At 64.5% G+C, this 55777-nt stretch carries 55 protein-coding genes and 1 pseudogene (1 of these 56 cut by a window edge); 29 read left to right on the top strand and 27 right to left on the bottom strand.

All coding sequences use genetic code 11. From position 1 onward, the window contains the following. The 4 genes from FXB40_RS21005 to FXB40_RS21020 all read left to right on the top strand — a co-directional run. The coding region (locus FXB40_RS21005; protein ID WP_148774085.1) for a chemotaxis protein CheW at positions 1-355 on the top strand (355 nt) is incomplete at its 5' end. Between the two features lie 73 nt (positions 356-428). After that, complete coding sequence (locus tag FXB40_RS21010; RefSeq protein ID WP_007600538.1) at positions 429-794, top strand: response regulator; 366 nt, start codon at positions 429-431, stop codon at positions 792-794. Positions 795-868: 74 nt separating this feature from the next. Next, positions 869-2056 (top strand): protein-glutamate methylesterase/protein-glutamine glutaminase, encoded by a 1188-nt coding sequence (locus tag FXB40_RS21015; RefSeq protein ID WP_148774086.1) that lies wholly within the window; start codon positions 869-871, stop codon positions 2054-2056. After that, complete coding sequence (locus tag FXB40_RS21020; protein ID WP_148774087.1) at positions 2053-2925, top strand: CheR family methyltransferase; 873 nt, start codon at positions 2053-2055, stop codon at positions 2923-2925. Before FXB40_RS21015 ends, FXB40_RS21020 begins: the two co-directional genes overlap by 4 nt. Position 2926: 1 nt before the next feature. On the opposite strand, the gene FXB40_RS21025 is transcribed toward FXB40_RS21020, so the two are convergent. From FXB40_RS21025 to FXB40_RS21040, 4 genes are all read right to left on the bottom strand, one after another. Beyond that, positions 2927-4087, bottom strand: a complete 1161-nt coding sequence (locus FXB40_RS21025; protein WP_148774088.1) for a glutathionylspermidine synthase family protein — start codon at positions 4085-4087, stop codon at positions 2927-2929. A gap of 3 nt (positions 4088-4090) precedes the next feature. Next, a complete protein-coding gene (locus FXB40_RS21030) occupies positions 4091-4348 on the bottom strand; it encodes a hypothetical protein (protein WP_148774089.1) in 258 nt (85 codons plus the stop codon). A 67-nt stretch (positions 4349-4415) separates the two neighbouring features. Continuing rightward, positions 4416-4841, bottom strand: a complete 426-nt coding sequence (locus FXB40_RS21035) for a hypothetical protein (RefSeq protein ID WP_148774090.1) — start codon at positions 4839-4841, stop codon at positions 4416-4418. Position 4842: 1 nt separating this feature from the next. Then, positions 4843-5247, bottom strand: coding sequence for a DUF350 domain-containing protein (locus tag FXB40_RS21040; protein WP_148774335.1), 405 nt, complete (start codon positions 5245-5247; stop codon positions 4843-4845). A 364-nt stretch (positions 5248-5611) separates the two neighbouring features. Between FXB40_RS21040 and FXB40_RS21045 the strand changes: the two genes are divergently transcribed. Both FXB40_RS21045 and FXB40_RS21050 read left to right on the top strand, forming a co-directional pair. Continuing rightward, positions 5612-7438: a CHAT domain-containing tetratricopeptide repeat protein gene (locus tag FXB40_RS21045; RefSeq protein WP_148774091.1), complete on the top strand. Its 1827-nt coding sequence runs from the start codon at positions 5612-5614 to the stop codon at positions 7436-7438. Positions 7439-7531: 93 nt separating this feature from the next. Further along, positions 7532-9091, top strand: coding sequence for a hypothetical protein (locus tag FXB40_RS21050; protein ID WP_148774092.1), 1560 nt, complete (start codon positions 7532-7534; stop codon positions 9089-9091). Positions 9092-9179: 88 nt separating this feature from the next. Here FXB40_RS21050 and ctrA read toward each other — a convergent pair whose 3' ends face one another. After that, on the bottom strand, positions 9180-9881 hold the full coding sequence (gene ctrA / locus FXB40_RS21055; protein WP_007600544.1) for a response regulator transcription factor CtrA: 702 nt from the start codon (positions 9879-9881) through the stop codon (positions 9180-9182). 429 nt (positions 9882-10310) lie between these two features. Between ctrA and fliI the strand changes: the two genes are divergently transcribed. The 7 genes from fliI to FXB40_RS21090 all read left to right on the top strand — a co-directional run bounded on the left by fliI (position 10311) and on the right by FXB40_RS21090 (position 17607). Beyond that, the gene (fliI, locus tag FXB40_RS21060) at positions 10311-11636 is read left to right on the top strand and encodes a flagellar protein export ATPase FliI (protein WP_148774093.1); all 1326 of its coding nucleotides are present in this window, start codon (positions 10311-10313) and stop codon (positions 11634-11636) included. A 120-nt stretch (positions 11637-11756) separates the two neighbouring features. Continuing rightward, positions 11757-12176, top strand: coding sequence for a flagellar export protein FliJ (fliJ, locus tag FXB40_RS21065; protein WP_027532755.1), 420 nt, complete (start codon positions 11757-11759; stop codon positions 12174-12176). 183 nt (positions 12177-12359) lie between these two features. Then, positions 12360-12905 (top strand): sigma-70 family RNA polymerase sigma factor, encoded by a 546-nt coding sequence (locus FXB40_RS21070; protein ID WP_148774094.1) that lies wholly within the window; start codon positions 12360-12362, stop codon positions 12903-12905. A gap of 22 nt (positions 12906-12927) precedes the next feature. Continuing rightward, positions 12928-13998, top strand: coding sequence for an anti-sigma factor (locus FXB40_RS21075; protein ID WP_148774095.1), 1071 nt, complete (start codon positions 12928-12930; stop codon positions 13996-13998). Positions 13999-14167: 169 nt separating this feature from the next. Beyond that, positions 14168-15127 carry a helix-turn-helix transcriptional regulator gene (locus FXB40_RS21080; protein ID WP_148774096.1) on the top strand — a complete coding sequence of 320 codons (960 nt, stop codon included), beginning with the start codon at positions 14168-14170 and terminating at the stop codon, positions 15125-15127. Positions 15128-15430: 303 nt separating this feature from the next. Continuing rightward, on the top strand, positions 15431-16366 hold the full coding sequence (locus tag FXB40_RS21085; protein WP_148774097.1) for a formylglycine-generating enzyme family protein: 936 nt from the start codon (positions 15431-15433) through the stop codon (positions 16364-16366). A gap of 20 nt (positions 16367-16386) precedes the next feature. Then, entirely contained in the window at positions 16387-17607 is a 1221-nt protein-coding gene (locus FXB40_RS21090) for an NAD(P)/FAD-dependent oxidoreductase (protein WP_148774098.1), read from the top strand. Between the two features lie 261 nt (positions 17608-17868). Here FXB40_RS21090 and FXB40_RS21095 read toward each other — a convergent pair whose 3' ends face one another. The 8 genes from FXB40_RS21095 to FXB40_RS21130 all read right to left on the bottom strand — a co-directional run bounded on the left by FXB40_RS21095 (position 17869) and on the right by FXB40_RS21130 (position 25157). Next, positions 17869-18069 (bottom strand): hypothetical protein, encoded by a 201-nt coding sequence (locus FXB40_RS21095; protein WP_148774099.1) that lies wholly within the window; start codon positions 18067-18069, stop codon positions 17869-17871. Between the two features lie 294 nt (positions 18070-18363). Continuing rightward, entirely contained in the window at positions 18364-20505 is a 2142-nt protein-coding gene (flhA, locus tag FXB40_RS21100) for a flagellar biosynthesis protein FlhA (RefSeq protein ID WP_187437027.1), read from the bottom strand. A gap of 297 nt (positions 20506-20802) precedes the next feature. Next, positions 20803-21102 (bottom strand): copper-binding protein, encoded by a 300-nt coding sequence (locus FXB40_RS21105; RefSeq protein ID WP_187437028.1) that lies wholly within the window; start codon positions 21100-21102, stop codon positions 20803-20805. 17 nt (positions 21103-21119) lie between these two features. Further along, positions 21120-21575: a cupredoxin domain-containing protein gene (locus FXB40_RS21110; protein WP_187437029.1), complete on the bottom strand. Its 456-nt coding sequence runs from the start codon at positions 21573-21575 to the stop codon at positions 21120-21122. A gap of 32 nt (positions 21576-21607) precedes the next feature. Next, positions 21608-22939, bottom strand: coding sequence for a copper oxidase (locus tag FXB40_RS21115; RefSeq protein ID WP_148774103.1), 1332 nt, complete (start codon positions 22937-22939; stop codon positions 21608-21610). A 13-nt stretch (positions 22940-22952) separates the two neighbouring features. Then, complete coding sequence (locus FXB40_RS21120) at positions 22953-24377, bottom strand: TolC family protein (protein WP_148774104.1); 1425 nt, start codon at positions 24375-24377, stop codon at positions 22953-22955. Positions 24378-24386: 9 nt separating this feature from the next. Beyond that, positions 24387-24671 (bottom strand): hypothetical protein, encoded by a 285-nt coding sequence (locus FXB40_RS21125; protein WP_148774105.1) that lies wholly within the window; start codon positions 24669-24671, stop codon positions 24387-24389. Positions 24672-24749: 78 nt separating this feature from the next. Further along, positions 24750-25157: a hypothetical protein gene (locus FXB40_RS21130; protein WP_430647845.1), complete on the bottom strand. Its 408-nt coding sequence runs from the start codon at positions 25155-25157 to the stop codon at positions 24750-24752. On the opposite strand from FXB40_RS21130, the gene FXB40_RS48010 reads away from it, so the two are divergent. The 3 genes from FXB40_RS48010 to lspA are packed head-to-tail and all read left to right on the top strand — an operon-like array spanning position 25144 to position 27098. After that, positions 25144-25404 (top strand): hypothetical protein, encoded by a 261-nt coding sequence (locus tag FXB40_RS48010; protein WP_187437067.1) that lies wholly within the window; start codon positions 25144-25146, stop codon positions 25402-25404. The genes FXB40_RS21130 and FXB40_RS48010 overlap by 14 nt on opposite strands. Next, entirely contained in the window at positions 25343-26608 is a 1266-nt protein-coding gene (locus tag FXB40_RS21135) for an MFS transporter (RefSeq protein ID WP_148774107.1), read from the top strand. The genes FXB40_RS48010 and FXB40_RS21135 overlap by 62 nt, the downstream gene beginning before the upstream one ends. Then, positions 26598-27098, top strand: coding sequence for a signal peptidase II (lspA, locus tag FXB40_RS21140; RefSeq protein WP_283812932.1), 501 nt, complete (start codon positions 26598-26600; stop codon positions 27096-27098). The genes FXB40_RS21135 and lspA overlap by 11 nt, the downstream gene beginning before the upstream one ends. On the opposite strand, the gene FXB40_RS21145 is transcribed toward lspA, so the two are convergent. Together FXB40_RS21145 and FXB40_RS21150 are read right to left on the bottom strand one after the other, a co-directional pair. Next, on the bottom strand, positions 27095-27502 hold the full coding sequence (locus FXB40_RS21145; protein ID WP_148774109.1) for a DUF4864 domain-containing protein: 408 nt from the start codon (positions 27500-27502) through the stop codon (positions 27095-27097). The two genes, lspA and FXB40_RS21145, sit on opposite strands and share 4 nt — an antisense overlap. Positions 27503-27567: 65 nt before the next feature. Continuing rightward, entirely contained in the window at positions 27568-28206 is a 639-nt protein-coding gene (locus FXB40_RS21150) for a TetR/AcrR family transcriptional regulator (RefSeq protein ID WP_187437031.1), read from the bottom strand. Between the two features lie 240 nt (positions 28207-28446). On the opposite strand from FXB40_RS21150, the gene FXB40_RS21155 reads away from it, so the two are divergent. Genes FXB40_RS21155 through FXB40_RS21165 form a run of 3 tightly spaced genes read left to right on the top strand, consistent with a single transcriptional unit; the run spans position 28447 to position 32250 of the window. Continuing rightward, on the top strand, positions 28447-28944 hold the full coding sequence (locus tag FXB40_RS21155) for a (2Fe-2S)-binding protein (RefSeq protein ID WP_148774111.1): 498 nt from the start codon (positions 28447-28449) through the stop codon (positions 28942-28944). Continuing rightward, the gene (locus FXB40_RS21160) at positions 28941-29996 is read left to right on the top strand and encodes an FAD binding domain-containing protein (RefSeq protein ID WP_148774112.1); all 1056 of its coding nucleotides are present in this window, start codon (positions 28941-28943) and stop codon (positions 29994-29996) included. Before FXB40_RS21155 ends, FXB40_RS21160 begins: the two co-directional genes overlap by 4 nt. Continuing rightward, a complete protein-coding gene (locus FXB40_RS21165; RefSeq protein ID WP_148774113.1) occupies positions 29989-32250 on the top strand; it encodes a xanthine dehydrogenase family protein molybdopterin-binding subunit in 2262 nt (753 codons plus the stop codon). Before FXB40_RS21160 ends, FXB40_RS21165 begins: the two co-directional genes overlap by 8 nt. 5 nt (positions 32251-32255) lie before the next feature. Here the strand turns inward: FXB40_RS21165 and FXB40_RS48015 are convergent, their stop codons facing one another. The 4 genes and pseudogenes from FXB40_RS48015 to FXB40_RS21190 form a co-directional block, all read right to left on the bottom strand. Further along, positions 32256-32756, bottom strand: coding sequence for a tetratricopeptide repeat protein (locus FXB40_RS48015; RefSeq protein WP_246207789.1), 501 nt, complete (start codon positions 32754-32756; stop codon positions 32256-32258). Between the two features lie 134 nt (positions 32757-32890). Next, positions 32891-33367: pseudogene (locus tag FXB40_RS21185) on the bottom strand (caspase family protein); the annotation flags it as partial. Between the two features lie 102 nt (positions 33368-33469). Further along, positions 33470-33622, bottom strand: a complete 153-nt coding sequence (locus FXB40_RS48020; RefSeq protein WP_187437033.1) for a hypothetical protein — start codon at positions 33620-33622, stop codon at positions 33470-33472. Between the two features lie 140 nt (positions 33623-33762). Continuing rightward, positions 33763-34311 (bottom strand): cupin domain-containing protein, encoded by a 549-nt coding sequence (locus FXB40_RS21190; RefSeq protein ID WP_148774114.1) that lies wholly within the window; start codon positions 34309-34311, stop codon positions 33763-33765. Positions 34312-34459: 148 nt separating this feature from the next. Here FXB40_RS21190 and aptA point away from each other — a divergent pair, with 148 nt between their 5' ends. Together aptA and FXB40_RS21200 are read left to right on the top strand one after the other, a co-directional pair. After that, positions 34460-35788, top strand: a complete 1329-nt coding sequence (aptA, locus tag FXB40_RS21195; RefSeq protein WP_148774115.1) for an omega-aminotransferase AptA — start codon at positions 34460-34462, stop codon at positions 35786-35788. Positions 35789-35858: 70 nt separating this feature from the next. After that, positions 35859-37124: a D-amino acid dehydrogenase gene (locus FXB40_RS21200; protein WP_148774116.1), complete on the top strand. Its 1266-nt coding sequence runs from the start codon at positions 35859-35861 to the stop codon at positions 37122-37124. Between the two features lie 111 nt (positions 37125-37235). On the opposite strand, the gene FXB40_RS21205 is transcribed toward FXB40_RS21200, so the two are convergent. Next, on the bottom strand, positions 37236-37886 hold the full coding sequence (locus tag FXB40_RS21205; protein WP_187437034.1) for a helix-turn-helix domain-containing protein: 651 nt from the start codon (positions 37884-37886) through the stop codon (positions 37236-37238). A 180-nt stretch (positions 37887-38066) separates the two neighbouring features. Here FXB40_RS21205 and FXB40_RS21210 point away from each other — a divergent pair, with 180 nt between their 5' ends. From FXB40_RS21210 to FXB40_RS21225, 4 genes are read left to right on the top strand one after another with little or no spacing between them, the layout of a single operon-like run. Continuing rightward, positions 38067-38825 carry an ABC transporter substrate-binding protein gene (locus FXB40_RS21210; protein WP_148774118.1) on the top strand — a complete coding sequence of 253 codons (759 nt, stop codon included), beginning with the start codon at positions 38067-38069 and terminating at the stop codon, positions 38823-38825. 24 nt (positions 38826-38849) lie between these two features. Further along, positions 38850-39503, top strand: coding sequence for an amino acid ABC transporter permease (locus tag FXB40_RS21215; protein ID WP_148774119.1), 654 nt, complete (start codon positions 38850-38852; stop codon positions 39501-39503). Beyond that, the gene (locus FXB40_RS21220; protein WP_148774120.1) at positions 39500-40231 is read left to right on the top strand and encodes an amino acid ABC transporter ATP-binding protein; all 732 of its coding nucleotides are present in this window, start codon (positions 39500-39502) and stop codon (positions 40229-40231) included. The genes FXB40_RS21215 and FXB40_RS21220 overlap by 4 nt, the downstream gene beginning before the upstream one ends. A gap of 14 nt (positions 40232-40245) precedes the next feature. Then, the gene (locus FXB40_RS21225; RefSeq protein ID WP_430647774.1) at positions 40246-41529 is read left to right on the top strand and encodes an NAD(P)/FAD-dependent oxidoreductase; all 1284 of its coding nucleotides are present in this window, start codon (positions 40246-40248) and stop codon (positions 41527-41529) included. On the opposite strand, the gene FXB40_RS21230 is transcribed toward FXB40_RS21225, so the two are convergent. Then, positions 41526-43115, bottom strand: coding sequence for a gamma-glutamyltransferase family protein (locus FXB40_RS21230; RefSeq protein ID WP_187437035.1), 1590 nt, complete (start codon positions 43113-43115; stop codon positions 41526-41528). The two genes, FXB40_RS21225 and FXB40_RS21230, sit on opposite strands and share 4 nt — an antisense overlap. Before the next feature lie 116 nt (positions 43116-43231). On the opposite strand from FXB40_RS21230, the gene FXB40_RS21235 reads away from it, so the two are divergent. After that, a complete protein-coding gene (locus tag FXB40_RS21235; RefSeq protein ID WP_148774123.1) occupies positions 43232-44005 on the top strand; it encodes an enoyl-CoA hydratase-related protein in 774 nt (257 codons plus the stop codon). 21 nt (positions 44006-44026) lie between these two features. Here the strand turns inward: FXB40_RS21235 and FXB40_RS48025 are convergent, their stop codons facing one another. Both FXB40_RS48025 and FXB40_RS48030 read right to left on the bottom strand, forming a co-directional pair. After that, entirely contained in the window at positions 44027-44203 is a 177-nt protein-coding gene (locus tag FXB40_RS48025) for a hypothetical protein (protein ID WP_187437036.1), read from the bottom strand. Between the two features lie 9 nt (positions 44204-44212). Beyond that, positions 44213-44446: a DUF6894 family protein gene (locus FXB40_RS48030; RefSeq protein WP_187437037.1), complete on the bottom strand. Its 234-nt coding sequence runs from the start codon at positions 44444-44446 to the stop codon at positions 44213-44215. A 243-nt stretch (positions 44447-44689) separates the two neighbouring features. On the opposite strand from FXB40_RS48030, the gene FXB40_RS21245 reads away from it, so the two are divergent. From FXB40_RS21245 to FXB40_RS21255, 3 genes are all read left to right on the top strand, one after another. Beyond that, positions 44690-46729 carry a PQQ-dependent sugar dehydrogenase gene (locus FXB40_RS21245; RefSeq protein WP_148774124.1) on the top strand — a complete coding sequence of 680 codons (2040 nt, stop codon included), beginning with the start codon at positions 44690-44692 and terminating at the stop codon, positions 46727-46729. After that, positions 46686-47627, top strand: coding sequence for an SMP-30/gluconolactonase/LRE family protein (locus FXB40_RS21250; RefSeq protein WP_187437038.1), 942 nt, complete (start codon positions 46686-46688; stop codon positions 47625-47627). Before FXB40_RS21245 ends, FXB40_RS21250 begins: the two co-directional genes overlap by 44 nt. A gap of 130 nt (positions 47628-47757) precedes the next feature. Then, a complete protein-coding gene (locus FXB40_RS21255) occupies positions 47758-48783 on the top strand; it encodes a histone deacetylase family protein (protein WP_148774126.1) in 1026 nt (341 codons plus the stop codon). A gap of 42 nt (positions 48784-48825) precedes the next feature. On the opposite strand, the gene FXB40_RS21260 is transcribed toward FXB40_RS21255, so the two are convergent. The 4 genes from FXB40_RS21260 to FXB40_RS21270 all read right to left on the bottom strand — a co-directional run. Next, complete coding sequence (locus tag FXB40_RS21260) at positions 48826-49806, bottom strand: LLM class flavin-dependent oxidoreductase (protein ID WP_148774127.1); 981 nt, start codon at positions 49804-49806, stop codon at positions 48826-48828. Then, positions 49803-50534 carry a 4'-phosphopantetheinyl transferase family protein gene (locus FXB40_RS21265; protein ID WP_148774128.1) on the bottom strand — a complete coding sequence of 244 codons (732 nt, stop codon included), beginning with the start codon at positions 50532-50534 and terminating at the stop codon, positions 49803-49805. Before FXB40_RS21265 ends, FXB40_RS21260 begins: the two co-directional genes overlap by 4 nt. Before the next feature lie 228 nt (positions 50535-50762). Further along, positions 50763-50927, bottom strand: a complete 165-nt coding sequence (locus tag FXB40_RS48035; protein ID WP_187437039.1) for a hypothetical protein — start codon at positions 50925-50927, stop codon at positions 50763-50765. 145 nt (positions 50928-51072) lie between these two features. After that, positions 51073-55777: the 3' portion of a non-ribosomal peptide synthetase gene (locus FXB40_RS21270; protein WP_148774129.1), read on the bottom strand. Its footprint extends 1733 nt past the window's final position; only the last 4705 of its 6438 coding nucleotides appear in the window; the start codon falls outside the window, past its right edge — the gene reads right to left on this strand; the stop codon is at positions 51073-51075.

The raw sequence follows: 55777 nt of genomic DNA on the forward strand, positions 1-55777 counted from the left end.
GCGCGTCACCCGCGTTCCCTTGTCCTCGCGCGAGATCGCGGGCGTGCTGAACCTGCGCGGCCGCATCGTCACCGTGGTCGACATGCGCGCCCGCCTCGGCCTGCCCAAGCCCGAGGACGGCAAGACGGCGATGGCGGTTGGCGTCGACCTGCGCGGTGAATCCTATGGCCTCTTGATCGACCAGATCGGCGAGGTGCTGCGGCTGTCCGAGGACGGCAAGGAAGAGAACCCCGTCAATCTCGACCCCCGCATGGCCAAGCTCGCCGGCGGCGTCCACCGTCTCGACGGACAGCTCATGGTCGTCCTCGACGTCGATCGCGTCCTCGAGCTCGCGCCCGAGATGATGGCGGCCTGATACGGCGGCGTCGCCGCCGACGGACTCGCAATTGGAAGTGTCCCCGCAAAGGGGATCAGAAGCAGAGGTTCACATGCGCACGTGTCTCGTCGTTGATGATTCCAGCGTCATCCGCAAGGTTGCGCGCCGGATCCTGGAAGGCCTCGACTTCCAGATTCTCGAAGCCGAGGACGGTGAGAAGGCGCTGGAGGCCTGCAAGCGCGGGCTGCCCGACGCCGTGCTGCTCGACTGGAACATGCCGGTCATGGATGGCTACGAGTTCCTCGGCCATCTGCGCCGCATGCCCGGCGGCGACCAGCCCAAGGTGGTGTTCTGCACCACCGAGAACGACGTGGCGCATATCGCGCGCGCGCTGCACGCCGGCGCCAACGAATACATCATGAAGCCTTTCGACAAGGACATCGTGACGGCGAAGTTCCAGGAAGTCGGCTTGATCTGAGCGAACACCGGAGGCTGAACGGCTCCTTCGGCGTTTGTTTTCAACTAAACCGTTTCAGTCTGAGTTGGTGAGTAATGAGTGTTGCGTTCGCAGGTAATTCGACCACGGGCTTGTCGCGCGAAGCCGGGCCGCTGCGGGTGATGGTCGTCGACGACTCCGTCGTCATCCGCGGCCTGATCTCGCGCTGGATCGGAGCCGAGCACGACATGGAGGTCGCGGCCTCGCTGCGCACCGGGCTCGAAGCAGTCAACCAGATCGAACGCATCAATCCCGATGTCGCCGTGCTCGACATCGAAATGCCCGAGCTCGACGGCATCTCGGCGCTGCCGCAACTGCTGGCGAAGAAGCGCGATCTCGTCATCATCATGGCCTCGACGCTGACCCGCCGCAACGCGGAGATCAGCTTCAAGGCGCTGTCGCTCGGCGCGGCCGACTACATTCCGAAGCCGGAATCGACACGCGAGACATCCGCCGCTGACACCTTCCATCATGACCTGATCCAGAAGATCCGTCACCTCGGTGCACGGCTGCGCCGGAAGCCGGCGGTCGTGAGTCCGCCGCTGGCGCCCGCGAGCTCTGCTGCCCGTGCGCCGGCTGTCGTGCGGCCCGCCGCGCCTGCACCGGCCTTGCATGCGCTGTCGTCAGGTCCGCTCACCACGCGTCCGTTCTCGACCCAGGCGCCGAAGGTGCTGCTGATCGGCTCATCGACCGGCGGCCCGCAGGCGCTGATGGCGCTCGTCACCGAGCTCGGCCCGGTGATCGACCGCGTGCCGGTGCTGATCACCCAGCACATGCCGCCGACCTTCACCACCATTCTCGCCGAGCATCTGGCGCGTTCGAGCCGCAAGCCGGCAGCCGAGGCCATCGACGGCGAGCCGGTGAAGCCGGGGCGCATCTATCTTGCGCCCGGCGGCAAGCACATGCGCGTGGTGCGGAGCGGCGCTGAAGCCGCGATCGCGCTCGACGACGGCCCCGCCGTCAATTTCTGCAAGCCCGCCGTCGATCCGCTCTTCACCTCTGCCATCGACATCTGGCACGGCAACATCCTCTCCGTGATCCTGACGGGCATGGGCTCGGACGGCATGCGCGGCGGCAAGGACATCGTCGCTGCCGGCGGCAGCGTGATCGCGCAGGATGAAGCTTCCAGCGTGGTGTGGGGCATGCCCGGTGCGGCCGCCAATGCCGGTATCTGCGCGGCGATCCTGCCGCTCAACCAGATCGGCGCGAAGGTCAACCGCCTGTTCGCGGGAGACCGCTCGTGACGCCCACGGACTACGAGTATCTGCGCAAGTTCCTGAAAGAGCGCTCCGGTCTCGATCTTTCGCCCGACAAGCAATATCTGGTCGAGAGCCGCTTGTTGCCGCTGGCCCGCAAGGCGAGCCTGCCCGGCATCCCCGATCTCGTGCTCAAGATCAGGAACGGCGATGGAAGGCTTGCGACCGACGTGGTCGAAGCCATGACCACCAACGAGACGTTCTTCTTCCGCGACAAGATCCCCTTCGATCATCTGCGCGACAGCATCGTGCCCGGCCTGATCCAGGCCCGCGCGGCGCGCAAATCGCTGCGCATCTGGTCGGCGGCTTCGTCGACGGGGCAGGAGCCCTATTCGATCGCGATGTGCCTGAAGGAGATGGGCGCCGCGCTCGCGGGCTGGCGCATCGAGATCGTCGCCACCGATCTGTCGCAGGAAGTGCTGGAGAAATGCAAGGCCGGCGTCTACAGCCAGTTCGAGGTGCAGCGCGGTCTGCCGATCCAGCTTCTGATGAAATACTTCACGCAGTCGGGCGAGGTCTGGCAGCTCAACGCCGACATTCGCGCGATGGTGCAGTTCCGTCAGCTCAATCTATTGCAGGACTTCTCCCATCTCGGCACGTTCGACGTGATCTTCTGCCGCAACGTGCTGATCTATTTCGATCAGGACACCAAGGCGGTGATCTTCGAACGCATGACAAAGGGCCTGGAAGCGGATGGCACGCTGTTGCTCGGCGCCGCCGAATCCGTCGTCGGCATCACCGACGCGTTCCGTCCGATCTCCGATCGCCGTGGTCTCTACCAGCTCAATCCGGCGCGCTCCGGCCGGGCGATGGGTGGCCTGATGCCGCAGCCATTGAAGGTCGCCGCGGCGAGGTGAACTACAAGATCGCGTGCGGCAGAAACCGCGAGCTGTTGCCCGTGATCGGGCTCTCGTCCTCGCGGATCGAAAGCCCGCATGGCTCGTGGTTCACCAGCCAGCTTCCCACCACCGGATAGACGCCGGAAAAGTTCGGCAGCGGTGACAGCGCCTGGCGCACGAAGCCTTCGGCGCCGTAGGGGCCGGCGTGCTCATCGAGTGACATTCCGCCCGACACCAGTGTGACATTGGCGCCTTCGCGCGACAGCAGCGGCTTGCGGACGTAGGAGCTGCCGAGTTCGGCTGCGCGCGGATCGTCCTCGAAGAAGGCCGGCAGCAGATTGGGATGGTTGGGAAACATCTCCCAAAGCAGCGGCAGGATGCCCTTGTTGGAAAGTACCGCCTTCCATGGCGGCTCGATCCAGTGCGTCGGAGCGCCGGCGAGCTTGGCACCGAAGGCGTCGTGGAACATCCATTCCCAGGGGTAGAGCTTGAAGACAAGCTCCATGTCGCGGTCGTTGAGATCGACGAAGCCGCCGGCCTCGTCGCGCCAGCCGATGTCCTCGATGTCGAGCAGCGTGGTCGACAGGCCTGCCTGGCGCGCGGTGTCTTCAAGATAAGCGAGCGTGCCGGCGTCTTCCTCGTTGCCCGTCGTGCCTGTGAGATGCAGATGACTGCCCGCGCCGATCGCTTTCCACGCCTCGATCAGCCGCTCGTGAATGGAGTTGAACTGGTCGGCGCGCGCCGGGATGATACGCCGCTCGATCGCCTGCTCGAGCCAGGTCCATTGAAACACCGCGGCCTCGAAGATCGAGGTCGGCGTGTCCGCATTGTATTCGAGCAGTTTTGCCGGGCCGCCGCCGTCGAATTTCAGGTCGAGCCGGCCGTAGAGGCTGCGGTCGTCGCGCTCCCAGCTGTCCGCGATCAGGTCCCAAAACGCTTCCGGAATCTTGAGCCGCCGCAAATGGCGTTCGTCGCCGATGACGCGACCGGCGAGCTCCAGGCACATCGCATCGATCTCGCCGGTCGGCGTCTCGATTGAGCGCTCGATCTCGTCGAGTGAGAACGCATAATAGGCGCGCTCGTCCCAATAGCGCTCGCCGTCGATGGTGTGGAAGGCAAAGCCGCATAGCTCGGCGGTCTGTTGCCAGTCGTCGCGCTCGGGACAAATGATGCGTTGCATGTGTCAGCCGCCGCCGTGACCGCCATGACCATGACCGCCGCCATGACCGCCATGACTTTGACCGGGATGGCCACCGTGCATGTGATGTAGCGTGCCGCCGAAGCCGCCATAGCTCGGCCGGCAATAAGGCTTGCCGTCGATGCCGGGTACGGCTTCGAGGCCGGACCCGCAAGGGCGTTCGCGCTTCACAAATCCCATCGAGACCGCACTGACCGTAGCAGTGCCCATCAAGGTGAGCACGACTCTTCGCGAACGCTTCATATCGCTTCCTCCCGCCACATCACCTAAGCAGACCGGTGAGCGGCGTTGAATTCACAAATCCGCGGCCTCAGCCGCCGCCCGAGAAGCCATGCGCAAACGAGCCGAAGCCGCCGCGCGTGACGCCACCGGAGCCGGAATCGGACGACGTCCCTGACGAGGAATGGCTTGAGGGGTCGCTGCTGTAGAAACTCGAACGCGAGGACCAGTGCGAGCCGCTGCCGCTGGATGAGCTGCTGCTACAGTTGGTGGTCGTTGGCGCAGGCGCCGTTGCGCCGGGGACTGTCGCTCCGGGGGCTGTCGCCGCGGGAGGCATGGGATCGCAGTTTCGCCGCGGCATCAGCATGAAGGCGGTGGTGCCGACCGCGATCGTGCCCATCACCAGCAGCGCGACATGGCCCGAGCGCTTCACCGGCTCCCGCGGCGGCAGCGGCAGGTCCGCCGGCCGGCGCGGCCTGCGCTTGCCGAAATCCTTGGTCGGAGGCTTCGCTGCCATATCAGTAGATCATGCAGGCGGCGTTCAAGAGGCCCGCGGCGAGCGACGACAGGCCGAGCCAGATTGCGGGCGCCAGCTCGCCGGCGGCGATCCGCCCCGACAGGTCCGGCACCGGGATTTTCACGATGTAGAACACGGCGACCTGCACGATCAGAGCGATGAACGCCCAGATCAGGCAGTCCAGTACGTTGGCCGAATGCGCGATCGCGCTGAACAGCGGCGCCACGAAGCCGAGCAGGCTGAGGCCGAGCGCAATCGCAGCCGCTGGATCATTGTCGCGGATCAGCTGGAACTCGTTGTGCGGCGTGATCCGCGTGTAAACGAGGAGATATGCCACTATCGCGATCAACCCGGTACAGAAATAGGCCAGGAAAGCGGGCAGGCCGGCGAGCGATTGCAGGATCATGGGGAGGTCCACGTTGGCGCCGCGAATTCTGGCACGATCGCTTAGTCGCCGTATCGGGCGGATCGGTTCGATCCCCAGAAACCGAACCGGCTCTCCGGTGGCACCGGGCGCTGCACAAATTTTCGGGCCGTGTGAGACATGCTTCACAAATGCGTCTCGAGGTTGCATGTGATAGTCTTGTGAATTGACGTTGTCGCCGTCGTGAAGGAGCACATGAGTTGCGCCCTCGATGAGATCAGGTCTCCGGCTCATGCACGATCTGGCGCAGGTGATTTTGATGCGCATGGAGATACCCGTCGGATGGCGGGTCGTCCGGATTTGAAAGACGTGTTGTTCAAGTAGTTCTTGGCCGAGTGAGGCTGCCATGCCCAGTGCCGAATATCTAGAACTCGAGATTGGCTCCGATTTGCCGGTAGGTGGCGGCCCGCAGGAATATTACGGCAAGGTCGTCAAGTCACCGGTCGGCGAGGCGCCCAAGAGCCGGTTGAAGTTCTGGTTCAGCGCCCCCGGCGTGCTGGCAAAACTGCGCGGAGAGCTCGAAAACGCAGTTCTGGAAATCGACGATAAAAGTCATTCGGGGCTCGCGACGCGCGGTGAACAGGTGCTGCGGGATTTCGGGCGTGGAGTTTTCCGGAGCGTCTTCACCGAAGTTCCCTCGATTCAGAATATCTACCAGCAAAGCAAGGGCAAATCTGACGACTTCCGGATCAAGCTGCGCATCGAGGCGACGGAGCTTGCCGGGCTGCCATGGGAATATCTCTTCGACGAAAATGACCAGCCCGGCTTCGTGAGTCTCTCGCGGCCGATCGTACGGCATCTCGACACGGTGGGTGCCGTGGGACGGATGGGCGTCAAGGGTCCCCTGCGCATTCTCGGCATGATCTCCGACCCTTCGACCGGTGAGTGGCCCAAGCTCAACGTGGCCAAGGAACGCGAACGCATCAACAAGGGCATCGACGCCCTTCAGCACGCGGGCAGGGTGGATTTCCAGTGGGTCCCGGGCGGGTCGGGAAAGGACCTGATGAAGAAGCTCCTGGAAGGAGACTGGCACGTCTTCCATTTCATCGGGCACGGCGGGGTCGAGGACGAGATTCCGGGCGGCGACGCTGACAGCTTCAACGAGCGCGGTTTCATCGTCATGGTCGACGAGGACGGCAAGCCGGTCAAACGGTTCGCCTCGGATCTGGCGACAATGCTGACCGGCGCGCGCAAGAGCCTTCGGTTGATCGTCCTCAATTGCTGCGAGAGCGCCAGGATCAATGTCGGCGATCGGTTTGGAAATCCGGCGATCGGGTTGATGAAGACGGGATGGCTGCCCGCGGTGATCGCGATGCAATTTCCCATTACCGACGGTGCCGCGATCTCGATGTCGGAGGGATTTTATGAGGCGCTGTCCAAGAACCAGCCGATCGACGATGCTGTGATGCTGGCGCGCAAGTTCATTCAGCAGAAGTCGCGGGTCGAGTGGGGAATTCCGGTTCTCTACATGCGATCGTCCGACGGCAGGATATTCGACGTCGAAAATCCACAGCCGCCGCCGGACCCGCCCGAGAAGGCGCGGTTCTCGAAGGAGGAGCTTCAGAGGCGGCGCGATGAGTTCATGATCGCGCTCGCTGCTTCGCCGCGCACGGTCGCCGCTTTGGAGGAATTGACCCGGAGCGGCACGGAACTGCATACGCTGCTGAAAGACGACGGCGAACTCTCGGTTCGCCTGGCCAAGGCGTACTTTGATCTTGGGACGCTGCAACACAGGCAAAAGCTGATCAAGGAAGCCGCCGCGAGCTTCGCCTATATGCTGGAGCTGGATCCCACCAAAGCGGAATACCGCGTGCGTCGCGCCAATTTCAACGCGACCATGGGCTTTCACGAAAATGCGCTGACCGACATCAACGAGGCCATCAAGCTCCATCCGGAGAATCCCGAATTCTACTGGATCAAGGGCATCATCAGCATGATGGCGGCAGGGACCGACGACAAGGGCGGCTATCTCGAGCAGGCGATCAAGGCATTCGGCGTTGCCATCGCCAGAAACGAGAACGAGCCCAAATATCTGGCGTCCCGTGCCAACGCGTACGCGCAGTCAAAGAATGTGGCGATGGCGCTGAACGACATGGACAGTGCAATTGCGCTGGCGCCGGACAACGCCGATTTCGCGGGTCAGAAGACCAGGATCGAAAATCTGGCCGCGTGACCTTTACTGAACAGAGACGGCCGGGCGCCGAGGTGTCCGGCATGCGAACCATAGCCATGGGAGTTCGCCGTGTCGCTTGATAAGCTCGTTGAATTGTTGAAATTCACCTTCGATCTGTTCGCCGGCCCGGCGCTCGTTGCCTTGTTCTACTGGTTCAGGTTTCACACCTCCAAGGGTACGCGATCATACACGACGAAGCCTCTGTTTGCGTTTGGCGTGGTCGCCTTCATGATTCCGTTCGTCCTCATCTATAAAGGGCTCTCGTATGCGCTGCCGCCCCTTGCATCGATCTGGCTCCTGATTCTCGCCTGGCTCGTCCCGATCCTTCCCGCGGCATGGCGCAATTTCTGCCAGGGCCTCGCCGGCATTCCCGCAGGCGCGCTCGCCTTGCGAGATGAGTTGGCCGCATCCCCGTTCCAGGTGTCCCAGAGCGACGAACCCGTTTTGCAGCGCAGGTTCGCGCGGATCGGTTATCGGGTCGACGATTTTCGCGCGGTGCAGTCGACCGCCATCCAATCCCGTTTCATGAAGATATCGGCAATCATGGTTCATCTCGAACGCTGGGCTGCGGATCGGGAAAGCTTCATGGAGCGCAACGCCGAGCGGTACGCGGAGCTTCTCGCCGTGTTCGACGTGCTGTGCTTCCGCACCGTGCGCGTGCTCAAGAACAGTCGGGATATCTATGGAGCGATCATGGAGGAAAGCCAGGTCGAGCCGGACGACTGGCAGGCTCTCGATTCTCTTTCGACGCGGCACAGCGCGGTCAGCCAGCTTCAGCTGGCGGCTCAAACGGCCGCAGGAGCCATGCTGGAGGATTTGCGCAAGGACATGGACTCGCTTCTCAACAATCTCATGTTGTTCGCGGTGCGCGCTGCCCTGGCCGGCGAGTGGAGTCTCGACCGCAGCAAGCGAAGGCTGGGCGAGATCGGATTCACGCTGGAGCCGGCATCACCTGGCATCATGAAGTTTGTGGCGAAAGTAACGGCATTCACGTTTGTCTGGTGCCTGCTGTGGCTGCTCGCATCGGGCAAGATCATTGAGATGCCGGGAGACCAGTCCGCTGGCGCAATGCGAACGCTGATCCTGACGCCGCTCTACTTCATCGTGAACTTCTCGCTGGTGTATTATTTCAAGCGGCAATTTGCTTTCGCGAACGAAAGCATCTTCGGCCGACTTCCAGTCGGGTTTATTCTCTCAGTCGGGATCTTGGGGGCGCTGCTGACGCTGCCGATCCAGATGTGGTTCGATCATGCTCAGTTCTCGCAAGGACCCTATCCAGATGTCGTGCTGCACGAGCTGCCGGTCTTGATCTTTCCCTGGGGCATTGGGGCGATGGCGGCCCTGCTGGTGCAGGATTCAACCTGGGACAGACGGTCGCGAAAGACGAGGCAGTTGAGGGATGGCCTCGTCTTTGGTGGCGGTATGACGCTGATGTTATTCGCCCTGCTGGCTATTCACCAGGTCGCCCCGATACCGGTGATGGGAATGGCCGACCACCTTTCCCCATCGATGTTCTTGCTGTTCTTCGTGCTGCCGACCTTCTTGTTCGGGTTTATCATCGGCTACGGGATGATCGGCCGGCTGCGCGAGGCGGCCGCGCGCTGCCCGGTCAGGAGCGCGCCTCTCGTAAGTCCTGCGTTTGCGAGCGCCTGACGAAGCCCCAAAAAACAAAACCCCGCCATTAGCGGCGGGGTCCAGGCTGGGAGGAGCAAGCCCGACGGAGGCTCGCGACGTCAACGGATCAGGCGGGAATGCGCTCTTCGACCTCGTGCGGCTCGCGCAGCACGTAGCCGCGGCCCCACACGGTCTCGATGAAGTTGCGTCCCTCGGAGGCGTTGGCGAGCTTCTTGCGGAGCTTGCAGATGAAGACGTCGATGATCTTCAGCTCGGGCTCGTCCATGCCGCCGTAGAGGTGGTTGAGGAACATTTCCTTGGTGAGGGTCGTACCCTTGCGGAGCGAGAGCAGCTCCAGCATCTGGTATTCCTTGCCGGTCAGGTGCACGCGCTGGCCACCGACTTCGACCGTCTTGGTGTCGAGGTTGACGACGAGGTCGCCGGTCTGGATGACCGACTGGGCGTGACCCTTGGAGCGGCGCACAATCGCGTGGATGCGGGCAACCAGCTCGTCTTTATGGAAGGGTTTGGTCATGTAGTCGTCGGCGCCGACGCCGAGGCCCTTGACCTTGTCCTCGATGCCGGCGAGGCCGGAGAGGATCAGGATCGGTGTCTTGATCTTGGAGACCCGAAGCTGCTTGAGCACGTCGTAGCCGGACATGTCGGGCAGGTTGAGGTCGAGAAGGATAATGTCGTAATCGTATAATTTACCGAGATCGACGCCTTCTTCCCCCAAATCGGTCGTGTAGACGTTGAAGCTCTCAGACTTCAGCATCAGCTCGATCGACTGCGCGACGGCGCTGTCATCTTCAATCAGCAAAACGCGCATGCCAGTTCCCCATAGTCGCCGCTCCTGGGCGTCAGGTCGGCCGCATTCGCGGCACTCAACAAAACGCCTTTGAACAACTGATTCGGATCCTGACAACAGATGGTTAACAAATCCTGATTCTGGAACGCAAGTCCCCCCGGTGCAATTTTTATCGAATCGCCCTAAGGTCTTGTGTACGAAGCAGCTTTCGTTATCCGTTTCCGTTCAAGTTCCACTTTAAGAGACGGGCCTAACCGACTCCCGCGACTCAGCCTTCTTCTGAAGGGGAGCCACGCTCAGTCACAAAGACAGTGACGCAATGATTAACGATGCGGGTAAACACGAAGTTAAGCGCCGTTCAGAAATATGGCGAAATTTAAGGGTTTCGCCACGAAGGCCCCAATGATGAAGGCGCGTCCCCTATGAAGGCCCTCTTATGAAGGCTGCTCCATGAAGGCTTTGGCCGAACAGATCGGCGATATCGACGGCGTCAATATCTATGGCCGAGTGGTCGGCGTGCGCGGCCTCATGGTCGAGGTCGCCGGCCCGATCCACGCGATGTCGGTCGGCGCGCGGCTTGTGATCGAGACCGGTGCCAACCGTTCCATTCCCTGCGAGGTAATCGGATTTTCCGGCAACAACGCTGTCGTGATGCCGTTCGCCGGCCTCGATGGTGTGCGTCGCGGCTGCAGGGCTGTGATCGCCAATGCCGCCAATCAGGTTCGTCCGTCGTCGGCCTGGCTCGGCCGCGTCGTCAATGCGCTGGGCGAACCGATCGACGGCAAGGGGCCGTTGCCGCAAGGTGCCTCGCCGATGCCGTACCGCAATTCGCCGCCGCCGGCGCATTCGCGCAAGCGCGTAGGCAGCCCGCTCGATCTCGGCGTGCGCGCGATGAACACCTTCCTCACCTGCTGCCGCGGCCAGCGCATGGGCATCTTCGCGGGTTCCGGCGTCGGCAAATCCGTGTTGCTCTCGATGCTCGCGCGCAACGTCGATGCGGCGGTCAGCGTCATCGGGCTGATCGGCGAACGCGGCCGCGAGGTGCAGGAATTCCTGCAGGACGACCTCGGCGAGGAGGGGCTGGCGCGCTCCGTCGTGGTGGTTGCGACCTCCGACGAGCCGGCCCTGATGCGGCGGCAGGCCGCGTATCTGACGCTCGCGGTCGCCGAATATTTTCGCGACGAGGGCCAGGACGTCCTCTGCCTGATGGACTCGGTGACGCGTTTCGCCATGGCCCAGCGCGAGATCGGGCTGTCCGCCGGCGAGCCGCCAACCGCCAAGGGCTACACGCCGACCGTCTTCACCGAGCTGCCGAAACTTCTGGAGCGCGCCGGACCGGGCCTCGGGGAGGGCGCCATCACCGCGATCTTCACGGTGCTGGTCGACGGCGACGATCATAATGAGCCGATCGCCGACGCCGTCCGCGGCATCCTCGACGGCCACATCGTGATGCAGCGCTCAATCGCGGAGCGCGGCCGCTACCCGGCCATCAACATCCTTAAATCGGTTTCGCGCACCATGCCGAAATCGGCCGATCCGCAGTTCTGGCCGACCATCCAGAAGGCGCGGGCGGTGATGGCGACCTATGCCGACATGGAGGAACTGATCCGGCTCGGCGCCTATCGGGTCGGCTCCAGCCCCGAGGTCGACGAGGCGATCCGCCTGCACGAGCCGCTGGAGGCCTTCCTGCGCCAACGCAAGGACGAAAATGCCTCGCTGGCCGACGGTTACCGCCAGTTGGCGCAAATCCTCGGTAATTTGGAAACGGAACGCTAACTTTGTCCCGTCATCATCCGATCCCACAGAGTAGCAGAGCCGGTCTTGGCCCAATCGGGCCTGTGGGGAGACCGGTGTCGTCCCACGTGCAGCTAAGGGACTTCTGGGGAGTACGAGTCGATGAAGTCACGTGATACCCTCATTCGCCTGAAGAAGTTTCAGGTCGACGAGAAGCGCCGCCGGGTCGCCCAGATCGAGTCCATGATCGCCGACTTCCAGCGGATGTCGACCGATCTGGATCGCGAGATCCAGACCGAGCAGGACCGCGCCGGGATCAACGATCCCGCGCATTTCGCCTATCCGACCTATGCCAAGGCCGCCATCCAGCGCCGCGAGAACCTGACCCGCTCGGCCGACGAGCTGAGGGGCCAGCTCGAGGAGGCCAAGGCCGCGCTCGGGGAGGCTTTCGAGGAACTGAAGAAGGTCGAGCTCCTGGACGAGCGTGACCAGGCCCGCGAGCGCGCCGAGGAAAACGCCCGCGAGCAGGCCGATCTCGACAGCATCGGCCTGATGCGCTCCCGCATCGGCGCCGTCGCCTGACGGCAGCCAGCGGTCAAAATCGCTAGAGAATTTGCGAGCCCGGACCCGCAAGGTCCGGGTTTTTGCGTGTGCTGTCCACAGCGTGGCGCGCCGCCCCTTGGTGAGGGGCTTGGCCACGCGCTATGGTAGCGGAGTGCCGGGGTCCGCGCGGGATGCGACGAGGCCTGCGCGTTGGGGGGCTGAATGCTGACGCCAGCTGAGCTGGTCGGGCTGATTGAGGCGGTGGCGAAGCGCGACCAGGCCGCGTTCGAGCGCCTCTACGCCGCCACGCGCGCGAAACTTTATGGCGTCGTGCTCCGTATCTTGCGCCGACAGGATCTCGCAGAGGAGGTCATTCAGGAGACCTACGTCAAGATCTGGAACAGCGCCGGCCAGTTCAACCCGACGCTGTCATCGCCGATCACGTGGATGGCGTCGATCGCGCGCAACCGCGCCATCGATATCGTCCGCAAGAAGACGGAGGCCTCCATCGAGGAGGAGCCGCAGGCGATGGATGTCGCCGCCGACAGTCCCGATCCCCTGGCGCGCCGCGAGATGTCCGAGGAGTTGAAGCGGCTCTTGGAATGCATTGGTCGCCTCGAGCCGGACCGTCAGCGGCTCGTGCTTCTCGCCTATTACAACGGCTGGAGCCGCGAGCAATTGGCGGAGAAATTCGCTGCGCCCGTCAACACAGTGAAGACTTGGCTCCGGCGCAGTATGTTGGACATCCGGGAGTGCCTCGGATTATGAGGATGGTTTTGGACTGCAATTGATGGCCTACAGCGAGGATCATATCGCGCTCGCCGCGGAATATGCGCTCGGCACACTCGATGCCGACGAGCGCGCGCAGGTCGCGACCATGATGGCGGTGGACCAGGAGTTCGCCGCCGTGGTGCAGGCGTGGGAATTCCGGCTCGGCGTCCTCAATCAGATGGTGGGTACGATCGAGCCGCGGCCGATCGTGTGGGAGAACATCCGGCGCGAGATCGCGCAGACGCTCTCGTCGCAGGATTCGAGCGAGGCGCCGCCGGTGCTGTCGGAGGCGCCGCCACCACCACTGCCGGAGTTCTATTCGCCGGAGCCTTCATCGTCCGAGTCTTCAGCGACAGAGTCTTCAGCGACAGAGCCTCCGTCGCTGGACGCGCAGCAATCGACGTCGCCCGAATCCAACTCCGATGCCGTTCCGATTTTCCCGCCGCAGTTCGTGCCGCAGACCCATGCGCCCGACCCGCGCGTTGCGCCCGTGACGCAGGCGCCGGTCGTCGACGGCAGCAACGTGATCTATCTCGAGGGCCGCGTGAAGCGCTGGCGCACGATCGCCTCCGCCGTGGGGGCACTTGCGGCCGCATTGCTGGTGACACTGTCGCTTCAGATCTTCCTGCCCGATGCGCTGCCGGGCGCGCTGCGGCCCGCACCGCGTATCCAGACGGTCGAGCTCAAGACACCGGCCGCGCCGCTGTCTTCGCCCGCGCAATATGTTGCGCTGTTGCAGGGCCAGAGCGGCGGTCCCGCCTTCATCCTCACCATTGACGGGGCGACCAAGAACTTCACGGTGCGCAAGGTCGGCGCGACGCCGGAGCCGGGCAAGAGCTTTGAGCTCTGGCTGATCTCCGACAGGCTGCCGCGCCCGCGGTCGCTGGGCGTGATCGGCAGCGGCGACTTCACGGCACGCCCGTTGCTCGCTGGCTACGATGCCGATGTCGTCAACGGTGCAACCTATGCCGTCACGGTCGAGCAGTCGGGCGGCTCGCCCAACGGCCAGCCGACCTCGGCGCCGGTGTTTTCCGGCAAGCTGATCGAGACCGTGCCGCCGTCCCAGCCGCAGGTTCCCGCGAAGAAGTAGTCGCCGCAACGGCGCAATATTGTCGCCGGGGTCCATTTCGTCGTCGTAATTCGACAAGTCTTGCTGAATTCACCTGTGATTTGAACCTCCATGCATTTCCAGGCGTCAAATGCCCGGAATTTGCAGTCGGCATCGCCGATCATGGTGCCGGAGAGGGGCTAGAAATCAGATGGATGCAGCCAAGCCGCCGGGCGTCTTTATTCACCAATATGCAGGCCTGCCGCAGGGGCCGGCGTTCGAGCATTGGCGCGACAGGGCCCTGGGGTCCTGCGGCCTCGAGATCGGACCGAGCCAGGGCGACAGCATCGATTGCCGGCTGCAGATCAGCGTGGTCGACAATATCGCGCTCGCCATTCCCGAAGGTTCCTCCGCACAATATTCGCGCACGCAGGGCGGTCTCGCCGACGGCAGCAACGATCTCGTGCTGATCGCCGCGCATGCCGGCCTCGTCAGCGTCCGGCAGAACGGTCATACGGTCGAGCTCGCGCCGGCGCAGATGGTGCTCGCCGATATGGGCATCACCGGCAGCGTCGGTCACACCGACGAGAACCGCTTCACCACCATCCGCATGCCGCGGCGCGCGCTGCTGGACATCAATCCGCGTGCCGAGGAGAAGCTGTCCCAGGTTCTGTCGGACGGCGCGGTCGCCGAGACCATCTTCCGCTATCACGCGCTTGCCGCCCATCACGCGCCGCATCTCGACGCCGTCGGCCAGCGCCTGACCGCGCAGCACATGGTCGATCTCGTCGGCCTCCTGCTTGGCACCGACGCCGAGCATGCGGCGCTCGCGCGCGGTCGCGGTCATGCGGCGGCCCGTCTCGATCTCATGCGCGCAGACGTGATGGCCGCACTTGGCCGTAACGATCTCTGCCTGTCCGAGGTCGCCACCCGGTCAGGGCTCAGCCCGCGCCAGGCGCAGCGGCTGTTCGAGCAGGCCGGCACCACCTTCACCGAATTCGTACTGGAGCAACGTTTGCTGCTCGCGCGAAAATTGCTCGGCGATCCCCGCGCGCGGGCGCGCAAGATCAGCGACATCGCGCATTCCTCTGGCTTCGCCGACCTGTCCTATTTCAATCGCGCCTTCCGCAAGCGTTTTAGCGCGACGCCGTCGGAACTGCGCGAGGCCTGAGCGGCCGGCCCCGCAATCTACTTTTGCCGATCGGCGCCGGCGCGTTTTGCCGATCGGCGCCGGCGCGCGTGACGTCGAGACGTTCTGTCGCGCTGAAGGCCGCAAGACGCTTCGCCACGAAGCCGTTTTTTGTGCGTGGCGACACCGGCCTGAAACAATCACACTAGATCATCGCCGGACTGATGAGGCTGCTGCGGCATGTTTTGCGGCGGCGACATTGCGATTGGTGGCGGACGCGCCCGCCTTTTGAAGCGCTTTTTTTAAACAGATCATTGACGGTCACGTTGTGACCAGGAGGGCCATATGGTCAGATTTATTGACCGGCCGCTTGCCCTGCTTGCGTTGCTTGTTGCCGGTTTTTCGGCGCCGCTCGCGTCGGCGCAAACCATGCAGCAGGGTTCTCAACCCATCCTCGCCTTGGCGAGCAGCGATTCCTCGGTGCTGGATATGCGACTTCCAAAGCCGCTCTCGTGGAGCGAGGAGGCTGCGCTTCGGCCGACAGATCGCTTCAGGGAGTGCCTGCACTGTCCGGAGATGGTGGTCGTTCCCGACGGCAGGTTCACCATGGGCGCGAGCGCGAGCGAGCCGGGCAGCACGGAGGACGAGCGGCCGCAGCATCAGGTGAGGGTGCAGCGCCTCGGCGTCGGACGTTCGCCCGTGACGTGCGACGAATGGAACGCCTGCGTGAATGCGAAAGGCTGCAGCCACCGGGCCGAGGCGGCGGCCGATCAGGCGCGCGATTCCGTCACCGGGGTGCTGTGGGAGGAGGCGAGGGACTACGTGCAATGGCTCTCGCGTACGAGTGGCCGCACTTACCGGTTGTTGAGCGAAGCCGAGCGCGAATATGTTACGCGCGCCGACACCACCACAGCGTTCTGGTGGGGCGATGGAGTCGATCCTCACCTGACCGAGGCGATGGCCGCCGATCTGATCGCTGACATTGGCATCGCGATGACCTCGGTGATATCGGCGACGCCCCGGACCGCCAATCCTTTCGGGCTCTACGAGGTTCATGGCAGCGTATACGACTGGGTCGAGGACTGCTGGCACGACAATTACGTCGGCGCTCCGACGGATGGCTCCGCGTGGGTCACGGGAGACTGCAAGGGCCGCGTTCTGCGCGGCGGTGCGGCAAGCCGTTCCCTTCAGACCCGCCGTTCGGCTGCGCGAATGTGGTTTGGTCCACCGAATCGGATGAGCTATATGAGCTTGCGCGTGGCAAGAACGCTTGGTCCGTAACAAAGCGTGGTGGGAACGACATGGCGCGTATCGTCGTGCTCGGTGCCGGGTTTGCGGGCCTGTGGGCGGCCATCGGTGCCGCGCGCATGCGCGACGAGGTCGGTGCGGCCGGCCGCGACATCGAGATCCGCGTCATCGACCGCAATCCCTACCACAACATCCGCGTGCGCAATTACGAGGTCGATCTCAGTGAGGTCGCGTTGCAGCTTCCGCAACTGCTCGATCCGATCGGCGTCACCCACGGTATCGGCGAGGTCGAGGCGGTCGATCCGGCGCGGCGCCAGATCTCGCTGGTCACAAGCAGCGGCGACGAGACGCTGAGCTATGATCGCCTCGTGCTTGCACTCGGTAGCGAAGTGATGCGTCCTGATATTCCGGGTCTGGCCGAGCATGCGTTCGACGTCGATACCTATGCTGCGGCGCTTCGCCTTGAGGATCACCTCATCGCGCTCGGGCGTAGCGTGCCGTTGCCGGGACGATCGACCATCGTGGTGGTGGGTGCCGGCTTCACCGGCATCGAGGTTGCCGCCGAAATGCCTGACCGGCTGGTGCGCGCCGGCATCACCGGCAGTCGCCGCATCATCCTGGTCGATCCCAATCCTGCGGTCGGCGCCACGATCGGCGTGCAGGCGCGCCCCGTCATCGAGACGGCGCTGTCGTCGCTCGACGTCGAGACGCGGCTCGGCGTGCGTGTCGCGTCGATCGAAGCTGGTGGTGTTCGCTTGAGCTCAGGCGAGTTCATCGCCACGCAGACGGTGATCTGGTGCACGGGGCTGCGTGCGAGCCGGCTCGCCGAAAACTTTCCGGGCGCGCGCGATCGCCTTGGGCGCCTTCTGGTCGATCCCTTCATGCGGGTCGCGGATCTGCCGGGCGTGTTCGCCGCCGGCGATGTCGCCTCCAGCGTGGTCGATGGCTTGCATCCGACCGTGATGTCCTGCCAGTTCGCCCGACCCATGGGCCGGTTCGCCGGTCACAATGTGGTGGCCGATCTTGTCGGCCAGCCGATGTTGCCGCTGCGCATCGACTGGTACGTCACCGTGCTCGATCTCGGCGATTGGGGCGCACTCTACACCGAAGGCTGGGACCGCGAGGTCCGGACGACCGGCCCGGCTGCCAAGGCGACCAAGCAGACCATCAACCGCAAGCGCATCTATCCCCCGCTCACCGGCAGCAAGGATGAGCTGTTCGCTGCGGCCGCGCCGACGGTGCAGGCGCCGCCGCCGACTTATGGGGTGCGGTAGGGTTGGGCGCTGCGGAACGGCGCTGGTGCGCCTTGCTCCGTCATTGCGAGCGCGGCGAAGCAATCCAGACTGCTACCCGCGGAAAGACTCTGGATTGCTTCGCTGCGCTCGCAATGACGAGGGTACCCCAGACATGAGAAAGCGCCCGTGGGGGGCGGGCGCTTTCTGTAGTCGACTTGGGGTTGGGGTCGTCTACATATCCACGTGGCGACTTTGGGGGGCTGGTAAAGAGCCGCGTGAATTCCTGAAACTCAAATCTCCTTAGCGAACGAGCGATGCGTTCGAGCTGGTGATCACAACCGGCTTGCCGGCCTTGATGACGCGGGCGGTCTGGGTCAATCCGTCGTCCGAACCAGTGCGTGCGCTAATGCCGAACCCTGCCACCGCGATACCTGCGACGAGGGCTACGGCCACGATCTTCAGATGTGTCGAGCGATCTGCGCTGTAAATCGAGTGGTTCATGGAAGGCTCCTGCCGCCATCTACCCGAAGTAGTCGCCACCTTTGTCAGGCAGGTTCATGCTCCCGGTGCCCAACAACCTAGTAGTGGGGGGATTCGTTCCCAAGGGGCGATCACAAGAGCGTGACAGGACGTGAACGATCGCGATCAAAAACGGGCCCTGATCGTTCGATTTCGTAATTATTTCAAAGCTGTAATGTGCTTGTCAGGCGCCTTTTCAGCATTTGGTCGACAAGGCGCCAGGAACTCAAAAACCATTTGCCTGTGGCCGAAAAACACACGGCTTCTTAAGGCAAATCAGATGCTTCCGACCGTTTTCAACCTCGCGCGTGGGTGGATTTCGGCCTGCGACAACACGGTCGTCTGGGCCCGGAACCGCTCGACCAGGGAGCGGACGAAGGGACGAATTGCCGCAGAGGTCACCAGCACCGGCGCCTCGCCTTCGCGGGCGGCGCGCTCGAAGGCCTCGCGCACGCCGGTCATGAATTCCGACAGTTTCGAGGGCTGCATCGCGAGGCTGCGCTCTTCGCCCTGGCCGACGATGGATTCGGCAAAGGCCTGCTCCCATCGCGCCGACAGCGCGATGAGCGGCAGATAGCCGTTATACGACGTATTCTGCGCACAGATCTGCCGCGCCAGCCGGGCGCGGACATGCTCGACCATGGTCGCGGGGTTGCGCGAGAAGGCGAGCGAATCGGCGATGCCTTCGAGGATGGTCGAGAGGTCGCGGATCGAGATGCGCTCGGCGAGCAGCAGCTGGAGAACGCGCTGGATGCCGGAGACCGTGACCTGTGCGGGCACGATGTCCTTGACCAGTTCGCTCTGCTCCTTCGGCAGCTCCTTGAGCAGCTTCTGCACCTCGCCATAGGAGAGCAGGTCCGACATGTTGGCCTTGAGCAGCTCGGTGAGGTGGGTCGAGAGCACGGTCGCGGCGTCGACGACGGTGTAGCCCTTGAGCGAAGCCTCTTCCTTGAGGCTGGCGTCGACCCAGGTCGCGGGCAGGCCGAAGGTCGGCTCGGTGGTGTGGATGCCGGGCACCTGCACCTGGCTGCCGCCGGGGTCCATGACCATGAACTGGTTCGGCCAGATCTTGCCGGTGCCGGCGTCGACCTCCTTGATCTTGATGATGTAGGTGTTGGCTTCGAGCTGGACGTTGTCGAGAATGCGGACCGCCGGCATCACAAAACCCATCTCGATCGCGAGCGAGCGGCGCAGCGCCTTGATCTGCTCGGTGAGGCGATCGGTACCGTCGGGACCGTTGACGAGCGGCAAGAGCGCATAGCCGAGCTCGATCTTGAGGTCGTCGATCTTGAGCGCCGCCGAGATCGGCTCCTCGGCCGCCGCGGAGCCGGGGGCACCGGGTGTCCCGGCAGCGGGGGCGGCCTTTGCAACTGCTTCGGCCTTGGCCGTCGCGCGGTTGCGGTTGCGCGCGTTCCAGGCCAGTGCGCCGGCGCCGGCGCCGAGCAGGAAGAAGGGGATGGTCGGAATGCCCGGCAGCGCGGCCAGCACCAGCATGACCGCCGATGACATCGCGAGCGCCTGCGGATAGCCGGAGAATTGCTTCATCAGCGCCTTGTCGGCAGCACCGGAAACGCCGGCCTTGGAGACGAGCAGGCCCGCCGCGGTCGAGACGATCAGCGCCGGCACCTGGGTGACGAGGCCGTCACCGACGGTCAGCAGCGTGTAGCTGCGGCCGGCGTCCGCAAAGGACAGGCCCTGCTGCGCCACGCCGATGATCATGCCGCCGACGACGTTGATGAAGACGATCAAAAGGCCGGCGATGGCGTCGCCGCGGACGAACTTCGAGGCACCATCCATGGCGCCGAAGAAGCCGCTCTCGTCCTCCAGCGCCTTGCGACGCTCCTTGGCGACCTTTTCGTCGATCAGGCCGGCGGACAGGTCGGCGTCGATCGCCATCTGCTTGCCGGGCATGGCGTCGAGGTGGAAGCGGGCGGCGACTTCGGCGATGCGGCCCGAACCCTTGGTGATGACGACGAAGTTGACGATGACCAGGATGGCGAAGACGATGATGCCGATGACGAAATTGCCGCCCATCACGAAGCTGCCGAAAGCCTCGATGACGTGACCGGCGGCATCCGTGCCTTCGTGCCCGTGCGACAGGATCAGGCGGGTCGAGGCCATGTTGAGCGACAGCCGCAGCATGGTTGAGATCAAGAGGATGGTCGGGAAGGCGGAGAATTCCAGCGGCGCCTGGATGAACAGCGAGGTCATCAGGATCAGGATCGACAGCGTGATCGAGATCGCCAGGAACAGGTCCAGTACGATCGCCGGCAGCGGCAGGATCAGCACCACGAGGATGGTGAGGATGCCGAGCGCGAGCGCGATGTCGCCGCGCTTGAGGATGGTGACGATTTCGGAAAGGGTCGGGAAGCCGGCGTTCGTGCCGCCTACGCCTTGTCCCGCGGTGACGTCGACCATGGTAGCTGCTCCCCCGCGCGACTGCCGTCCGCGCGCCCCAAACGTCTGCGCGGCGGCCGATGGGCCGCCGTTTCGAAAGTGAGGCACCGCACTGGCGTCCACGGGAACTCCCGTTCTACGCGGCTGACGACACTCGACTCCACTGGGCAATTTTTGCCCGGTGTATGGTTAGCAAAGGGTTAACAAGTGGTGCGGCAGGAGGTCAGACCGGGGTGTTTCGGGCCTCCCAGGTCGTCATTCCGGGCCCGCATAGGGAGGCGCGCCCCGGAATGACCGATCGTGGAACGTCGAGGCGGCCTATTTCGCCTTCTGGATGTTCGTCACCGTGTAGCCCGACGCTGCCTCTTCGGCTTCAAACGACACCTTGTCGCCGACCTTCACCTGCTTGAGCATGGCGGGATCCTTGACGCGGTAGACCATGGTCATGGGCTCGTCCATGCCGAGGCTTTTGGCGGGGCCGTGCTTGAGCGTGATCTTGCCGGCGCTTTCATCGATCTTCTTGACTTCGCCGCTGATGGAAGCGGCTTGCGCCAGCGGACTTACGGTCAAGCCCAGCGTCAGTGCGAACGCCGCGATGACGCGAATGATCGGCTTCATGGCTCTCTCCATTGTCTTCATTTCACGGTGACGTGGCCGACCATGCCGTAGTCGCGATGGTCCGGGATCAGGCAGGAAAATTCGAAGGTGCCGGCTTTGGTGAACTTCCAGACGATCTCGGCCGTCTTGTTCGGCGCAAGCCGCACCCCGTTCGGGTCGTCGTGCTCCATGTGCGGGTGCTTCTTCATCACCTCGGCATGCGCGAGGTTCTCCTTAGGTGTGGCGAGCAGGAATTCGTGGTCCTCCTTGCCGATATTACGCAGCACGAAGCGGATCTGCTCGCCGCGCTTCACATTGATGTTCGACGGCTCGTAGGACATTTCGCTCAACGCGATCTCGATGGTGCGCGCCGGCTTGTTGGGGTCGCCGGGCTCGCCGGCCGAAAAGCCGTGATGGTCGTGACCCTCGTGCGCGAACGCAGGTGCGATCGACAGCGCGGCCAGCGTCAAGGCGAGTTTGATCGTCTTCTTCATTGTAGTCTCCAGTTGGTGGTTCATCGAAACGCTCACATCTTCATCTTGTGCGCCGGCGAGGCCGGCTGCCGCGCCGGCTCCGCCGCGGGCGGGGCGACCTCGTAGGCGACGGTGCCTTGCGGGAATTGATAGGGGCCGGGATCGCGATAATCGTCGCGCGCAAGGCCCTCGCGGATCTTCATCACCGTAAACATGCCGCCCATCTCGATCGGGCCGAACTGGCCGGCGCCGCTCATCATCGGCAGCGTGTTGTCGGGCGCCGGCATTTCCATGTTGCCCATCGCCATGCCGGACTGGCCCATCACCATCGCGTCAGGGGCGAGCTTGCCGACCGCCTTGGCGAGATCCTTGCGCGAGACGCCGATCATGTTGCGCATGTCATGCCCCATCGCATTCATGGTGTGGTGAGACTTGTGGCAGTGAAACGCCCAGTCGCCGGGATTGTCGGCGAGGACGTCAAACACGCGCACGGCGCCGACCGGCACGTCGGTCGTCGTCTCCGGATACTGCGCGCTCTCGGGAATCCAGCCGCCGTCGGTGCAGGTCACGGCAAAGCTGTGGCCATGCAGATGGATCGGGTGGTTGGTCATGCTGAGATTGCCGATGCGCACGCGCACCTTGTCGCCGAGCCTGACCGGCAGCGGATCGATGCCCGGAAACACCCGCGCATTCCAGGTCCACATGTTGAAGTCGGTCATCTCGTTGACCCGCGGCAGATAGGTGCCGGGATCGACGCGATGGGTGCTCATCACGAAGACGAAGTCGCGGTCGACGGGGCGGAAGTTCGGGTCGCGCGGGTGCACGACGACCATGCCCATCATGCCCATCGCCATCTGCACCATCTCGTCGGAATGCGGGTGGTACATGAAGGTCCCGCTCTTCTTCATCTCGAACTCGTAGACGAAGGTCTTTCCCGGCTCGATATGCGGCTGGGTCAGTCCGCCGACGCCGTCCATGCCACTCGGGATGATCATGCCGTGCCAATGCACGGTGGTGTATTCGGGCAGGCGGTTGGTGACGAAGATGCGAACCTTGTCGCCCTCGACAGCCTCGATGGTCGGCCCCGGCGACTGGCCGTTGTAGCCCCAGAGATTGACCTTCATGCCCTCGGCGAACTCGCGCACCACGGGCTCGGCGACGAGATGAAACTCCTTCCAGTCGCCGTTCATGCGAAACGGCAGCGTCCAGCCGTTCAAGGTGACGACGGGATGATAGTCGGGACCGCTAATGGGATGCAGCGGCGGCTGCATCACCGCCTTGTCCATATGGGCTGCTTCCGGAATCGATGCGGCCTGGACGCGGCCGCTGACGGCCGATGCGCTCACGAGTGCGGCGGTGCCTAAAAATCCTCGGCGGGAAAACATGCTGGCCTCCATGTCAGTGGCCGCCATCGGCAGGTGCTGCCGCGGCGATATTGGTGGGATCGTCGCCGCCCGAAGCAGGCGCGCCGCCGCCATTGACGGCAGTCTGCAAATCGGACTGGGCGAGGAAGAAGTTTTGCCTGGCGTCGATCGCGCCGCGCAGCGATGCGAGGCGCTGCCGCGCTTCGGTCAGGAGTGCGAAGATGTCGACCTGCATGCTGGAGAAGCGCAACTGTATCTCCTCGGTGATGATTTTTCGCAGCGGGATGATCTCGCGCTGGTAGTGGCTCGCGATATCGTAGGTGGAGCGATAGACACGGTAGGCATCGCGCGCTTCCGAGCGGACGTTCACGGCCCGCTCGGTCAGGCGATTGAAGGCGAGATTGTAGGTCTCCGCGGCCTGGCGTACGCGGACCTCGCCGCCGTCGAAGATCGGGATCTGGAACTGCACGTCGAAACCGCGCTCGCGGAACGGAGCGCCTTCCGGATCCTGGGTCCGGCGTGAGATGCCGGCGAGATCGAGCAGCGTGACGAAGCGGGTCGCCTCGGTGAGGTTCAACGATTTTGCCAGCGCCGTCAGCTCGAGCCGCGCGATCTGCAGGTCGATGCGATGGGCCACCGCATCGGCTTCGATCGAGGGCAGAGCCTGCGGCCGGCGCGGCAGCGGCGGCAACGCGTTGGGCAAACGGAAGTCGAGGCCGTCGTCCCACAGCCCCATCAGCCGTGCCAGCTTTTCGCGCGCGCTCGTCGCCGCCTGGCGTGCGGTGGCGAGATCGGCGGTGGTCTCGGCGTAAAACACCCGCTCGCGAGCCTGGTCGAGCTTGTTGATCGAGCCGGTCTCGCCGAGCTTCACCGCGAGTTGCGCAGTCGATTCCGCCGTCGCCTTCGCGTCTGTCAGCAGGACCACCATCTCGTTTCCGGCGACTGCGCGAACGTAAGCGCGCCGCACATCGGCGGCGAGCCGAAGCGTAGCCAGCGCCGCACGCAATTGCGCCTGACGAAAGCGCTCGCGCGCGATGTCGGGTCGGAACGGCAGCGTGGCCAACGCCAGGATGTCGCCGACGACCTGGCGCTCGATCTCGCTGGCGCCATTGCCCGAGATGCGCGAGACCGAGAACACCGGATTGGGCGGCAGGCTCTGCTCGACCAGCTCCGTCTCGGCCAGCGCCAGTTCGTTATAGGCGGCCTGCAGCCCCTTGTTGTTGAGCAGCGCGACCTGCACGGCGGTCTCTATGGTCAGCGTCCGCGACAGCAACTGGCGAACGCGTGTGTCGACTGCACCGGCTCCGTCGGCCGTTCGCACAAAGGCGACGTCCTTCCTGATGGTCTGGCTCGTCAGCTCGGAGACCGCTGTCATGCCGCTGTCGGGCGAGAACGCGGCGCAGCCGGAGAGGCCGAGCGCGCCGAGAACGAGCAGGCTCCGTGCAAAATACTGTGCCATGGCGCGCTCCTACCGGTCTTGCTTCGGCTGCGGCGTGACGGCGTCGTTGCGCTCGCGCCATGGCGCCGGCGCTGCAGGCCGCAGGCTCGTATAGGGCGCGACGGTCGAGCGATAGTCGACGCGCGCTGGCTTTGCCGCGGGATCGGTTGGATCCGCGCCGGCCACGGACGTTGTAGCCGGCATGCAGCCGGACAATGCCAATGCGGCTGCGGCCAGCAGCGGCCAATGGAATCGAAAGTGACCTCCACGCGCCGCAGATGCGGCGGCGGACTTCGCCCCGAGAAGCGTAAGCATGATTTATCCCTGATCTGTCTGGAGACCACAGGTGCGCGCGCGCGGATTGCGCGCCCGGCCTGACGTCGTGGAATCAGATCAGATGATGGGAGGGCGGTAGAGCAGCGGCGGCGCCGTGCTGTGCAGGCTGGCCACGATCTCGGGCGCACAGCTGGAAACCGGCCGAAGCGGCTTTGCGAAGCTCGGCAGATCGGCCGGCAACGCGCTGACGCACATCATGGCGCAGCACGGACCTGCTTTGCCCTTGCCATCATGGTGATGCGGGGCGGGCATGTCCTGTGCAGCGGTCTGGTGATGCGCGTGCATGCCGGCGTGGTCATGGGTCGCGCCGTCATGCGTGTGGCTTGCCGGCATCGCTTGACGGATCGGCACGAGATCGGCGAGCAGCGCATCATCAAGGCACGGCGCCGGGCCGTTGCCCCAGGCAAGAGCCGCCGCCGGCGCGAGCACGCAGAACAGATAGGCCAGCGCAATGAAGCGCCCCACCCTGATCCGCATCGATCGCGTCAATTGCAACAACATCCCACTGACATGCTCTTCGCGCGGCAACCTTGCACACGCAGATTGCAAACTAATGGCAAAGCGCGATTTCGCCAAGCTCTTCTTACCGCAGTGCACGGCGCATGCCCAATATCGCGGCACGATGCTTGACCGCAAGGCGGTCAGCGAACATGGTCCGCGCCGTGCACGCACCAAATCACCCAGGACAAAAACCGGCCTCATTCACCCCTGACTCCCGTCAGGCCTGGGTGCGGCTTTTGCTCGCACTGCTGATCGGCTCGATCGGCGGCGTGGGCATGTGGGCGGTCGTCGTGGTGATTCCCGTCGTGCAGGCCGAATTCGCCGCCACGCGCGGCGCGGTGTCGCTGGCCTTCACACTGATGATGTTCGGATTCGGGCTCGGTGGCGTGATCGCCGGCAAGATCACCGACAAGTTCGGCATCGTGCCGGCGATGGCGATCAGCATCGCCTTTCTCGGCGTCGCCAATACGCTCGCGGGACTGTCGACCCAGCTCTGGCAGTTCGTCGCCGCCTATTTCCTGATCGGGCTCGGCACGTCCGCGACCTTCGCACCGCTGATGGCGGAGGCCTCGCACTGGTTCGAGCGCTATCGCGGTCTGGCTGTGACCATCGTCGCGAGCGGCAATTACGTGGCCGGCACGATATGGCCGCCGCTCATCAACACTGGCATTGAGAGGATCGGCTGGCGCTCCACCCATATCGGCGTCGCCCTCGTTTGCGTGGTGTTGATGTCGCTTCTGGTTCTGGTCCTGCGCGCGCAGATGGGCGACGACAAGGTCCGGAATCACGCCAATGCGGCGCCGCCCCGCGTCGATCTCAGGCTCTCGACCAACACGCTGACGGTGCTGCTCTCGATCGCCAGCATTTCCTGCTGCGTCGCCATGGCGATGCCGCAGGTGCATATCGTCGCCTATTGCGGCGATCTCGGTTACGGCGTGGCGCGTGGCGCCGAGATGCTGTCGCTGATGATGGCCTGCGGCATCGTCAGCCGTATCGGCTCGGGTTATCTTGCGGACAAGATCGGCGGCATTCCGACTCTGCTGATCGGAGCACTGGCGCAGGGCTTTGCGCTGGTGTTTTACCTGTTCTTCGACAGCCTTACGTCGCTGTATCTGATCTCCGCGATGTTCGGCCTGTTCCAGGGCGGCATCGTGCCGAGCTACGCCATCATCGTGCGCGAGGCCATGCCGGCCAGCGAAGCCGCGACCCGCGTCGGCATCGTGATCTTTGCCTCCGTATTCGGCATGTCCTTTGGCGGCTGGGTGTCCGGCATCATCTTCGATGCCACCGGCTCCTACGCGGCTGCGTTCGCCAACGGCGTAGCATGGAATGCCCTTAATATCGGCATCGTCCTGACGCTGCTGATCCGCTCGCGGATGAATTCGGTCAAGACAGGGCCGGGTTTTGCGACCTAGGGCGCCGTCACGTATCAGCCTCCGCTGGATCTGGTTGGTCCTTGTTGTCGTGCTGCTGGATCAGGGCACGAAGCAGCTCGTCGTCGGTTGGCTAGAGCCCGATCGTCCGATGATCATCTTCTCGTCCACGGCATTGCCATCCATCGACTTCGTGCTGTCCTACAACAAGGGTGTCTCGTTCAGCGTCCTGCGGTTTGCCGACAATGCACAACGCTGGCCGCTGGTTGGCCTCTCGCTCCTCGCCTGCGGCTTGTTGGCCTGGTGGCTTAGTCGCGTGCCGCCTGGCCAGCCGATCCTGGCAACCGGACTTGCCCTGATCATTGGCGGCGCGCTTGGCAATATGCTGGACCGCGCGCGGATCGGCTCGGTGGTCGACTTCGTCCACCTATCCTACCAGGCCTGGTCGTTCGCCATTTTCAACGTCGCCGACACCGCGATCACCTTGGGCGCCATCGCGACCGTGGTGTCCTTATGTCTGGAGGCGGCCTAAACCGCCTGTCCCGCCTTCAGCAGCGAGCAGCCGGTGATCTTGTAGCTTCCGTCGGCCTGCTGTTCGAGCGTGTAGAGCGCTTCCCAGGCCTCGCCATTGGCATCGATGATTTGAACGCGCTGGGCGATTGAGCTGCCTTCGATCTTGCTCTCGCCGAACTCAAAACTCTTGTGACGATAGACCGGTGCGTAGCCCCTCTGCACCATGGACATGAAGATGTCGGGCGCGGGGAAGATCTCCTTGATCGCCGGCGCGGCCTGGGAATAGGCCGCAGCCGCATCGTCGTGCGCAAAAGCTTGTTCCTGAGCCCGGATCACGCCTTGCGCTGTCGCGACATCGTCGGCGCGCGCGGAGATGGGACCGCAAGCAATACTGAGAACGATGAGCAAGGCGGCAATGCGCATGGCAGGCTCCGCGTTGAAATCCCGGCGATGCTGATCCTAGCATGACCGTGGAAGATACGGAGGCGCTATCGCTTCCGTTTCACCGCCGGCTTCGCACGCTTGGCGGTGCGCGCCTTAGTGCCGGCGACGGGCTGCACGCGAAGACCGTCGACAAACACGTCGAGCATCCGCAGCACCGAGGATTGCCAGCCGGGCTGGTCGTGCATGTAGCACATGCCGACGAGGGCCCTGAGCAGGTCATGCGGACTGACATCCCCACGCATCTCGCCCGCCGCGACCGCGCGGTCGAGCAGTGAGCCGATCGCCTTGGTCAGACGGTCCATCGAGAACGCCGCCAGGTCCGACGAACTCTGGAACGTCAGCGCCAGTGCGGCCGACATGCCCTTTTTCGTGGCGACAAATTCGACGTTGGAGCGCAGCCAGCGCCGGAGCGCGTCCACTGGATCCTTGGCGTTCTTGAGCTGCTCGGCGAGTTCGCTGAGCTGCTCGACCTCACGACGGTACACCGCCTCGAACAGATCCTCGCGCGTCGGGAAATGCCGGTAGAGCGTGCCGATGCCGACGCCGGCGCGTTTGGCCACGGCCTCCAGGCTTGCCTCGGGGCCACCGGCGTTGAACACGACCTTGGCCGCCTCGAGCACGCGCTCCCGATTGCGCACGGCATCGGCGCGGGGCTTTCGGATCTGGTCGGTGTGGTCGTCCATGCCGACAATGTAGATCACGAATTGGTTAGATTGAACCCTTGGCTAGCTGCACCGCGTTGTCTGCGCACGGGCTTTTGACGAATTCCAATTATTTTCCGGCGGCCCTTGTTAAGCGGAGGCAGCCTCCGTATCTTCGCATATGCCGGTCCGGACCCACGTCCGGCCGGCGCGAGATCGACGGTGGCCACGGAGGTGGCGCGCCGGGCGATGAGCCATGTCCATATCTGATCGGAGCCCTATATGAACCACTCCATCAGCCTCACCGTGAACGGCACGCGGCGCGATTTCGTCCTCGACGATCCGCGCGTCACGCTGCTCGATCTCCTGCGTGAGCGCCTCCATCTCACCGGAACCAAGAAGGGATGCGACCGCGGCCAGTGCGGGGCCTGCACCATCCTCGTCGACGGCAAGCGCATCAATTCCTGCCTCGCACTCGCCGTCAGCCATGACGGCGCTGATATCCTCACCATCGAAGGCGTGGCGCGCGGCGACCAGCTTCACCCCGTCCAGGCCGCCTTCATCGCCCATGACGGATTCCAGTGCGGCTTCTGCACGCCCGGCCAGATCATGAGCGCCATCGGCATGATGCAGGAAGCCCAGGCCGGCAATGATCCCGAACGCATCCGCGAATGCATGAGCGGCAATCTCTGCCGCTGCGGCGCCTATGCCGGCATCGTCGATGCCGTGCTCGAGGCGCAGGCCGGTGCCGACGAGTCCAACCAGAGGCGCTCCGCATGAAACAGTTCGATTATGTCAGGCCCGCAACGGTCGCAGAGGCCATTGCCGCCGCTGCCCAGCCGGGCGCCACTTATCTTGCCGCCGGCACCAATCTGCTTGACCTGATGAAGGGCAATATCAGTCGCCCGGATCGACTGGTCGACGTCACGCATCTCGATGGACTCGACGGAATTGAAACCCTCGCCGACGGCAGCGTGCGTATCGGCGCGCTCGTAAGCAATGCCGATCTCGCCCATGATGCGGGGTTCGCGAAGGCCTATCCGGCCGTGGCCGAAGCGCTTCTCTCAGGCGCGTCGGCGCAACTGCGCAACGCCGCCACCGTGGGCGGCAATCTGCTGCAGCGGACCCGTTGCGCCTATTTCTACGACACCGCCAGCCGCTGCAACAAGCGCGAGGCCGGCAGCGGCTGCGATGCCCGCGATGGCGAGAACCGTACCCACGCCGTGCTTGGCTGGAGCGAGAACTGCATCGCGACGAACCCTTCCGACTTCTGCGTGCCGCTCGTGGCGCTCGACGCCATCGTCGAGATCGAAGGCAGGAACGGTCGTCGCGAGATCACGCTCGACGAACTGCATCGCCTGCCCGGCAACACGCCTGAGCGCGAGTCCGCGCTTGAGCCCGGCGACCTCATCGTCGCGGTGCGTCTGCCGCCCGCGGCGCGTGGTTTTGCCGCGCATGCACGCTATCTCAAGGTTCGCGAGCGTACGTCCTACGCGTTCGCCATCGTCTCGGCCGCGGCGGCGCTGCGGATCGAGAACGGCAAGGTCGCGGAGGCGCGGCTTGCGCTTGGCGGCGTCGCCGCAAAGCCCTGGCGTGCCCGGGCCGCGGAAGATGTGCTGAGAGGCGTCGCACCAACGGCAGGTGTCTTCCAGGAGGCTGCCTGGCGCGCGCTGACCGACGCAAAACCGTCCGGCGACAACGCCTACAAGATCGAGCTCGCACGCCGCATTGTCGTGCGCGCGCTCATCCTTGCCGCAGCCGGTACGCCCGCGCGTATCGCCGCGCTACCGGCATCCCCCTTTGCTTCGACGTCTGGAGCCATCCATGCCTGAGCTCAATCTCACCAGCGCTCCCGCTCATCTCCGTCACGGCTCGAGCATCGGCCAGCCGCTGACCCGCCGCGACGGCGTGCTCAAGGTCAAGGGGCAGGCGACCTACGCCGCCGACAATCATCCGCCCGGCATGCTGTTTGCGGTGATGGCGGTGTCAGGGATCGCGCATGGCCGCGTGACCTCGCTTGATGTCGCCGCCGCCAAGCGTCATCCCGGCGTTGTCGACGTCATGACGCCGGACCACAAGCCGCAGCTTGCAATTGATCCGGAGATCAAGACCAATCCGTTCGTATTCCGGATGGAGGTGTTGCAGAGCAACGAGGTCCGCTACGCCAACCAGCCGATCGCCGTCGTGATCGCCGAGACGCTCGAAGCCGCGACGGAAGGCGCGGTACTGCTGGCGCCGCGCTATGAGGAGCTTCCTGCGCTCGTGGGCGTCGATGCCGGCGCGAGTTTTGTGCCGCCTGTTGTCGGCGTTGGCAATCCCACGGAAAATCACCGCGGCGATGTCGAGGCAGGCCTTGCCTCGGCCGACAAGCAGATCGACGCCATCTACGAGACTCCGCCGCAATATCACAACGCCATGGAGCCGCATGCGATCGTCGCTCACTGGGATGGTGACGGCGTGCAGATCGACATGCCGACCCAGGGTCTCATGCTGTCACTGGCGCGCGTCGCCGAATTATTCGGCATCGCGCATGACAAGATCCACATCCGCAGCCCGTTCCTCGGCGGCGGTTTTGGCTCCAAGGGGCTCATGGCCGGCCCTCCCGTGCTCGGCCTGATGGCCGCCAAGCTGGTCGGCAGACCGGTCAAGCTCGTGCTGCGCCGTGAGCAGATGTATGGCCCGGTCGGCCATCGTGCGCCGACGCGTCAGCGCCTGCGCATCGGCGCCGACGGCGAGGGGCGCCTGACCGCGCTCGATCACCATGCGCGCACCGTGTCGAGCACGTTCGACGATTTCTACGAACCGGCCGCCGATGCGTCGCATACGCTCTACGCCGCGCCTGCGATCCGCACCTCGCACGATGCCGTGCGCGTCAACACCGGCACGCCATTGTTCATGCGCGCGCCGGGCGAGGCGACCGGATCGATTGCGCTGGAAAGCGCGATCGACGAGATGGCCTGGGCCTGCGGCATGGATCCGCTGGCCTTCCGGCTGAAGAACTACGCCGAGGTCGAGCCGATCACCGGCAAGCCGTTCTCTTCCAAAGCGCTGCGCGCCTGCTACGATCAGGGTGCGGCGCGCTTCGGCTGGGCGAAGCGCTTGCTCCAGCCGCGGCAGATGCGCGACGATTCCGGCTTGCTCGTCGGCTGGGGCATGGGGACCGCGACGTTCCCGGCGCTGATGTTCCAGGCGCAAGCACGCGCCGTGATTCGCCGTGACGGCGCCGGCGTCATGGAGATCGGCGCACATGACATGGGGCAGGGCGCCTGGACGGCACTGGCTCAGATCGCAGCCGACGCCGTCGGCCTCGATATCGACCGCGTCGAATTCAAGGCCGGGACGTCCGATCTGCCCGACGCAGGCATCGCCGGCGGCTCGGCGCACACGGCAACCGCCGGTGCTGCGATCCACAGCGCGGGTGCTGCCGTGATCGCAAAGCTCGCCGATCTCGCCACCAATGACGAGCGCTCGCCGCTGTTCGGCGCCGGCAATGCCGGCGTGATCGCGCGCGATGGCCGTTTGATCCGGCGCGACGACGAGAGCCGCAGCGAGAGCTATGCCGAGATCCTCGCGCGCGCCGGCGTCGCCGAGGTCGAGGCCCGCGGCACCGGTGCGCCGAATCCGGCGGCGATGGAAGAATATGCGATGCACGCCCATGGCGCGGTGTTTGCGGAGGTGAAGGTCGATCCCGAGCTCGGCCAGATCCGCGTCACCCGCATGGTCGGTGCGTTCGCTGCGGGGCGCATCGTCAACCCGCATCTGGTGAAGAGCCAGCTGTTCGGCGGCATGATCTGGGGCATGTCATTTGCTCTGCACGAAGAGGCCATCACCGACCGCCGCAGCGGGAGGATCATGAATGCCAATCTCGGCGAGTACCATATCCCGGTGAATGCCGACGTGCCGCCGCTCGACGTGATCACGGTCGAGGAGCACGATCCGCACGTCAATGCGCTCGGCATCAAGGGCGTCGGCGAGATCGGCATCACCGGCAGCGCCGGCGCGGTCGCCAATGCCGTCTGGCACGCGACCGGCGTGCGGGTGCGCCGCTTCCCGATCAGGATCGAGGAACTACTGACGCAACGCTGATGGGGCTAGGGGCGCATGTCGCGCAGGTTCTGCTGGGCGAGCGCATAGCCTAGCGCCGCCGATCTCTCGAACAATTCCCGGGCGAGCCGCGTATTGCGCGGCACGCCCTGGGCCTCGTTGTACATCGAGCCAAGGCTGTTCAGGGCGGTGTCATCGTTCAGCGCAGCCCCCTGCTCGAACAGCCGGCGCGCCGCTGCATAGTCGCGTTCGACGCAGCGGCCCCGCATATAGAGCAGGCCGAGATTGTTCATCGCGGCCCCAACGCCGGCCTTGACCGCGGCCTCATTGAGCCTGACTGCCTCTGGGCAATTCCTGGCGTTGCCCTCTCCGAAGGCATAGAGCCAGCCGAGCTCCAGCATCCCGAGGGGGTCGCCGGCGTCCGATGCCTTCTTGTACCAACGCATGGCCTCGGCGTTGTCCTTCGTGACGCCTTCGCCGGTCGCGTAAAGCACGCCGATGTTATGCATCGCCGCCGGATAGCCCGCGGCTGCAGCCTTCTCGTACAAACGAAGCGCTTCCGGATAGTCTTTGCGGGCGGTGGCGGCTCGGCCGGCGTGGCGAATGAAATGAGCGTGCCCGGCGGGGCCTGCATCTGGGTTAGGCCGCCGGCAGCGTCGCGAAGGCCATGACCGACGAATGGATTGTTGCGGCAGGCATCGAGCAGCATCAGGTTGATCTTGGCTCCCGATTTCTCCATCTGATCGAGCACGCCGGCAAGGCCGACCCCCTGCACGAACACATCGCCCTCGTCCGCCGGGTGGGCGTCGACGGGCACGATATAATTCAGGCCGTGCGTTTCGACGCCGTGGCAGGCGAAATAGAACAGCGCCACGTCCGCGCCGATCAGTTTCTGGCTGAAAGCTTGCAGCGCATGGTCGAAGCCCGCCTTGTCGAGATCGATTTGCGCGCCGCCGCCGACCACGAAGAAGCCGAGCGAGCGCAGCGTATCCGATATCAGTCGGGCGTCGGCCGCTGAATTGGGCAGCTTGGCAACCGTCTGGTAGGCGGAATTGCCGATCACCAGCGCAACGCGCTTCTCGGCGTGCGCAGCGGAGGCGACGCAGGCCAGCAGCACCGCGCCAATCAGGCGCGCCGTCAAGCCAATGCGGCTCGCCATGGTGATGCACTCCGCGAAACGGGACGTCCTGGATATTGGTCGCTCGTTGCGACGTCCCGGTTCAGCAGATCGCTCGGCGTCGTGTCCGCCTTGGCGGCCGGATCAGTTCATCATCCGGCGGAGAGCCTTGATCTGATCTCGCTGCTCTTCGATGTATTTTTCGATAACCTCGCGCAGCTCCCGTGAATGGAGCTTTCGTGTATCGCGCTGAACTTCATCGAGCGCGGCTTCAGCATTGGCGAGGGTGGTTCTCATCGTGAACTCTGTTACGAAGCAGCTCAGCTGCTCGGCTACGTCTCGCAACATATAGAGGACTGACGCGCGGAAATTGAGATGCCTCAAGCTCCGTAAGACACCGGGGCACTCCGTAGGATCCCGGATAAACTTGCCGCGCTTTAAAACGTCGGCGGTGTGCAGGCCGAGATCACTTCGCACGGTTTGCCGCCGACGCAGCGGAAGCGATGCGGGCGGCGGCTCTCGAAATAATAGGCATCGCCTGGATTGAGGATGCGGCGCTCGTCCTCGACGGTGACTTCGAGCTTTCCTGAAATCACGATGCCGCCTTCCTCGCCGTCATGAACGAGATGCACGCGCCCGGTGTCGCTGCCGGGCTCGTAGCGCTCCTTCAAGATCTGCAGGCTGCGGCCGAATAGATTGTCGCCGACTTGCCGATAGGAGATCGGCTTCTTGCCGACCTCGGTCAGCTCCTCCGAGCGATAAAAGATCTTGCGCCGCTTCTCCGGCTCGAGCGCAAAGAACTCGGCAAGCCCCATCGGGATGCCGTCCAGGATGCGCTTGAGCGCGCCGACCGACGGGTTCATCTGGTTGGATTCGATCAGCGAAATCGTCGAATTGGTCACGCCGGAGCGCTTGGCGAGCTCCCGCTGCGACAGCTTCTGGCGCGCCCGGATGAATCGCAACCGTCCGCCGATGTCGACGCTCATGCCCAAATCCCTGTTGCAAGTGTTGCGGATCGCGCAAATATGGACCGGCAGCCCCAGTGAAATCAATGGCTTGCAGGTCGTCAGAAAAGGACTTGTTGCGCTCCGGAAGCCGTGCCTCTGCTATGCCGTCAGCAAAGGAGCGTGGCCCGTGACCCTTCATCAGATTCCGAACACTATCAAGACCGACTCGTTCTGGATGCCGTTCACGGCCAACCGTCAGTTCAAGAAGGCGCCGCGCCTGTTTTCCTCGGCCGAGGGCATGCATTACACCACCGTCGACGGCCGTAAGGTGATCGACGGGTCCGCCGGCCTCTGGTGCGTCAATGCCGGCCACGGCCGCAAGCAGATCGCCGCTGCGGTCGAGCGGCAGCTGATGACGCTGGACTTCGCGCCGTCATTCCAGATGGGCCATCCGCTGGCGTTCGACTTCGCCGAGCGTCTCGCCGAGATCGCGCCGAAGGGCCTCGACCGCGTCTTCTTCACCAATTCCGGCTCTGAATCGGTCGACACCGCGCTGAAGATCGCGCTCGCCTATCATCGCGCCAACGGCCAGGCGAGCCGCACCCGCCTGATCGGCCGCGAGCGCGGCTATCACGGCGTCGGCTTTGGCGGCACCTCGGTTGGCGGCATGGTCGCCAACCGCCGGGCCTTCGCCACGCTGCTGCCGGGCGTCGATCACATCCGCCACACCCACGATCTCGGCCGCAACGCCTTCGCCAAGGACCAGCCCGAGCATGGCGCCGAACTCGCCGACGATCTCGAGCGTCTGGTGGCCTTGCATGGTGCCGAGACCATCGCCGCCGTCATCGTCGAGCCGGTGCCGGGTTCGACCGCGGTGCTGCCGCCGCCGAAGGGCTATCTGCAGCGCCTGCGCGCGATCTGCGACAAGCACGGCATCCTCCTGATTTTCGACGAGGTCATCACCGGCTTCGGTCGCCTCGGCACGCCGTTCGCCGCCGACTTCTTCGGCGTCACGCCGGACCTGATGACGACGGCCAAGGGCATCACCAACGGCACCATTCCTTGCGGCGCGGTGTTCGCCAGCCGCAAGGTTCACGATGGCATGATGGTCGGTCCGGAGAACCAGATGGAGCTGTTCCACGGCTACACCTATTCCGCGCATCCGACCGCCTGCGCCGCGGGCATCGCCACGCTCGACATCTACAAGGATGAGGGGCTGCTCACGCGCGGGGCCTCGATCGCGGAATACTGGCGCGATGCGCTGCATTCGCTGAAGGGCCTGCCCAACGTCGTCGATATCCGCAATTGCGGCCTGATGGGCGCGGTCGAGCTGTCGTCGCGCGATGGCACGGTCGGTGCGCGCGGCTACGACGTCATGGTCGACTGCTTCAATCGCGGTCTGTACTTCCGCATGAGCGGCGACTCCTTCGCGCTGTCGCCGCCGCTCATCGTCGAGAAGAGCCACATCGACGACATCGTGTCGATCCTGGGCGACGCCATCAAGCGGGTGGCCTGATAATTGCTCTCGCCGTTGCGAGTTGTTTCCTTGCAGCGGCGAGCGTGATGCCGCGGGAGTTTGACCAAGCGTGAAAGTTTTGATCCTCGGCAGCGGTGTCATCGGTGTCACCTCTGCCTACTACCTCGCCCGTGCCGGCCACGAAGTGACGGTCGTCGACCGTCAGCCCGAACCGGCGCTGGAGACCTCTTTTGCCAATGCCGGCGAAGTGTCGCCCGGCTACTCCTCGCCATGGGCCGGCCCCGGCGTGCCGGTGAAGGCGGTCAAGTGGCTGCTGATGAAGCACGGCCCGCTGGTGATCCGTCCGAAGCTCGACCCCGTGATGTGGGTCTGGCTGCTCAAGATGCTGCGCAATTGCACCAGTGCGCGCTATGCGGTCAACAAGAGCCGGATGATTCCGATCGCGGAATACAGCCGCGATTGCCTGCGTGATCTGCGCCGCGACATCGGCATTCAATATGACGAGCGCTCGCAGGGCACGCTGCAACTGTTCCGCTACCAGGCGCAGCTCGACGGCACCGGCGAAGACGTTGCGGTGCTCAAGCAGTACGGCGTGCCTTACGAGACGCTGAGCCGCGAGGGCTGCATCGCAGTTGAACCGGCGCTCGCCGGCGTGAAGGAGAAATTCGTCGGCGGCCTTCGCCTGCCGCAGGACGAGACCGGTGACTGCCACATGTTCACGCAGGCGCTGGCCAAGCATGCCGAAGCGCTCGGTGTGCGCTTCATGTTCAATACCGGCATCGACCGCATCGTCACCGATGGCACGCGCGTCAGCGGTGTCGCGACCAGCGCCGGGATGTTGCAGGCAGACGCTTATGTTCTCGCGCTTGGAAGCTGGTCGTCGCGGCTCGTCGCGCCGCTCGGCATTTCGCTGCCGGTCTACCCGGTGAAGGGCTATTCGATCACGGTGCCGATCAAGGACGCCTCCGGCGCGCCGGAATCGACCGTGATGGACGAGAGCTACAAGGTCGCGATCACGCGCCTCGGCAATCGCATCCGCGTCGGCGGCACCGCCGAGATCTCGGGCTTCTCGACCAAGCTCTACGACGCGCGCCGCGCCACGCTTGATCACTCCCTGACCGATCTGTTCCCGCGCGGCGGCGTTCTCTCCAAGGCGACGTTCTGGAGCGGCCTGCGCCCGATGACGCCGGACGGCCCGCCCGTGATCGGCCCGACGCAATACGCCAACCTCCACCTCAACACCGGTCACGGCACGCTCGGCTGGACCATGTCCTGCGGCTCCGGCCGTGTGCTCGCGGACATGCTGTCGGGCAAGAAGCCGGATGTAGATGTGAGTGCGCTGACAGTGGATCGGTATCAGCATCGGTTTGGCTAAGATTCTATCCCCTCGTCATTGCGAGGAGCGAAGCGACGAAGCAATCCAGACTGTCCCAGCGGAAGGACTCTGGATTGCTTCGCTGCGCTCGCAACGACGGAAGCAAAGAATTCACCCCGCCGCCGTCACACAGTTCACCCACAGCACCACAGCCTTCGCATCCTGCGCCGGATTGGAAAACCGGTGCGGCCTTCGGCTCGCGAACCGAAAGCTGTCGCCTGTCTTCAGCGACCATGTCTCGCTGTCGACCGTCAGCATCATCTCGCCTTCGAGCACCAGGCCGGCCTCCTCGCCGTCATGGGTGTAGAGTTCGTCGCCCGTGGAGCCGCCGGGCTCCAGATGCACCAGGAACAGATTGAGCTTGTTGTCGGCGCTCGCGGGACTGAGCAATTGTTTTGAGACGCCGGTACGCCAGAGTTTGAGCTCAGGCCGTTGCGATCCGCGCGTGACGATCTGATCGGAGGCGCCGTCTGCACTCGGGCTCGCGCCGAACAGCGCGGCGATGCCGACGCCGAGCACGTCGGAGAGCGTTGCCAGCACACGCAGCGACGGCGACGACAAGCCGCGCTCGATCTGGCTGAGGAAGCCGATCGAGAGGTCGGTGCGCGCTGCGACTGTTTCCAGCGAGAACTGCCTGACGCGCCGGAGATCGCGGATGCGGCGGCCGACGGCAACGTCCATTGCAGGCTCCGCGGGCTTCGCGATAACCTTCTTGCCGCTCCCGGCCTTCCTGGCCGGCTTCGTGGCGGCCGGTTTGCGCATTCTTTTGCCACCGCTCACGTCAAACCGCTTCCTTCATGTGCATGAAAACCGCTTGCGTCATTCGCGAAAGTGTGACCAAATTTTCATATTGGTGAAAATAGGCCGAAACGGCTCGGCCCGCAATGTCTGCGATGACGACATTTGCGAGCGCCGCATCGGCCGGACCCAAAGGGGAATGCGATGAAGCGTTTTGTCCAGGCCGCGGTTGCGGCATTCGCACTGGCCGCAATCGTGCCGGCTTCGGCGCAGCAGGTGCTGAAGGTCGGCTCGACGCCGACCGGCATTCCCTTCACCTTCCTTGATACCAAGACCAACAGCATCCAGGGCATCATGGTCGATCTCGTCACGGAGATCGGCAAGGATGCAGGCCTCAGCGTGCAGATCGAGCCGATGTCGTTCTCGGCGCTGATCCCGTCGCTGACCTCCAGCAAGATCGACATCATCGCGGCCGCGATGTTCATCACCGCGCCGCGCAAGGAGGTCGTCGATTTCTCCGACCCGATCTACACCTACGGCGAAGGTCTGGTGGTGCCGAAGACCGACACCAAGGCTTATGCCACGCAGGACGATCTGAAGGGCGAGACGGTCGGCGCACAGGTCGGCACCGCCTTCGTCGATGCGCTGAAGAAGTCCGGCCTGTTCGCCGACGTCAAGGCCTACGACACCATCCCCGACATCCTGCGCGACGTGAACACCGGCCGCCTCAAGGCCGGCTACGCCGACTATCCGATCCTGGCCTATAATCTCAAGCAGGGCGGCTTCCCCGAGGTGCGGCTCGTCGACGGCTACAAGCCGGTCACCGTCGGCTCAGTCGGCATCGGCGTGCGCAAGGGCGAGAGTGCGCTGCTCGGCAAGATCAACGCGTCGCTAGCGAAGCTGAAAGCCAACGGCACCATCGACAAGATCCTCGAAAAATGGGGCCAGAAGGCACAGGGCTGATAGAGGCTCACTGAAGGCTGCCCGATGAAAGGCTTCTGGCACGACGCCGCCGAGTTCTTCCCGATCCTGATGAGCGGCGTCGCGCTGACGATCCTCGTCACCATCGGCTCGCTGCTGCTCTCGACGGTGCTCGGCCTGATCTGGGCGATGATGCGGGTCTCCGGCATCAAGGTGCTGTCGATGCTCAGCGCCAGCCTGATCAACGTGATCCGCGGCATCCCGATCATCGTGCTGCTGTTCTATCTCTATTTCGTGATGCCCGATCTCGGCGTCACGCTGTCGGCGCTGCAGGCCGCGATCCTCGGGCTCGGCATCGCCTATTCGGCCTATCAGGCCGAAAACTTCCGCGCCGGCATCGAGGCGATCGACAAGGGCCAGATCGAGGCGGCGCAGTCGATCGGCATGGGCTGGTGGCTCACCATGCGCCGCGTGGTGCTGCCGCAGGCGGTCCGCATCGTGCTGCCGCCCTACGGCAACGTCATGATCATGATGCTGAAGGATTCCTCGCAGGCCTCGACCATCACGGTCGCCGAGCTCGCCCTTCAGGGCAAGCTGATCGCGTCCTCGACCTTCAAGAACACCAACGTGTTTACGATGGTGGCGTTGATGTATCTCACCATGAGCATTCCGCTGATCCTGCTGGTCCGTCACTTCGAGAAGCGGGCCGGCAAGAAATGATCGAGCTCAACGACGTTCACAAGAGCTTTGGCCAGAACGAGGTGCTCAAGGGCATCACCGCGTCCGTGCAGAAGGGCGAGGTGGTCTGCATCATTGGCCCCTCAGGTTCGGGCAAGTCGACGATCCTCCGTTGTATCAACGGGCTTGAAAGCTACGACCGCGGCGAGATCAGCGTCGAGGGCCTCAAGGTCGACCGCGATGCGTCCTCGATCGTGAAAGTCCGCACCCAGGTCTCGATGGTGTTCCAGCGCTTCAACCTGTTCCCGCATCGGACGGTGCTGGAGAACGTCGTCGAAGGGCCGCTCTTCGTGAAGAGGGAGCCGCGTGCTCAGGTGCTCGAGCGCGGCCGCGCGCTGCTTGCGCAAGTGGGTCTTGCTGAAAAAGCCGATGCGCATCCGCCGCAGCTCTCCGGCGGCCAGCAGCAGCGCGTCGCCATCGCGCGTGCACTCGCGATGCAGCCCAAGGCGATCCTGTTCGACGAGCCGACCTCGGCGCTCGATCCGGAACTCGTCGGCGACGTCCTCGGCGTGATGCGCAAGCTCGCCGATGACGGCATGACCATGGTCGTCGTCACCCACGAAATGGGCTTTGCCCGCGACGTTGCCGATCGCGTGCTGTTCATCGACGGCGGGGTCATCGTTGAGCAGGGGCCAGCCAAAACGCTGCTCAACCAACCCCAGCATCCGCGCACGCAGGATTTTTTGCGTCGCGTGCTGCATCCGCTCTGACCGGACTCTTAATAATGACGCGCCTGCCTCTGCCGCCCTCGCTCTATGCCGACACTGCGGTTGCACCGGTGGCCACGCCGCCACTCGATGCGGACAAGACCGTCTCCGTCGCGATCGTCGGCGGTGGCTACACCGGTCTGTCCACAGCACTGCATCTGGCGGAGCAGGGTATCGAGGCGCTGGTGCTGGAGGCGCAGGAGCCGGGCTGGGGCGCGTCGGGCAACAATGGCGGCCACACCAATCCAGGGCTGAAGCACGATCCCGATCAGATCGAGGCTGATTTCGGCGCCGAGCTCGGCCGCCGCATGATCGAGTTCTCTTACGGCACGACAAACTTCACGCACGATCTGATCCGCCGCTACCAGATCCCCTGCGAGGCGCGGCAGAACGGCACGCTGCGCGCGGCCTATAACGAGGCCAGCGCCGCCGCGATCGAAAAGACCGCCCATCAATGCATCCGCCGCGGCATGCCGGTGTCGTATCTAAACCGGGAGCAGCTGCGCGAGATGACCGGCACGGATCGCTACATCGGCGCCATGCTGGATACCCGCGGCGGCGACCTGCATCCGCTCAGCTACGCCCGCGGCCTCGCGCGTGCCGCGATCTCCGCCGGCGCGAAGGTGCACGGCGAGACGACGGCGCTGTCGCTCCGGCGCGACGGCAGCCGCTGGCGCATCGAGACGCCGCGCGCGGTCGTTCATGCCGACAAGGTGTTGCTCGCCACCAACGGCTTTACGGACGATCTCTGGCCGGCGCTTCGCCGTACCATCGTGCCGGTATTCTCCTCGATCGCCGCCACCGCGCCGCTCGCGGACGACGTCGCGCGCTCGATCATGCCGACGCGCCCCGTGCTCTATGAGAGTGGCCACATCACGGTCTACTACCGCATCGACCAGAACAACCGCCTGTTGATGGGCGGCCGCGGCCCAATGCGCTGGATCGATTCGCCGAACGACGTCGCCTATCTCATGCGCTACGCCGAGCGGTTATGGCCGCAGCTCAAGGGCGTGGCCTGGACCCATGGCTGGAACAGCCGGCTCGCGATCACCAAGGACCATTATCCGCATGTGCACGAGCCGGCCGAAAACATCCTGATCTCGCTCGGTTGCAACGGCCGCGGCGTCGCGCTCTCGACCGCGATGGGCGCGCAGCTCGCGCGCCGGCTGATCGGCGGCGCCAAGGCCGAGATCGACATGCCCGTCACCGGCATCAATCCGATCCCGATGCACGCGTTCTGGCCGGTCGGCGTGACCGCTGCGGTGATTGCCGGCCGTGTCCGCGACCGGCTGGGGATTTAGCTCTCCGCTACCGCGTCGGCCCAGGGCTGGAAGATCTCGACTGCGCCGGAATTGATGTCGCCGTCGCGCATCACCACGCTCGGGCAGGCAAACTTCATCGGCAGGGTCTGCACCGGCGCTTCCTTGTAGTCGAAGCGTGCGGCGAGCGCCTTGCGCGCATCCGCCGGCAGCCGCGTGTCGCCGAGCACGATCGCGCCTTCGCTGCAATCGATGCGGGGCTGATGGATGGCGGCATCGAGGTCCATGTCGAAATCCATCGCAAAGGACACGAGCTGCATCACCGAAGGCAGGATGCGGCGACCGCCGGAGGCGCCGACCGCGAGGCGCTTGCCGTCCTTGGTCTCGGCGATAACAGGCGTGTAGTTGGTGAGGCAGCGCTTGCCGGGGGCGAGCGAGTTGGTGGTGCCGGGCGTCGGATCGAACCACATGATGCCGTTGTTCATGGGAATGCCGGTGTGCGGCGTCACATATTTCGAGCCAAACGACGAAAGCAGCGTCTGCGTCACTGCGGCGATGTTGCCGTCTCGGTCGACCACGGAGAAATGCGTGGTGCAGGCCGGTGCCAGATGATCGGCGCCGAGCGAGCGCTTGCCGTCAGCATCGCCCATGTCCTTGAGCCGCTCGCGATAGGCCGTTTGCAGGGCAACGGCATATTCGGCATAGGCGGCCGCATCCGGCGTGCCTGCCGGCTTCAAATTCTGCTGCAACAGGCGCAGCGCATGCGCCATGGTCGGCCCGGCGGTGAGCTCGGGCGTCGCAAGCACCTTGCCGCCGCGATAGGGGATCGCCAGCGGCTCGCGCAGATGGGCGCGGAACGCGGCGAGATCCTCGACCGACAGCGAGCCGCCATCAGCCCTGATGTCGGACGCGATGCTCCTGGCGAGATCGCCCTGGTAGAAGTCACGCGGCCCGGCCGCGGCGAGGTGCAACAGCGTCGCCTTCAAATTGTCCTGAGGCAGCCGCATCTCGGCCTCGATGCTCCAGGGCGGGTTCGGAGGCAGGCCGTCCCGCAAAAACATGGCCGCGCTCGCGGGATAGCGCCGGAGATCCGCTGCCGAACCGGCGATCGTCAGTGTGGTCCACCAGTCGGCCAGCAGGCCCTCGCCGGCGAGTGCCACCGCCGGAGCAACCAGGTCTTTCCACGACATCCTGGCGTGTCGACGGTGCGCCTCCTCCATGCCGGCGACGACGCCGGGCACGGCGATCGCGGCCGGACCGTGAACGTTGCGGTCGTCCTTCACCCGCGGCCACGGAAACAGGTCGGAGGCGGTGCGGTCGCCGGTGATGGGATAATCGGCGGCGCGCAGGCTCTGCGGCGCGCACATGCCGTAGTCGATCACCTCGTAGCGATTTTCCTTGGCGCGGTAGAGCACCATCGCGCCGCCGCCGCCGATGCCGCTGTTCCAGGGCTCCAGAACGTTCAGCGCGAAGGTGGTCGCCACGATCGCGTCGACGCAATCGCCGCCCGCTGCCAGCACCTGCGCTCCCACCTCGGCCGCCCGCCGCGATTGCGAGGCGACAATGCCGCCCTTGGATGTGACGGCGGGTTTGCGGACGGTTTGGTTGAGGCTGAACTGATGAGGCATGATGTCGCTTGTGCCTGTCTTGGCTTCGTTGCGCTGACGTCGAAGCTCCGCAATTGGCGGAGCGCGCGAAGAATGGCACATTGCCGGCAACGAGAACATCGAAAGGGAGACGCGACATGGCAGGTGTGAAACAGGCGCGGGATGGCGCTGTCGGGATCTTGACGCTCGACGAGCCGGCAAGCCTGAACGCAATGACGCCGGACCTGCTCGGCGCGCTCGCTGCCGCCGTCGCCGAGATGAGTGCGGATGAGGATGTCCGTGCGCTGGTCCTCACCGGCGCGGGGCGTGGTTTTTGCTCAGGACAGAATTTGAAGGCAGCCGGAGCGCTGGGCGAGGACCTCGCGGCCGGCGTGATGCGCTTCTACTGGCCGGCCTTCAAGGCGTTGCGCGAATGCCGCGTGCCTGTCGTCGTTGCCGTCAACGGCGTCGCGGCCGGCGGCGGTTTCAGCCTGGCGATGGCCGGCGACATGATTGTTGCGGCGCGGTCGGCGAGCTTCATCCAGGTGTTCAGCCGCATTGCGCTGGTGCCTGACCTCGGCTCGACCTGGCTATTGCCACGGCTGATCGGCCGGCAGCGCGCACTCGAGCTGATGCTCTTGAACGAGCCGCTCACGGCCGAGCGTGCCCAGGAGATCGGCCTGGTGCGGCAGGTCGTCGACGACGCGAAGCTGATGGAGGAGGCGCTGACCCTGGCGCGCCGTCTCGCCGATGGCCCGACCCGCGCCTTGGTCGCGACCCGTGCGCTGATCGAGGAGAGCGAGCACACCAGCTACGAGGCGCAGTTCCGCCGCGAGATCGAGCTTCAAGCCACGATCCGCACAAGCGCCGATGCGATCGAAGGCCGCAAGGCCTTCGTCGAGAAGCGCAAGGCGAAATTTACGGGGAAGTAGGGGAGAAGGAACGGGCTACGCTCACAGCCCGCGGTTCAGCCGGCTGGCCTGATATTTGGCGTGCCATTTCGGGCCAGGGCCGCGCATGTAGTGGAGCTCGGGGCGGTAGGGATTGCCTGCGATCCGCACCAGCTTCTGCCATTTGGTGGCGACGAAGGCGAAGGGCTGGCGGAGCAGGGTCAAGGAAGCGAACAGCATGGCATCACCTCAATGCGGCTTGCCGAGCATGGCGGTGAAGGGGAGATCGAAGATCTCCTCGCCGTCGTCGTCACTGATATGGATCACCCAATCACGCCAGTCCTCGGCGCCGGGCGTCTCGATCATCGAGCGCATGATCTGGGCGGCGCGGTCGCGCGCCTCGGTCAGGTTGGCGACTGCCGTGCCGTAGCGATCGATCAGCGTGCCTTCGGCATTCGAGCAGTGGAAATACATCTGAACCATACACGCCTCCTCTGGAAAGCGACTTGGACGGCATATCGATACCACCCGAAAGATGCGAAAAATATTCGGGCCGAGCCCGGTAAGGGAATCTACGGAGATTGGTCGGTACCACGCGCCTTGCGGGTTTGATCACAGGCGGGTGATGTTCAACTGGACGGCGCCTGGCGAGCATGGAACAACCTTCGGCCGAAAGCCGGGGAGACCGCTGTGAATCAGCTCACATTTCAGGTTGGATGCCGAAGCTTGTGCGTAGGTGTCGTTGCCTTCGCGGAGCTCCTGCTCGGCTTTGGCTCACTGGCCGCGTCCGATCCCGTGAGGAAAAGCGGCTACGCGGTAGGAACGGAGAGCTGCGGCAGCGGCGATCTCGCCTTTCCCAAGGTCCAGATCGACATGAAGGCCGGCTTTTGCGCGGGCCTCGTCGCCAGCGAGGAAGATCATCTGAAATTTCCGCGGTCGATCATCCAGGTGCCCGGGCACGACCTGTTCGTAGTCGCCGACATGGGCGGCTGGGGCCATACCGATGGACGGCTGCTGCTGCTCGACCCCCACGCCGCCAGCGGCCAGCGGTTCAAGGAACTCCTGACTGGGGTCGAATATCCGTTCGGCCTCGTGATCGGCCCGGACAGGAAGCTCTACGCTTCGACCGCCGAGACCATCTTCCGCTTCGATCCGCTCGCGGACAATCCGCGCGGTACGGTCGAGACCATCATTCGTCACATGCCGGGCCGCCGCATCACGCTGCCCGACGGCACCAGGCTTGACGAGAGCGCGCACCCGCTCAAGCAGTTCGTGTTCGATCGCAACGGGCGGCTGTTCGTCAATGTCGGCGCCCACAGCGACGACTGCATCACGCCGGCGCCGATCACAAAACCTTGTGCGGCGGCAGAAGGTGCGTCCGCCATGGCCGCGATCTGGCTGTTCACGCCGCCGTCAGGTGGCATTTTTTCGGCGTTGAAGCCGAACGATCCCGATCCCGCCCACACGATTTACGCGCGCGGCTTGCGCAACTCGATGGCGCTGGCGCTGCACCCGAACTTTCCCGATGCCGGCTACGCGTTCCTGCAAGGTGAGAACGGCCGCGATCTGCCCGATATCTTCAAGCCGAACGAGGAGATCAACGCGATCGAGCAGGGCAGGCATTACGGCTGGCCCTATTGTTTTGACCTGTCGACGCCGAGTCCCGAGTTCAGGCTCGTGCTGCAATCTGGCGTCTACAAGTCCCTTTGCACGGCGAACGCGCTTTACAAGCAGCCGTTCTCGCTGCTGCCGCCCCACGGTGCGCCGCTCGCGATGCTGTATTATCACGGCGCCAAATTTCCGGAGCTCGAACGCAAGCTGCTGGTCGGCCTGCACGGTTATCGCCCGACCGGCAGCCGCGTCGTCATCTACGAAGTCGACGACCACGGCTTCCCAAAACCCGCGCCGGCGCCGGTGCGCTACCATGTCAGTTGTGCGGCCGATCCGACCCACAATTTTCAGACCGACGCCGGCGATGTCGCCGCCGCGCCGTTCGAGGAGCTGATCGCCGGCTGGCACCGCGTCAACGGTGCGCGGCCGCAAGGCGCGCCGGTCGGCATGACGGTCGCAGAGGACGGCGCGATCTGGCTGGTCGAGGACAAGAACCAGACGATCATCCGCATCGATCGGGCCGCGGGCGATCCACCGCCGCCGCTGCCCTGCGACACGCGCAGCCAGGCGTTGATCGACCAGCTCGCCGCCTTCGTCGCCAGGGATGCGCAAAACAAGATCCGGCTCACCACGCTGCGCAAAAACCTCGTCGAAAAGCACTGCGTCGGCTGTCACTCGGATTTCGGCCTGAAGGCGGGGCAGTCGGATGCCGACAAGGACGCGACCGTGCTCCGTTTCATGCTGTCGCAGGATGGCTGGATCTATCCGGGCGATCCGCAGTCCGGCAAGCTGCGTACGCGGCTGCGCGGCATTGGCGCGGAGAAACTGATGCCGCCAGGCGGCGAGAACCTGCCGAAGACCGAGCCTGGTTATGCGGCTCTGCTCGCGACTGCGGATCTGCTCGTCGCGAAAATGGTTCCGGGAACGCGGATGCGCGTCAAGTTCGGCCTGCCGCAGCGCAAGTTTTTCAGCAAGGCAAACCAGGAATGCGGCGAAATACCGGTCGCCAAGGTCGTTGTCGTGACACAAAGGAACGCTGTAGACAAACCGGGCTTCAGCCGATTCTTCCGGCCGGCCGATCCTTATTTGAATGGCGAGTGCAGCGACGACGATGGCTATTTCATCCGGCAGGAATTTCTGGTGCCTGTGCAGTAGCCTTCTGCTCGTCGTCGCGACGCCGCTGGCGGCAGCCGAAACAAAACTGTTCGAAAGCGTGCAGATCACGCCTGCGAGCGAATACACCTTCGGCATCGAAGGGCCCGCCGCCGATCTCGACGGCAACCTCTTCGTCGTCAATTTCGGCAAGCCCGGCACCATCGGCCGATTGCCTGCGGGCGGTTCGGTGTCGGAGGCCTTCACGGCGCTCCCCGAGGGCAGCGTCGGTAACGCCATCCGCTTCGATCGCAACGGCACGATGCTCATCGCCGACTACAAGAAGCACAACATTTTTGCGATCCCGAAGGGTAGCTCCGAGCCCGGTGTCTGGTTTCACTCTGACGAGATGAACCAGCCCAACGACATCACCGTTGCCCGCGACGGCGCGATCTATGCGAGCGATCCGAACTGGAAGGGCCGGGAAGGCCACATTTGGCGCATTGCGAAAGCCGCGGATGGATCGGTGCAGGGCCAGATCATGTCGGCACCGCGCCCGATGGGCACCACCAACGGCATCGATCTCAGCCCCGACGGCAACACGCTCTACGTCGGTGAGTCCAACAATGGCCAGGTCTGGTCCTACGCCATCCGCGGCAATGAGCTGACCGACGCAAAGCTCGTCAAGGCGTTCCAGCCCGACACCATCGACGGCCTGCGTACTGACGTCACCGGCCGCCTCTACGTCGCACGCATTCTCAAGGGGACGATCGCGCTGATGAAGCCCAATGGCGCGGTCGAGCGCGAGATCGCGCTGAGGGGCAAAGAGCCAACCAATCTCGCTTTCGGCGGCGGCGACGGCAAGACCGTCTTCGTCACCCAGCGTCAGGGCGGCTTCATCGAGTCCTTCCGCACCGACCAGCAGGGCCGCGAGCACTGTCTCCAGCGCGGCCGCTGCTAGGTTCGTCAAAGGCGCTCTGCTCTTGACGCGGGGCCGTGGCGCGAAGGCGGCATTCTTCTTGCTTGCATCAGGTCGCCGCGGGCATTTAGACATCTGTGGCATCGTCAAGAAGCGACCACGGAGTGTTTGAGTGAAAGCCGTCCATACCGAACTGCACCGCAACCACGATCCGCAATTCTTCCTGGTCCGCGGCGTGGTCAAGCGCACCACCGAGCAGCCTGAGCGCGCAGACCGCCTGCTCAAGGGCCTGAAGGACGGCAAGCATCAACTGGTCGAGCCGACGACATTCGGCCAGGGCCCGCGCGCGCGCATTCACAGCCCGGAATATCTGTCGTTCCTGAGCGAAGCCTGGGACGCCTGGACGGCGCTCGGCGATTCCGGTCCGGAGATGATCGGCAACATTCATCCCGTGCGCCATGCCGCAACTTATCCGACGCATATCGTCGGCAAGCTCGGCTGGCACACCGCCGACACCGCCGCGCCGATCGGTCCCGGCACTTGGGCTGCGGCCTGCGCAGCGACGGATGTTGCCGTCACCGCGGCGCAGATGGTGATGGACGGCGAGGACGCGACCTACGCGCTCTGCCGCCCGCCCGGTCATCACGCGTATCGCGACATGGCCGGCGGCTTCTGCTTCCTCAACAACAGCGCGATTGCCGCGGCGCATCTGCGGCTCAAGCATGAGCGCGTCGTCATCCTCGACGTCGACGTCCATCACGGCAACGGCACGCAAGGCATCTTCTACGCGCGGCCGGACGTTTACACGATCTCGATCCACGCCGATCCGACTGCGTACTATCCCTTCGTGTGGGGCTATGCACATGAGCGCGGCGAAGGCCCCGGCCTCGGCACCAATCTCAACATTCCACTGGCGATCGGCACGGGCGATGACGGCTACATCCAGGCGATGGATGTCGCGCGCAAGGCGATCGAATCCTTCGCGCCCGGCGCGCTCGTGATCGCACTCGGCCTCGACGCCTCCGAGCACGATCCGTTGAAGGGTCTCGCCGTGACGACTCCCGGCTTCCGCCGCATCGGTCAGGCCATCGCGAAGCTGGGCCTGCCGACCGTGTTCGTGCAGGAAGGCGGCTATCTTTCGGATATTTTGAGTGCGAACCTGACGTCAGTGCTGGCGGGGTTCGAAGAGGCGCGGTGATCTTCACCTCTCCCCGTAAGAACGGGGAGAGGGAGAAAGCCTCTAGAACAATCCGCTCGCCTTGAGCGCCTTGCAGACGTGCTGCATCTCGGTCTCGTCCGCGACCATGTCGAGCATGATCGTGGTCAGGCCTTTCGCGGCAAATTCCTTCAGCTTCGCGCCGATCTCGGCATAGCTGCCGACGAGATAGGGGCAGTCGGCCTGGAAGGTCAGGTACGGCAGCAGCCAATAGCCATTGTCCTGGAGCTCGCCGCTCTGGCCGTCATAGAGATGCCGCTTCCAGACCGAGTCGGTGTTCTCCATGGTCAGCGCGAGAAGCTCGCGATCGTCCGCACTGTCGCGGAAGCGCTTTTGCGCGGCGGCTCGTGCTTCGTCGCGGCTTTCGCGCGCAAATATGCCGAAGTTCATGCCGGGGGCCTTGAGGCCCTGGTCGAGATCGGGCGGCAACATCTGCATCTTGATACAGCCGGTCTCGCTGGCGATGCGCTGCGCCGCCTCCGACTGGCCTGCGATCAGGAACTCGGGCATCAGTTCGGCAGGCAGGCGCGGCCGGAGCTGGAGATTGGCCGCAGTGTAGAGCCGCCCGTTGAAGCTGACCGGCCGCGAGCTCGAAAGCAATTGGCGCACGATCGCGACGAACTCGCCGAGCCGAACATAGCGGTCGGCATGCGATTTGTCGTCACCCAGTCCCTGCAAGTCGCTGATCGCGGTCCCCGTGATCATGTTGAGATAGATCTTGCGGCCGTAGAGCTGCGCAAAGGACGACACGAATTTTGCCGCCGTGAACGGGTGCATGTAGACTGGATTGACCGCGATCAGCGGCGAGCTTCGCGTCGTCGCAGCGATGATGTGCTGGGCCATCGCCCAGGGCTCGACGAAGACGTCATTGCCTTCGAACAGCAGAATGCCTTCGAAGCCGTTGCGGTCGGTGAACTCCGCCACCCGCATCAGCTCGCCGACATATTTTTGGGGATCGCGGTTGCGCGAGATCGCGGGAAAGACGCGCAACCGCGCCGGCATCATTCCGCCGCTTCCTGGAGCGGCCAGGCGTTGCGGGTGATGCGAAGGCCGCCGGCCGCGCGCGACCCGTCGGCGATCGCCAGGCGATGCGAGGGCGAGGGCGAGCACAGCGAGAAGCGCCAGCCTGCGGGATCGTCGGAGATATCGGGCTTGAAGCTGATCTCGATCGCCTCCCGCGACACCTGCATCGCGAATGCGTCGAGCGGCAGGTTGAGACCAAACCCCCTGGCTTTCAGATAGGCTTCCTTCAGCGTCCAATAGTCGAAGAAGCGCTCGATCGCGGCCGGCTCCGGCAGTCCGCGCAGCGTCTCGACCTCTTCCGGCGCAAAGAAGCGAAGCGCGGTGGAGAGCGGCGCGACGCGCCGCGATACCGTTTCGACGTCGACGCCGACGGTCTCGTGCTTCGACACGACGCATGCGACGCAGCCGTCGGCATGGGACAGGCTGAAATGCAGTGCCGTCGAAGTCGCGGGCGCCGCGACAAAGGGCCGCCCGTAGCGGCCGGTCGAAAACGACCAGTCGGTCGGTTCGACCTCGGGGGCCGCGTGCGAGAGCGCCATGCGCAACATCGCGTGCGCGAAGATATATTGCCGCTGATGGCGCTCGAACATGAAGCGGTCGGCGCGTATCCGTTCGTCGACCGAGAGCAGCCGCCGGCACGCCCCGACCGCGCCAGGCGTGTCGATGCTCTCGATCAGTCCGACAAACAGTTCAATTTCGTCGTTTGCCATCAATTGGGCCCATAGCGTCAGGCGGAGGCCAAATCCGACCCTGACCGAAGAATCAACCGAGCAGGAAGCAACCGAGCAGGCCGCTTCTAGCGGCCCACCCAGGCAAATTCTTGTCGATTGCTGGCCGGTTTACAGGCGCAAGCTTGTGCGAGACCCCAACTCGACAGGCGAGCGGCCTAAATTCGGAAATGAAATTGAAGATTCGTTCGGCGTCCCGGCCGACGAGTCTTACTTTTTCTTCTTGGCCTTTTTGCCGCCCAGCATCGAAAGGCTGGCGTCGACGTCCTTCAGAGCGGACTGAAGCTTCTTCTTCTCGTCGGAGAGAAGCTTTTGCAGGGCCTTGCGGTCCTTGTCGCTCAGCGAGGTACCCTTGGTAAATTTGATGAAACCCATAATGACACTCCCCCGGTTGAAAATAATCGTCCAAATCAAAAACGCTGGAATAATCTTGCGCGGCAAGCGCCAAAGAATCAAGATGCAACTTGATCATTCACAGCTTTGGCGAGTGAACTCCTATTCGCCCGGCTTGTACAGCGGGTCATGCCGCCCTGCGGGCGAGCAGCCGATCGAGCGGCGTATTGGGCTGCGTAATGGCGGCTCCCAGCAGCGCGGCGAGATCCTCCATCCACGCGCCGACCATGGCGCCGTCGAGCAGCTCGCCCTTGTAGTTGCACGAACCTGTGATCCCGCTCGGGCGCTCCTTGAGCATCAGCGACAGCCAGGTCTGGTCGACCGGCAGCACCGGTTGGCCCTCGCGCGCGACGTTTCCGATCGATCGCACCGCGACATTGGGCAGCTCGAGCGGCTGGCGCAGCGGATTTTGCAGAGTGAAATAGACCTGGAGCAGCGAAGCCGGATCGATGCCCTCCTGCTCCAGATGGTCGGCCAGGATGTTGAACGGCAGCTCCTGCCGGGCATGCGCCTCGAGCACGCTTTGGCGCACGCGGCCCAAGGCCTGCGTGAACGACAGATCCGGCGTGATTCGGCTGCGGACGATCACCGTGTTCTCGAACGGACCCACGATCCCCTCGGTGTCCGGCTGGCCGCGATTGGCCATGGCGGTCGCGACCGAGATGTCCGTGCGTCCGGTCCGCGCCAGCAGCAGAGCCTTGAGGCCCGTGAGCAGGCACATGAACAGCGTGGCGTTGTGCTGTCGCGCATAGGCCGTGAGCCGGGCGACCAGGTCGCGCTCCAGGCCGAGCGGATGATGGCCGGTCGACGCGCCCGGCCGCGCTTCGCCGTCAAACAGGGGAGCTGAACCGCGCAAAGTCTCGGTCCAGTCGGCGGCCTGGCGGCGGGCCGCCTCGGTGCCGCACCACCAGCGCTGCCAGCGTGCGACGTCGGAGAACGCGAGCGGCATCTTTGGCAGAGGCGCCGACGGATGGCCCGCCAGCGCGGCGTAGCGGTTGGACAATTCCTCGAACAGTACGCCGATCGACCAGCCATCGGCGATGGCATGATGCAATGTCAGCAGCAGGATGTGATCCTCGGCGTGCAGCCGCAGCAGCCGCGCCCGTAGCAGCGGCGCCCGGGCGGCGTCGACCGGGGTATAGGTCTCCTGCGCGATCAGGAGCTCGATCTTCTTCAGTTCGAGCGCCTTGCGCCGTTTGTTGTTGTGGGGCCGCCCGTCGCCGATGGTCTCGACGGTCAGGACCGGACCGAGCGCGGCGGGCGCGATGATGCGGCTGACTGGCTCCTCGCCATTCCAGCCGAACGCCGTCCGCAGCGATTCGTGGCGGCGCACAATGTCATCGATAGCCTGCGCCAGCATGCGCGGATCAATCGGGCCTTCGAGGTGGAAAGCGAAGGGCAGGTTGAACAGCGGCAGATCGGGCAGGTTCTGCTCGATTCGCATCATCTGGTCCTGCGCGATCGACAGTGTGGGCGGTCCGCTGTCGGCCAGGCGTGGCACGCCGGCCGCGGGCTTTTGCGGTTTCGCGGCCACGGCCTCGTCAACCCGCCGGGCGAGTTCTTCGATCGTCGGCGCCTCAAAAATGGTCTTGATCGGCAGCGAGACCCCGAGCGCACGGGCCACGCGCGCCATCGCCTGGCCCGCCAGCAGCGAATGGCCGCCGAGGTCGAAGAAATTATCGGTGACGCCGAGGCTCTCGACCTTCAGCAGATCGATCCAGATGTCGGACAGCACCTTTTCGGTGAAGCGGCGGGCCGGCACGGCGGCCTCCGTCCCGGCGGTCTCCTGTTGCGCCGGCGCCAGCAGCGCGGAGCGATCGAGCTTGCCATGGGCATTGAGCGGGACCTGATCCAGGAACAGGAAGGCCGACGGGATCGCATGAACAGGCAGCCGGCTCTTGAGGAAGTCGCGCAATTCGCTGGCGCTGATCTGGCTGCTTGCCTTGGCAACGACGTGGGCGATCAGCCTGACATCGCCATTGGCGTCGCGGCGCGGCTCGACGATGCCGGCGCGGACGCTTGCGTGGTCGGCAAGCGCAGCCTCGATTTCCTTGAGCTCGATGCGATAGCCGCGGACCTTGACCTGAAGGTCGGCGCGGCCGAGGCATTCGATCGTCCCGTCGGCGCGGCGGCGGGCGAGGTCGCCGGTGCGGTACAGCCGCGCGCCTTGCCGGCGCGCGAACGGATCGGGGATGAAGCGCTGCCGGCTCTGGGCGGGATCGTTGACATAGCCGCGGCCGACGCCGGCGCCGCCGATGCAGAGCTCGCCGACCACGCCGATCGGCTGCGGCTCCAGATTTGGATCGAGCACATAGAGCTGGGTGTTGGGTAGCGGCGCTCCGACCGGGACATTGGTCGTCGTCGTGTCCGGCGCCCTCGTCAGCCGGTGCAGGGAGACGTCGTCAGAACATTCCGAGGCGCCATAGGCGTTGATCAGCGGCACCTTCGGGCAGCGGGCGAACCAGGCGCGGCAGAGCTCGACCGGCAGCGGCTCGCCGGTCGAGATCAGCAGCCGCAGCTTCGCAAAGGCGCGCAGCATCGGCGCCTCGTCGAGGCGTTCGAGGATGACGCGTAGCAGCGAGGGGACGATCTCGAGCACGGTGATGCCCTCGCGGTCGATCTCCCGCGCCAGCAGCATCGGGTCCTGCACGACCGAATTGCCGCAGACATGGACGCGCGCGCCGACCATGGGACCGGCGAGGAACTGCCAGACCGAGATCACAAAGCTCTGCGGTGCGGTCTGCGCGATCACGTCTCTGGCCGTGAGGCCGAGCTCGGCGATCAGCGACGCCAGATGGTTCGACAACCCGCGCTGCTCGATCATGACGCCCTTTGGCGCGCCGGAAGAGCCGGACGTATAGATGAGATAGGCAAGGCTCGCGCTTGCGCGCCGTGCTGCGCGGGCCGGCTTGGTCGATTCCAGCGCGATTGCGTCATCGAGCTCGGCGACCTGGATGCGCGCGACCAGCGGCTCGAGCAGCGCGTCGACCATGGCGGACTGCGCGCGCCCCGTCAGCAGCACGCCTGCGCAGCTTGATCCGAGGATGGTTGCGAGCCTCGCCGGTGGCTGCTCGGGATCGAGGTTCAGGAAAGCCGCGCCCACGCGCTGAACCGCAATCATTGCGGCGAGCAGGTCGGGCCCACGCTCCGCTAACAAGGCGACGACGCTCTCGGCGCCAACGCCTTCGCGCGTGAGCCAGCGCGCGATCGCCTGGCTGCGGCGTGCCAGTTCGCGATAGCTCAGGGACAGATGTCCGTCGGAGATCGCCACGGCGTTCGGCGTCTTCTTCGCCTGCCGCTCGAAGCATTCGCAGAGATTGCCGCGCGTGGTGAAATGGGCCGGCCGGCCTTTCGTCGGCAGCATCTGGCGTTCGGCGTCGGTAAGCAGCGGCAGACGCGAGATGCGCTGCTCGGGATTGGCGATGACCGCCTTGAGCAGGGTCTTGAACTGATCCGCCATGCCCTCGACCGTACCTGCGTCGAACAGATCGGTGGCGTATTCGAAGAAGCCGGTGAAGCGGCCCTCGGCCTCGACCAGCTCGAGCGTAATGTCGAAGCGCGCGACTTCTGGGTCGATCTCCAGCCGGCGCGCCGACAGGCCGGGGAAGTGCGCGGCCTCGATCGATGCGTTCTGGAGGATGAACATGATCCGGAACAGCGGATTGCCGTCGCTCCTTCGCGCGATCTGCAACGCGCGCAGGACTTCCTCGATCGGAAGGTCCTGGTTGCGATAGGCATCGAGCGTGACCTGGCGCACCCGGCGCAGCAGCTCGCCGAAAGTCGGGTCGCCGCCGAAATCGTTGCGCAGGATCAGCGTATTGGCAAACAGTCCGATCAGCCGCTCACTCTCGATCTGGTTGCGGTTCGCGATCAGCGAGCCCGTCGCGACATCCTCATGCCCGGTATGGCGGAACAGCAGGCACTGGAACACCGCGAGCAGCGCCATGAACAGTGTCACGCCCTGGTCCTGGCTCAGCGCGCGCATGTCCGCCGAAAGGGTCTTTGAGAATTCGAAATAGTGACGGGCGCCGTGACCGCTCCAGACTTCCGGCCGTGACCGGTCGGTCCGCAGCGGTAGTGTGGTGACGCCGTCGAGCTGCTCGCGCCAGTAACCGAGCTGCTCCTTGGCTGCCGGTGTCTGCGCCCAGCTCTGCTGCCAGCGCGCAAAGTCGCGATATTGGAAGCCGGGCGAGGGCAACATCGTCGTGCTCCCCTTGCGTGCGGCGGAATATTCGACGGCAAGCGCCTCCCAGAACAGCCGCTGCGACCATCCGTCAGTGACGAGGTGATGGACGTTGACCACCAGCGCATGGCTGGATTTGTCGAACGAGAGCAGCGTGACCTTCAGCGGCGGCTCGCGGGCGAGATCGAACGGATATTGCGCCAGCTTGAGCGCCTCGCGCCGGACGACTGCTGCCTGCCGGTGTGAAGGGCAGGCTCTTAGCTTGATCCGCTCGAACCGCGGCGATGCCTGAAGCACACGCTGCACAGGCTCGCCCTCGCGTTCGACGAAGACCGAACGCAGCACCTCGTGGCCGGCGCAGATCGTAGCGAGGCTCGCCTGTAGCGCAGCGATATCGACCTGCCCCTTGAGCAGCGCGACTTCGACCACGTTATAATTGTAGCGCGTCGGATCGAGCCGCGAGAGCACATACATCCGCTGCTGCTGGAACGACAGCGTCGCGTCCCCTTCGGAAGCCTCCGGGCGCCATGCCGGCAGTGTCGGATCGCGATGGGCTGTGGTCTCGAGCCGGGCCGCGAGAGCGCCGACCGTGGCGCAATCAAAGATGTCCTCGAACGAGAAATCGACGTTGAAACGCTCGCGCAGGCGC

The organism is Bradyrhizobium rifense (genome assembly GCF_008123425.1).
In the GTDB taxonomy this organism is placed as follows: domain Bacteria; phylum Pseudomonadota; class Alphaproteobacteria; order Rhizobiales; family Xanthobacteraceae; genus Bradyrhizobium; species Bradyrhizobium rifense.

Bases quoted from the DNA above. Each gene is read 5' to 3' on its own strand.
- FXB40_RS21210 (WP_148774118.1), top strand. From the start codon at position 38,067: ATGAAGCGTTTTGTCCAGGCCGCGGTTGCGGCATTCGCACTGGCCGCA.
- FXB40_RS21165 (WP_148774113.1), top strand. From the start codon at position 29,989: ATGCCTGAGCTCAATCTCACCAGCGCTCCCGCTCATCTCCGTCACGGC.
- FXB40_RS21220 (WP_148774120.1), top strand. From the start codon at position 39,500: ATGATCGAGCTCAACGACGTTCACAAGAGCTTTGGCCAGAACGAGGTG.
- FXB40_RS21205 (WP_187437034.1), bottom strand. From the start codon at position 37,886: ATGCGCAAACCGGCCGCCACGAAGCCGGCCAGGAAGGCCGGGAGCGGC.
- FXB40_RS21030 (WP_148774089.1), bottom strand. From the start codon at position 4,348: ATGAAGCGTTCGCGAAGAGTCGTGCTCACCTTGATGGGCACTGCTACG.
- FXB40_RS21235 (WP_148774123.1), top strand. From the start codon at position 43,232: ATGGCAGGTGTGAAACAGGCGCGGGATGGCGCTGTCGGGATCTTGACG.
- FXB40_RS21035 (WP_148774090.1), bottom strand. From the start codon at position 4,841: ATGGCAGCGAAGCCTCCGACCAAGGATTTCGGCAAGCGCAGGCCGCGC.
- FXB40_RS21215 (WP_148774119.1), top strand. From the start codon at position 38,850: ATGAAAGGCTTCTGGCACGACGCCGCCGAGTTCTTCCCGATCCTGATG.
- FXB40_RS21090 (WP_148774098.1), top strand. From the start codon at position 16,387: ATGGCGCGTATCGTCGTGCTCGGTGCCGGGTTTGCGGGCCTGTGGGCG.
- FXB40_RS21230 (WP_187437035.1), bottom strand. From the start codon at position 43,115: ATGCCTCATCAGTTCAGCCTCAACCAAACCGTCCGCAAACCCGCCGTC.
- FXB40_RS21025 (WP_148774088.1), bottom strand. From the start codon at position 4,087: ATGCAACGCATCATTTGTCCCGAGCGCGACGACTGGCAACAGACCGCC.
- FXB40_RS21265 (WP_148774128.1), bottom strand. From the start codon at position 50,534: ATGGCAAACGACGAAATTGAACTGTTTGTCGGACTGATCGAGAGCATC.
- FXB40_RS21045 (WP_148774091.1), top strand. From the start codon at position 5,612: ATGCCCAGTGCCGAATATCTAGAACTCGAGATTGGCTCCGATTTGCCG.
- FXB40_RS21010 (WP_007600538.1), top strand. From the start codon at position 429: ATGCGCACGTGTCTCGTCGTTGATGATTCCAGCGTCATCCGCAAGGTT.
- FXB40_RS48025 (WP_187437036.1), bottom strand. From the start codon at position 44,203: ATGCTGTTCGCTTCCTTGACCCTGCTCCGCCAGCCCTTCGCCTTCGTC.
- FXB40_RS21080 (WP_148774096.1), top strand. From the start codon at position 14,168: ATGGATGCAGCCAAGCCGCCGGGCGTCTTTATTCACCAATATGCAGGC.
- FXB40_RS21075 (WP_148774095.1), top strand. From the start codon at position 12,928: ATGGCCTACAGCGAGGATCATATCGCGCTCGCCGCGGAATATGCGCTC.
- FXB40_RS48035 (WP_187437039.1), bottom strand. From the start codon at position 50,927: ATGGGTTTCATCAAATTTACCAAGGGTACCTCGCTGAGCGACAAGGAC.
- FXB40_RS21070 (WP_148774094.1), top strand. From the start codon at position 12,360: ATGCTGACGCCAGCTGAGCTGGTCGGGCTGATTGAGGCGGTGGCGAAG.
- FXB40_RS21015 (WP_148774086.1), top strand. From the start codon at position 869: ATGAGTGTTGCGTTCGCAGGTAATTCGACCACGGGCTTGTCGCGCGAA.
- FXB40_RS48010 (WP_187437067.1), top strand. From the start codon at position 25,144: ATGAAGCGCCCCACCCTGATCCGCATCGATCGCGTCAATTGCAACAAC.
- FXB40_RS48020 (WP_187437033.1), bottom strand. From the start codon at position 33,622: ATGAGAACCACCCTCGCCAATGCTGAAGCCGCGCTCGATGAAGTTCAG.
- FXB40_RS21225 (WP_430647774.1), top strand. From the start codon at position 40,246: ATGACGCGCCTGCCTCTGCCGCCCTCGCTCTATGCCGACACTGCGGTT.
- FXB40_RS21105 (WP_187437028.1), bottom strand. From the start codon at position 21,102: ATGAAGCCGATCATTCGCGTCATCGCGGCGTTCGCACTGACGCTGGGC.
- FXB40_RS21155 (WP_148774111.1), top strand. From the start codon at position 28,447: ATGAACCACTCCATCAGCCTCACCGTGAACGGCACGCGGCGCGATTTC.
- FXB40_RS21095 (WP_148774099.1), bottom strand. From the start codon at position 18,069: ATGAACCACTCGATTTACAGCGCAGATCGCTCGACACATCTGAAGATC.
- FXB40_RS21260 (WP_148774127.1), bottom strand. From the start codon at position 49,806: ATGATGCCGGCGCGGTTGCGCGTCTTTCCCGCGATCTCGCGCAACCGC.
- FXB40_RS21125 (WP_148774105.1), bottom strand. From the start codon at position 24,671: ATGCTTACGCTTCTCGGGGCGAAGTCCGCCGCCGCATCTGCGGCGCGT.
- ctrA (WP_007600544.1), bottom strand. From the start codon at position 9,881: ATGCGCGTTTTGCTGATTGAAGATGACAGCGCCGTCGCGCAGTCGATC.
- FXB40_RS21190 (WP_148774114.1), bottom strand. From the start codon at position 34,311: ATGAGCGTCGACATCGGCGGACGGTTGCGATTCATCCGGGCGCGCCAG.
- FXB40_RS48030 (WP_187437037.1), bottom strand. From the start codon at position 44,446: ATGGTTCAGATGTATTTCCACTGCTCGAATGCCGAAGGCACGCTGATC.
- fliJ (WP_027532755.1), top strand. From the start codon at position 11,757: ATGAAGTCACGTGATACCCTCATTCGCCTGAAGAAGTTTCAGGTCGAC.
- FXB40_RS21115 (WP_148774103.1), bottom strand. From the start codon at position 22,939: ATGTTTTCCCGCCGAGGATTTTTAGGCACCGCCGCACTCGTGAGCGCA.
- FXB40_RS21120 (WP_148774104.1), bottom strand. From the start codon at position 24,377: ATGGCACAGTATTTTGCACGGAGCCTGCTCGTTCTCGGCGCGCTCGGC.
- FXB40_RS21160 (WP_148774112.1), top strand. From the start codon at position 28,941: ATGAAACAGTTCGATTATGTCAGGCCCGCAACGGTCGCAGAGGCCATT.
- flhA (WP_187437027.1), bottom strand. From the start codon at position 20,505: ATGGTCGACGTCACCGCGGGACAAGGCGTAGGCGGCACGAACGCCGGC.
- fliI (WP_148774093.1), top strand. From the start codon at position 10,311: ATGAAGGCTTTGGCCGAACAGATCGGCGATATCGACGGCGTCAATATC.
- FXB40_RS21110 (WP_187437029.1), bottom strand. From the start codon at position 21,575: ATGAAGAAGACGATCAAACTCGCCTTGACGCTGGCCGCGCTGTCGATC.
- FXB40_RS21150 (WP_187437031.1), bottom strand. From the start codon at position 28,206: ATGGACGACCACACCGACCAGATCCGAAAGCCCCGCGCCGATGCCGTG.
- FXB40_RS21250 (WP_187437038.1), top strand. From the start codon at position 46,686: ATGGCTATTTCATCCGGCAGGAATTTCTGGTGCCTGTGCAGTAGCCTT.
- FXB40_RS21040 (WP_148774335.1), bottom strand. From the start codon at position 5,247: ATGATCCTGCAATCGCTCGCCGGCCTGCCCGCTTTCCTGGCCTATTTC.
- FXB40_RS21085 (WP_148774097.1), top strand. From the start codon at position 15,431: ATGGTCAGATTTATTGACCGGCCGCTTGCCCTGCTTGCGTTGCTTGTT.
- FXB40_RS21145 (WP_148774109.1), bottom strand. From the start codon at position 27,502: ATGCGCATTGCCGCCTTGCTCATCGTTCTCAGTATTGCTTGCGGTCCC.
- FXB40_RS21135 (WP_148774107.1), top strand. From the start codon at position 25,343: ATGGTCCGCGCCGTGCACGCACCAAATCACCCAGGACAAAAACCGGCC.